Genomic DNA, 42,708 nt, shown 5'->3' with positions numbered 1-42,708 from the left:
GGCAGCCGGAGCCGCCGTGTCCGAACCCGACGTCGTCGAGTCACCGACCACCGAGACCGCGTTACCGCCCGCCGTCACCGGCACAGCAGCATCGACCGGAGCCTGAACACCCGACAGGATGCCCCCATCCGAGCCAGAACCCGACGTGGTGCTCCCGCTACCGGCAGCCGGAGCCGCCGTGTCCGAACCCGACGTCGTCGAGTCACCGACCACCGAGACCGCGTTACCGCCCGCCGTCACCGGCACAGCAGCATCGATCGGAGCCTGGATGCCGGACAGCAGTCCGCCGTCCGAACCGGAACCCGAGGTCGCCGTGCTGCCGCTACCGGCAGCCGGAGCGGTCGTCTCCGAGCCCGAGGACTGCGAGTCGCCGAGGACGGAGATCGCATTGCCGCCGACCGTCACCGGCACTGCGGCGTCGATCGGAGCCTGGATGTCGGAGAGCAGTCCGCCGTCCGAGCCGGAGCTCGACGCCGTCGCCGACGAGCCGGAACCCGCGGCGGGCGCCGTGGCCGACGAATCGGTCGACGTCGAGTCGCCGAGGACCGAGATGGCGTTGCCACCGGCGGTCACCGGAACATCCACCGCCACAGGTGCCTGGATGCCCGACGCCACGCCGTCCGAACCATCGGAGGTGGCGCTCGCTCCTGAGTCGGCGGGCGCCGGAGCGGCAGCCGAATCGGATCCGGAACTGGTGGAGTCGCCGAGGACGCTCACCGAGTTCCCCGCCACCGTCACCGGGACGCTGACCGAGGCCACCGCCTGGTCGCCGCTGAGGACGCCGCCGATCGAGTCGGGCGAGATGGACACCGAGGGAGCCGCCGGTGCCGCCGGAGCCGCGGCCGTGGAGCCGCTGCTCGTCGAGTCGCCGAGGACCGAGATGCCGTTGCCCGAGAGGGACACCGGAACCGTGACGCCGACGACCGCCTGGTCGCCGCTCGCGACGCCGTCGCTGCTGGGAGCCTCGGCCGCGTTGGCCGCGGCCGTTCCGGCGAGCCACAGGCCGCCGACGCAGAGGGTGAACCACATCCCTCTGGATACGTACTTGTTCATGATCAAGCCTTTCGAATGAGTGTCTGCGCCCGGGCATGAGGATGCCGGGCGGATGGTCGCGTGCTGCCTCAGAGGGCAGCGGCGACCCACTCAGTCGGGGCTGATGTCGTGATCGGCGACGGGAGCCGCGGGGATGCGGTCATCCGCGGCAGCGCCGATGCGCCCGCTCCACGCGGAGCCGGGCAGGAGGAAACCGTCGGCCGTTGCGGTCGCACCGGGCGCAGCTCCGCCCGGGCCACCGGAACCACCGGTCGTACCGGCGGTCCCGCCACCGGGCAGACCACCGCCCGGCAGGCCACCGCCAGGAAGACCTCCGGGCGCGTCTGAGGGCGCACCACCGGCTCCGGCTCCAGACGGGGCGACGAGCCCCGCGCTCGCGACGAAGGACGTGGCACCGGTCGCGGCGAGCAGCCCGAGAGCGGCACCGGCCGGCACCGCTGCAGTGGCCGGACCGGCCGCTGCACCAGGCGAGAGAAGGGATCCGAGGAGGTCCGTACCGTCGGACACCGTGGTGCCCGGGTCGGGCACGGGAAGCGCGGCGGCGGGAGGAGTCAGCGGCGTCACGGCCGTGTCGACCGCGCCCACGACATCCGACACCGCCTGGTCGACGCCGCCGGTGACCGGCTGCGTGACCGATGAGACCGGGGCCGGCGGGAGGATGTCGTTGACGATCGGCACCTGCGCGACGACCTGGTCCACCACATCCACCACCGGGTCGACCGTGCTCGAGACCGGCGACTGCTCGACTACCTGGTCGACGGTGTCGGTGACCGGGGTCACGACCGCGGAGACGACCTGCTGCACGGGCTCGGGGACGGCCGGCGCGACGGCCGAGGTGACCGATCCGAGGACGTGTCCCACGGCTCCGGTCGCGTTCGATACGACCGCCGAGACGGGCGAGGACGGCGGGGCCGGTTCGGCCGCAGAGGCCGGCGAGCCTCCCATCAGGAAGCCGAGGACGGTCAGGCCGGCGCCGGCGATCAGAGAGCCGATCAGCACGCGCGCAGGGCTGACCTGACGCGGGTGCAGCTGCTGAGCAGCATCCGGCATACGATCACCCCCTGACCGTTCGAGACAAGGGGGACTGTACTCCGCCGTCTACTAGAACGGAAGCGATGCGTCCGAAGTCGCGATCTCGGCGCGTTCGTCGCGGGACGAACGGCGGGATGCCGCGGCTGCGATCGCGATGACGACGAGGGCACCCACCGTCATCGCGGCACCCACCCACAGGGGCGACGTGTAGCCGAGACCCGCCGCGATGGTGAGACCGCCCAGCCAGGCGCCCAGAGCGTTGCCGAGGTTGAAGGCGGCGATGTTCCCGCCCGAGGCGAGGGTCGGCGCGTGGGAGGCGTAGGAGAGAACCCGCAGCTGGAGGGCCGGGACGGTCGCGAAGCCGAACGCTCCCATGAGCACGAGGGCGATCACCGCACCGACCGGGATCCCGGCGACCAGGGCGAAGCCCACCAGCACGACCGCGAGAGCAGCGAGCAGCCAGAGCAGCGTCCCGTCGATGGAGCGGTCGGCCAGGCGGCCGCCGACCCAGTTGCCCGCGAACAGCCCGAGCCCGAAGAGGATGAGGAGCCACGGAACCGCGGACGAGGCGAACCCGGAGACGCCGGTGAGCGTGTAGGCGATGTAGGTGAAGGAGCCGAACATCCCGCCGAATCCCAGCACGGTCGCGGCCAGCGAGAGCCAGACCTGTCCGGAGCGGAACGCCGACAGCTCGCCGCGGAGACCGCCAGTCGGCCGGTCGCCGGCGTCGCGCGGCACGAGCAGGGCGACGCCGATCATCGCGGCCACTCCGATCACCGTGATGGCCCAGAACGTCGACCGCCAGCCGAACGCCTGGCCGAGGAGGGTGCCGAACGGCACGCCGAGCACGTTCGCGGCGGTGAGTCCGGTGAACATGACGGCGATGGCACGCGCCTGCTTCTCCGGAGCGACGAGACCGGCGGCGACCACCGAGCCGATGCCGAAGAACGCGCCGTGGCAGAGTGCGGCGAGGATGCGCCCGGCGAGCATGACGCCGTAGTCCGGCGCGATCGCCGAGAGCAGGTTGCCCACGATGAAGAGCACCATCAGCCCGAGCAGTGCCGCCTTGCGCGGGATGCGCGTGGCGGCGGCGGTGAGGCCGAGCGCGCCGACGACCACCGCGAGCGCGTACCCCGAGATCAGCCACCCGGCGGTCGCCTCGTCGACGTGGAAGTCGGCGGCGACCTCGGGCAGGAGCCCGGCGATCACGAACTCGGTGAGTCCGATGCCGAACCCTCCGAGTGCGAGGGCGATCAGGCCAGCGGGCATGGATGTCTCCTTCGGGATGCGGGGGTGGTGCGCTACTCTGTTAGTTGCAGACGCGCTATAAATACTTGCACGTGCAACTACTTCGCGCAACCCGTCTGCCGAGACGACCGGGAAGGGGCGCCCATGGGCATCGCCGACGACGCCGTGGAGGTGCGCGCGCACGGCTGGCGCACGCTCGCCGCGCTGCACGGGTACATCGAGGCGGAGCTGGAGCGCGAGCTGAGCAAGGCGGTGCAGCTGTCGGTCGTCGAGTACACGGTGCTCGACGCGCTGGCCCGCCAGGACGGCTGGCACATGCGCATGCAGCAGCTCGCCCGCGCGAGCGCCCTCAGCCCGAGCGCGACCACCCGTCTCGTCAACCGTCTCGAAGACCGCGGCCTGCTCACCCGCATCCTGTGCGACGACGACCGCCGAGGGATCTACACCGAGCTCACCGCGACCGGGCACGGCCTGCTCGACACCGCCCGTCCCGTCCACGACGCCGCGCTCTCACGCGCGCTCGACGGCGCGCGCGAGGTTCCGGAGCTCGCCCCGCTGGTGGACGCCCTCCCGCAGCTCAGCGCGCAGCCCGCCTGAACCGGGTCAGCGCAGCACCTCGACCAGAGCGACCCACGAGAACAGCACGGTCGTGACGATGGCCAGGATGGTGCCGACGGCCACCAGGATCAGCCCGAGCGGCAGCGTCGGCGCGAACACGAGCACGAGCCCGCCCACCGCGTAGACCGCGGGCGGAAGGGCGAACAGCGCGACCCGCTCCGCGGTGTAGCGGCGGAATCCGGTCTGGGCCGCATCCCGCTGCACCGCCACAGCGGAACGCACCACCACGACGGCGCACAGCGCGGTGCCGATGAGCACCTGGGCGCCGTACCCGATCGTCCCCTGACCCGGGATGAGCGCGGCGCACGACAGCGCGACGCCCAGGATCAGGCCGGCGATGGATGCTCCCGCGCGGGCCGCGAGTCCCCGCGACTCGGCGATGGTCCTGATGTTGACCGACAGGGCGACGATCAGCAGACCGCCGAGGGCGGCGCCCGCCCCGGCGACCGCGACATTGAACTCCGACCACGACGCGAAGGGCTCCTCCATGGGCGCCAGCGTAGCGGTGCCCAGCGGCCAGGGCGTATAACGGGGACATGGCCGACGCGCTCACCACCTGGATCGACCGCTACCGACGCGCATGGGAGAGCAACGAGCCCGACGACATCCGCGCGCTCTTCACCGAGGATGCCAGCTACCGCACCGAGCCGTTCGCCGAACCGTGGGACGGTCACATCGAGATCGTGGAGGGGTGGCTCGACGCCCAGGACGACCCGGGCGCTGCCACCTTCGAGTGGCGGCTCCTCGGGCAGGACGGCCCGGTGTACTTCGTCGAGGGCGTGACCGACTACCGCGACGGCCCGATCTACAGCAACCTGTGGATCATCCGGCTGGCGGAGGACGGCCGCGCCGAGGAGTTCACCGAGTGGTGGATGGAGCAGGAGCCCGACCAGGACTGACCCGGCACGCCGGTCCGCCGGATCCGGCGGTCGTCACGCGAGCTGACCGAGCCACAGGCCGAGTCCCGCTGCCGCGAGCGCCAGCACCAGCATCCCGACGCCGTTGAACAGTGCCGCCCGATAGCGTCGCTGCTGCGCCAGGCGGACCGTCTCGTAGCTCGCGGTGCTGAACGTGGTGTAGCCGCCCAGGAAGCCCGTCCCCAGCACGGCGCGCCACTCCGGAGGCAGGCTGTGGGCGAGCGCGAGCCCGGTGACCAGGCCGAGCAGGAACGATCCGGTGACGTTGATCACCGTCGTGCCGAGCGGGAACGAGACCCGCACCCGTGCCTTGAGGACGCCGTCGAGCACCAGCCGGGCGACCGCGCCCAGCCCGCCGGCCACCGCGACGGCGACCACCAGCAGCGCGGTCATCGGCCGCTCCGGTCGGCCCGGCGTCGCGCGATGCCGGACGCCAGGGCGATGCCCGCGACGGACGCGATGGCGCCGACGGCCACCGTGGCGACGGCGTACAGGATGCTGAGGCCGACACTCTGAGCGGCGATCAGGCCGTCCGTGTCCACCGCGAGCGAGCTGTACGTGGTGTACCCGCCGAGGATGCCGGTGCCGACGAACAGCCGGAGATCGCGCCGCCGGCCCTCGTCCGGTCCGCGCAACGCGAGCGACTGCAGGAGCCACCCGAGCACGAAGGCGCCCGTCACATTGATCAGGAACGTGATGAGCGGCACGCCCGCGACGGGCGGCACCGACAGCGTGAGCAGGTACCGCACGGCCGCACCGAGCGCACCCCCCACGAACACGAGCAGGATCGAGCGCCAGTGCAGGTGCACGGGCGCGGGCGCGCGGGTCGTCACGAGACCGGCGGCTCTTCCCACGGGAGCTTCTGGGCACCCGGAACCGGATTCAGCGGAACCACCACGACCGGGCGGTGCTGCCGATGCGCCAGGTGCACGCCGACGGAGCCGTTGAAGAACTCGCGCAGGCTGCCGCGCAGACCGGCCTCGCGCGTCCCGACGACGATGTAGCGCGCCTCCATGTCGTCCGCCAGCCGCGACAGCGACCACGCGGGGTCACCGGCCAGCTGCTGCAGGAAATAAGGGATGCCGCGACCGTCGAGGAACTGCCGGATGTGCGCCTCCAGGTCCGGGTCGAACCGCGTCTCCTCCGTCTCGGGGAGGTCCGGGTCGTACGGCAAGGCGACCACCGTTCCGTCGACGTAGCTCGAGACGAGGTACCGGTCCGGATCGACGTTGGCGCAGACGAGCGGGACGTCCAGGTCGTCGGCGAGACGGGCGGCCTCCTCCAGCACCGCGATCGGCTGACCGGGGACGACGGCCACCAGGATGCCACCCCGGCCGGAGAGCGCATTGCCGTTCATGCCCCTAGTGTGCACCATCCGGGTTCACTCGTACCGACGGGTGGGGTACGTTCGGCCATACAGCGTCCGAAGGGAGCCCGAACCGATGGCCCATACGCCTCCGCTGCCGCGCGAGCGCCGCCGCACCACCCGCGGACTCCGTCCGCTCCCTGAGCTGACGAAGGACCTCGTCGCTCAGCTGCGCCGCCTCGTCGCGTCGGAGATCGCCCTCTTCAAGGCGGAGATGACCGCCAAGGCGAAGGCGGCGGGGATCGGCGCAGGGCTTCTCGTCGGAGCCCTGCTGTTCCTGTTCTTCGCGTTCGGAGTGCTGGTGACCGCCGCCGTCCTCGGCTTCGCGCTCATCCTCCCCGCCTGGCTGGCGGCGCTCATCGTCGCGGGCATCCTCATCCTGATCGCCGTCGTTCTCGGCCTCATCGGCTGGAGCAGTCTGAAGAAGGGCGTCCCGCCGGTGCCCGACGACCTGGGCAGCGAGCTGAGCGCCGACGCGAAGGCCCTGAAGGGAGAGCAGCCGTGACCTCGGACACCACACCATCGGTGAGCCGCCAGGGCCAGCGCCCTGCCGGACGCCCGCCGCTCCCCAAGGGCGCCGGCATCAACTCGCTGAAGCTCGACTTGGAGGTGACCAGGGAGGAGCTCGCGACCACGCTCGACGACCTCTTCGCCACCTTCAACATCCGGGTGCAGATCCGGTCGCATCCCACGTTCTTCGTCGGGCTCTTCCTCGCACTGACCGGGGCGGCGGCGGGAATCGCTGCGCTCCTCCTGCGGAGACGCGGGCGTGCCCGCTGACCAGGGCGGCGTCGGGAGCGACCGCGCCAAGGCGGTCCGGCGGATCGAGGATCGCCACAGTCTGCCCTGGTACCGGCTGCCGTGGGGGTTCATCCTCAAGCGGACGATGCGCAGCTTCAGCACCGACCAGTGCACCGACCTCGCCGCCGGACTGACCTACTTCGCCGTTCTGTCGCTGTTCCCTGCGCTGCTGGCGCTCGTCAGCATCCTGGGCATCGTCGGTCAGAGCCAGGCCGGCATCGACGCGCTGTTCGGGATGGTCAACGAGCTGGCGCCCGGGATGACCGACGTCCTGAAGGGGCCGATCGAGGGCCTTGCGTCCTCTCCCGCCACAGGCTGGGCGCTGGTCATCGGAATCGTCGGCGCCGTGTGGTCGGCGTCGGGATACGTCGGCGGCTTCGGCCGGGCGCTCAACCGCGTGTACGGCGTGCCGGAGGGGCGCACGGCCCTGGTGCTCCGCCCGGTCCAGCTCGGCGTCACGCTGCTCACGCTGGTGCTGATCTCGCTGCTCGCCCTGATGCTCGTGGTGTCCGGCCCCGTGCTGTCGTTCCTCGGCGGCCTGATCGGGCTCGACGAGGCGTTCCAGGTGGCCTGGTCGATCCTCCGCTGGCCGGTCGTCATCATCGTCCTGGTGCTGCTGCTCGCCGTGCTGTACGCGTCGACGCCGAACGTGAAGCATCCGCGGTTCCGCTGGCTGACGCCGGGCTCACTCGCCGCGATCATCGTGCTCGGCATCGCGTCGGCCCTGTTCGCCTTCTACGTCGGCAACTTCGGCAACTACGACCGCACCTACGGCGCGCTGGCCGGCATCATCGTGTTCCTGCTGTGGATCTGGATCGCCAACAACGCTCTGCTGTTCGGCGCCGAGCTCGACTCGGAGGTCGAGCGCGCGCGGGAGCTCGTCGCGGGCATCGAGGCGGACGACGTGCTGCGGCTGCCGCTCAAGTCGGACAAGGCACTGCTCAAGGCTCGTGAGGCGCACGCGGGCGACATCCTCGCCGCGCGAGAGCTTCGCCGCCGCTACCGCTGACACCGGAGCCGGCGCCGGGGCTCGTCCCCCGCGAAGCTAGTCTCGAAGCATGAGCGACCAGCGACCCGGCCACGACCTCCCCGACGCACGCGGACGGTCGGGACTCCACCGGACCGGGCTCGACCTCGACGGCAACCCGGACGTCCGGGTGCGGGAGGCCGAGGTCACCTCCGACGGCTGGCACGTGCTCCGGCGCACCACCTTCGACTACCGCGGACGCGACGGACGGTGGACGACGCAGACGCGCGAGACGTACGACCGCGGCAACGGGGCCACCGTGCTGCTCTATGACCCGGCCGGCCGCACGCTCCTGCTGACGCGCCAGTTCCGCTTCCCCGTCTACGTCAACGGGCATCCGGACGGGATGCTGATCGAATCGGCGGCCGGGCTCCTCGACGGCGATTCCCCGGAGGAGGCGATCCGGCGCGAGGCGGCGGAGGAGCTCGGGGTGAGCATCGGCGAACTGACGCACCTGTTCGACCTCTACATGAGCCCCGGTTCGGTCACCGAGCGCGTGCACTTCTACGCGGCGCCCTACGTCCCCGCCGAGGTGGTCGGCGGTGGAGGTGTCGAGGAGGAGGGCGAGGAGATCGAACCGGTCGTCGTCCCCTACGACGAGGCGCTCGAACTGGTGGCGGACGGCCGGATCGCCGACGGCAAAACGGTCATCCTGCTGCAGTGGGCGGCGCTCAACCTCTTCGGCTGAGTCTGCAGACGCCCGATCGCGCCGACTGGGCGATCAGCCGTAACGGAGCGCGGGACCGTCCGACTTGAGGAAGTCGATGTGCAGGTGGTTGCACGTGTCGTCGAACGGCTTGAAGTTGGTGAGGTCCATGGAGGAGCGGCAGCCGATCTGACCGAGACCCGTGCCGTCCGGCACGATCGGGTCGAGGATCTTGATGAGCTGCACCGACTTCGCGTCGCCACCGGTGAGGGGCGAGCCGTTGAGCAGGTAGAAGTCGAGGGCGTGACCGCCGCCGTCGGCGTAGTGGGCGGACTCGGTTCCCGCTCCCTCGATCTGGCCGGTGCAGCGACGGTTGATGTCGCTGACGCCGACCTGGTTGAAGTTGTCGAGCGCGATCGAGATGGCCTGCAGAACGCGATAGTCGATCCCGCAGCCGGGGACCGCGCGGCCCTCGGCGAGGTCGGCGATCTCGGGGATGTGGTTCGGCGTCGAGCCGACCAGGCGACCGGCCGCGACCGCGCCCATGAGCTGGACGGCGAGAGCCTGGACCGTCGGAGACACCGTCGTGTTGGTGGTGGAGTCGAGCGCCTGCGGGCTCTCCTGGATGTCGAGGCCGTCGCGGGCGACCACCTGGGTCACACCGCCGCCGGTCAACGTCTGCACCGCGAGGGCGGTCCGCGCGGCACCGACCGTGGAGCCCTCGCCCGTCGTCGCGTAGGCCGGGAGTGCTGCAGTGCCGAAGAAGGCGGCCAGCGCCAGCATGACGACGGCGTGGACGCCCCAGCGCCGGCCCTCGGTGCGAGCCGGGCGGGCCGACCGCGGTGTCCGTGTGCGGCGCGGCGGACGGTTGGCGCGCTCCGCACGGGCGGCGGCTTTAGCGTCGCGTCGGTCGCGGGTCGGGCGCACGACGACGCGCTCGCGCTTCGCCGGCCGGCTGCGCTCGGCCTCGAGGGCGGCGCGGCGGCTCGGGAAGGTCTGCGTCGCGGTCAGTTCCTCGGCCGTGGTGAACGCGCTGACCGGGTCGTCCGACAGGTCGTGCTGCTGGTCCACATCCACCACGACGGGTGCCCTGAAACTGCGGCGAGGCCGCACTGAGGGAGTGGACTGGGGCAAGCTGCTGGTACTTCCTTGGCGAGACGGTCGGAGGATCGCGCCGGGGGGATGGGCGCGAAAGCGTACCGATCCTTTCTACCCGATTCCGCCTGGATGTTCCATCAATGCAGATGAATGGATCCCGGTCGGGGGCCCATCCCGCGCGTTCGGGTCACGCAGGGGCCCCCACCCGGGACCGGGGTCGGCGCCGTCGTCCGTCCTCTGAAAACGTAGGCGTCGCAACGGATCGCGGGGTGACGGGATACGGCTGGCACGACCGGCCGTTCAGCATCCGGTCAGGGGATGGCGACGGCCAGTTCGACACGCCCGGACCGTTCGCGGAGGGCGACCGTTCCGCGCTCCGACAGCTGCTTGAGACCGATCCCGGCCTCGGATGCGGCGAGCGCTCCGCCGGAGAGGACCACGACCTCGACGCCGCCGGACGCGGCCGGCCGCAGCTCCAGCGCGACCGGCGAGCCGTCGCCGTGCCGGACCGCGTTCGCGAGCCCTTCCGAGATCGCGTCGACCACCGCGGCGGTGCGCGACGCATCCCCCAGACGCTCCCAGACGCCGTCGCCGATGCCGACCGTCAGGCCGATGGCAGAGGACCAGCTGTCGAGCAGCGTCCGCACCTGCTCGGCCGCGTCCGGCTCGTCGTTGGCGCCGCGGAGGGCATCGCGCGCACGGCCGACGATCTCGGCCGTCCGTGCGCCGGCGTCGTTCGGGCCGGCGGAGACGGTCAGCGAGAGCGCCCCGGCGATCAGCTCGGACTGCACGCCCGCGTGCAGCAGCCGGGCGAGGGAGGCGCGCTCTCGCTCGTACTCGCTGCGGATCCGGGCGGCGGTGGCGATGTTGGACTGCAGCGCCGTCTCCAGCTCCGCCTGATCGAGACGCGTGCGGACGGCTAGAGAGCCCACGAAGGCCACCGCCACGGCGATGAGCGGGTAGGTCGCCGCCTCGAACCAGACGGACTCCGGCCGCACCCCCACGAGCAGGAGGGTCGTCTCGCCACTGAGCGCGAGCAGCACGCCCACCAGGGCGTAGATGCCGAGAAGAAGGAGCAACCGCACGACGGGCCGGTGCGGGAGGCGAAGCCGCGCGACCACGGTGTTGGCCACCAGGAGCACCACGAGACCGACGACGAGCGGCAGGAGGCTGATCGCTCCGAACAGGAGCACACCGAACGGCACCACCAGGGCGGAGAAGAGTGTGGCGGTCGCGATCGGCGGGGCGGCACGCATCCCGCCCAGGACGCTCACCGACCATTCCCGCGCTCCCGCCACTGCGCCTTCCGGCACCGCGTCCGGTGCGGGAGTGGCGTAGACGCGATGGCTGGCGGGCCGCACGACGTCCTCGGCGAGCGTCCGCAGCAGCCGGGCGGCCGCGGTCGGCTCCATCGGCCGGGAGGCGGCCGATGCCGCGGCCTCCTCCAGCGCCGCCACGACGCCGTCCACGGTATCGGCGCGCAACTGCCCGAGGCGCTCGGAGGCGTTCTCGACATCGAGCTGCGACGCGCGTTGCGCCGTTCGCAGCCGCCGGAAGACCCCGCGGTGCTCGCGGACGAGATCGACGCCGACGGCGATCAGCGAGAAGGCGACGACGAGGGCGACGACGTTGATTCCGATCCGGCCGGCCAGGTCGCCAGGCGCGACCGGGATGGAGAGGAGGCCGCCCGCCTCCAGGAAGAGGATGGGCCGGAGTCCACCCGCCACGGCGAAGAACGCGAAGACCACGACGGGTCGCGCCCGTCCGTGCACGACGCGAAGCAGTGCGGCGCCTGCGAGCAGCACGCCGCCGAGGATGGCATGGGCGAGACCCGAGACGGCGAACACCTCGAGCGGCCCGCCGCCGACGTACTGCAGCCCCGACATGACGGTCACCGCGAACGGGAGCGTGATGAGCCACGACCAGACGGTGATAGCCGACGGTCCGTAGACGCGTGCGAAGGAGCGACGGAAGTTCGTGAGCAGCACGGCTCAGAGCCCCGAGGCGGGATCGCCGAACGTCGTCGTGTAGAGCGTCGCGGCGGCGACGCGCGGTGTCGTGCGCTCACCGCCGAGCCCGAGCGCGGCGAACACCCGCTCGACGCTCTTCTCCACGGCGCGCACCGACACGCCCCGCCGCCGGGCGATCTCGGCGTTCGACAGGCCGGCGGCGAGCAGCCGGGTGGTCTCCAGCTGCGCGGCGGTCAGCCGGAGCAGCCGCGTCTGGGCGTCCGAGGCGGCGAGGTCACGAGACACCGGCCGATCGGCGAGCACGGCCTCCGCCGCATCCACCAGCTCGTCGACCGATTCGACGGCGGCCTTGTTGACGAACGAAGCGCCGGCGACAGTGCTCTGCGCCTGCGCGGAGGCGGCCTCACGGGACAGGTTGCTCAGGAAGAGGATGGCGATGTGCGGGGCACGGGTGCGCAGGATGGAGGCCAGCTCGACGCCGTTGGGACGCTGGCGGAGGTCGATGTCCGTCACCAGAAGGTCCGGATCGAAGGCGTCCGCCAGGGCGAGGGCCTCCGGAGCGGACTCGGCGGACGCGACCTCGAAACCCCGCGCGCGGAAGGCATCGGAGACCAGGGAGCGCATGAGTGCGTGATCCTCCACCACGAGCGCGCGCCGGAGCCAGGTGCTCTCCCCCGCCCGACCAGACTCCGCCACCCGGCCAGACTAACCCGACACGCCGGGCGTTCCCGCTGGTCCGGCGGCCCGCGTTGTGGTCCCGTTCGCCCCGCGTACGCCACCCCCGCAGGACCGCAGCGTAGGGTTCTCGGCATGACGACCAGGCTGCTTGCCGCGGCCGCCGGCATCGCCGCGGCCGCCGTTCTCGCGCTCGCTCCCGTGTCCGCAGCATCGGCCCACGACTACGTGGTCGGCAGCGACCCGGCCGCCGGCTCCACGGTGACGACGGCACTCGACACGGTGACCGTGACCTTCAACGACCGCGTGCTCGACCTCTCGGGCACCGGATCGACGAACCTGCTCACGGTGACCGGCCCCGACGCGGGGACCCGTCATTTCGAAACGGGATGCGCCACTGTCGTCGACACCACGCTCAGCGCGCCGGTCGCCCTCGGCGGGGCAGGTCAGTACACGGTCACGTACCAGATCGTGTCGGCCGACGGCCACACGGTCTCGTCGTCCTACCCGTTCACCTACCAGCCGCCGTCCGGCGCCGCGGCGGCCGCGGGCTCAGAGACACCCGGCTGCGGTGCGGGAGGGTCGACAGCGCCGGCAACGACGGGCCCGACGGCGCCGACCCCGCAGGCGGGCTCCGGGCCCACCGCGACGGCCGCCGCATCCACTCCGCAGCCGACGACGCAGGCCTCCGGCACCGACCTGGGCCTGGTGATCGGCATCGCCGTCGCCATCGTCGTGCTGGCGGTCATCGGTGTCGTGATCGTCCTCCTCACCTCTCGGCGCCGCCGCCCTTCCGCCACGGATGCGGACGACGACGCGCACTTAGAGAGCTCTCAGGACGATCTCTGAGGCGGATGGGGCTTTCGGCTCCTGAGTTGCTGGCGTAGCGTTCGCGCATGGCCAGACAGACGACCGACCAGCAGACCGAGGACTTCCCGGACGTCGTGCCCGAGGAGCAGATGGATCCGGACATCGTCCCGGCTCCCCAGCCCGCGCCCGACTCCGTCGATGACGGCGACGAGGAGGACGGCCGCCTCTGAGCGGCTAGGGCGCCTCGCCCTCGCCCGACTCCTCAAGCTGTCCGTGCTCCGAGTCGTGCGCCGTCAGATCGGCGCTCGTGTACTGGCGCTCGCCGGCGTCGAGGTCCTCGCGCTCGTCGTCGCCGTTCGCGATCGGCTCGTCGGATCGGGATCCGGGCATGGGGTGCTCCTTCGTCTCGGGATGCGGTGGAGCTTCGAACGGTAGACCTGCGCCACCCGCGCCGACAGGGGATCGCCAGCCGCCGCAGAGCCGCGGTTGAGCGGGCGTCCAGTCTTCTGGGGCAGGGTATGCCCCGTGGAGATCGTTGTCGACGTCGTGCTCGTGGTGCTCGGCATCCTCGCGATCGCGGCCGGTTGGAGCAAGGGCGCCATCCGTTCGGCCGGCACCCTCGTGGGTCTCGGGCTCGGTCTCTGGCTGGGGCTGACCATCGCCCCCATCGTCGTCGGCTGGTTCGCCGACTCCGGTTTCGGCGGGGTCACGCAGCGGTCCGTCGTGGCGGCCGTCGTCATCATCGTGTGCGCGGGCGTCGTGTACGCGATCGCGGGCGCCCTGGCGAGCATCATCGGCAAGCTCCTGCGCCACGGCCCCATCCGCTGGCTCGACTCCCTCGTCGGTGCCGTGCTGGGCCTGGCAACCTGGGCCGTCGTGGTCTGGCTGCTCGCCGGGTTCGCTCTGGCGACCAACCTCGCGACCGTCGTCCAGGCGGCGAACTCCTCCCGGGTCGTCTCGACCCTCAACAGCATGGCCCCGCTACCGTCGTCGACCGTGCTCGGCGCGGTGGACGACGCCCTCGCCGGTGCCGGGCTCCCGAAGGTGTTCGAGGGCGGCGAGACCATCAAGGCGGTCCCGGCGCCGGACGGCTCCGTGCCCGCCGCCGTCTCGGCCTCGGAGCAGTCGGTGGTGACGGTGCTCGCCTCCAAGCCCGCCTGCGGTGTCGACTCCGAGGGCAGTGGATGGGTCGTGCAGCGCGGTCGTGTCGTGACCAACGCGCACGTGGTCGCCGGTTCCTCCTCCATCGTCGTGCGGATGTCCGGGAGCCCCGACGTCGAGCGCGCGACCCTCGTCGCCTTCGACCCGTCCCGCGACCTGGCAGTGCTCGACGTCACCGACCTGACCGCTCCGGCGCTCGACATCGGACCGGATCTGACCGCCGGCGCCGCCGCGTTCGCCGCCGGGTACCCGGGCAACGGGCCGTTCACCATCGCACCGCAGCGCGTCCGCGATCGGGTGGTCGCGCGCGGCACCGACATCTACCAGAGCGGCTCGGTCGACCGCGACATCTACTCGCTGCGCGGCGTCGTCCGTCCCGGCAACTCGGGCGGCCCACTGCTCGACTCCGATGGCCGGGTCGCCGGGGTCGTGTTCGCCCGGAGCGCGACGAACCCCGACACCGGCTACGCGCTGACCCTCGCCGAACTGCGGCCGGTGCTCTCGTCCGTCGGCTCCGCACCGATCAGCTCCGGAGCCTGCTCGGCGGGCTGACACGCGCCTGAGCCGCTCTCCCGTCGCGCCGTTCGCCGTGGTTGGCTTGTGACATGAAGGCTGTGAGCTACTCCTCCACCGGCGAATCCGACGTGCTGACCCTCGGCGAGCGCGAGGAGCCGCACCCCGGGCCGGGTGAGGTGCGCGTCCGCATCCACGTGTCCGGTGTGAACCCCACCGACTGGAAGGCGCGGCGGGGCAGCGGCCCGGCGGAGCTTCCCCGCCCGCAGGTGCCGAACCAGGACGGCGCCGGCGTCGTCGACGAAGTCGGCGAGGGCGTCACGGCCTTCCGTGCGGGCGACCGTGTGTGGGTGTGGGATGCCGCCTATCAGCGTCCCGACGGAACGGCGCAGGAACTGGTCGTGCTTCCCGAGAAGCTGGTGGTCGCCCTGCCCGATGGCGTCAGCTTCGACGAGGGTGCGTCGTTCGGCATCCCGGCGCTCACCGCCCATCGCGCGCTGACCTCGTACGAGCACGCCCCGGCGGAGCTCTCCCCCGGCTCGCTGGAGGGCCGCACCGTGCTCGTCGCCGGAGGGGCGGGCGCCGTCGGCCACGCCGCCATCCAGCTCGCCGTGTGGGCGGGCGCCACGGTCATCGCGACCGTCAGCAGCCATGAGAAGGCGGAGCTCGCGCGAGCCGCCGGCGCGCACCACGTCGTCAACTACACCGACCCGGACACCGCGGAGGCCATCGGTGCGCTGGCGCCCCGCGGCGTGGACATCGTCGTGGAGGTGAACGTGATCGCCAACGCGGCGCTCGACGTGAAGGTCACCGGCCGCAACGCCACGATCGCGAGCTACGCAGACGCCCCCGGAGCGGAGGAGGTGACCATCCCCGTCCGCCCGAGCATGTCGAAGAACCTCCGCTGGCAGTTCGTGCTCACCTACACGGTGGCTCCGGAGAACAAGGAGGCCGCGGTGCGGGCCGTCGCCGCCGCTGCCGCCGACGGCGCACTGCGTGTCGGCGAGGAGCACGGCCTCCCGATCACACGCTTCCCGCTCGATCAGACGGCCGCGGCCCACGACGCCGTCGAGGACGGCATCGTGGGCAAGGTACTCATCGACGTGGCTTGATGGCCTGGACGACGAGCGCGACCACCGAGGCGACGGCGATCGCCGCGGCGTAGCCGAGCACCGTCGGCAGCAGCCCGATCGCGGTGATCAGCTCGCCGGCGACCAGCGCGGGAACGCCGTAGGCGAGGTAGCTGACGAGGAACACCCCGGCGAAGAGCTCCGCCCGCTGGTCGTTCGGCGCGAGCGGGGCCAGGATGCGGAGGACCGCCGCGAAGCCGGCGCCGAAGCCGCCGCCCGCGATGGTCGCCCCCACGAAGAGCAGCGCGAGGATGCCCGCGCTGATCCCGATGGCGGCGAGCGCCACACCGACGAGGATCGCGGCCATCGCCCAAACGGCCGTGATCCTGGCGGGAGCGCGGGTCAGCAGCAGGGCGGCGACGGCTCCGACCGCCGGCGGCACGGCGACGATGGCACCGTTGAGGAGTCCGCTGTCGAGGTGGAAGACGCCGTGCAGGATCGACGGCGAGAGTCCGATGAAGAGGCCCGCCAGCATCCACGTCGCCAGGAAGAGCGGGATGGCGCGAACGAACTCCGCGCGGGCGGGCAGCGGCACGAACAGGCGAGGGATCAGCGACCGCACCGCCCCGGGCCGACGCTCCACCGTCTCCGGCGACACCGCGATCACGACGATGCCGGCGGCGAACAGCAGAGCCAGCGCGACGAACACGACGATCGTGGGCTGCGGCACGAACTGCACCGCGAGCCCGGTCAGGAAGGCTCCGATGGCGATGCCGCCGACGGGCGCCGTACTGCCGATGGTCGCGCCCAGCTTCTTCTGGCGCTCGGGAGCGAGCTCCACCAGGGCTGCGGTGAAGGTGCTCATCGCCGCACCCGTGGCGACGCCCTGCACGGAGCGAGCGCCGATGATCCACCCGATGTCGGGAGCGAACAGGAAGATCAGCATCGCCACCACCTGCAGCGCGAGCGCACCGATCAGGACCGGCCGCCGGCCGATGTGGTCGGAGAGCGACCCGGCGATGAGGAGTGTGATGAGGAGCGTCACGGCGTAGATCGCGAACGCGACCGTGAGCAGCCACGGCTGGAAGCCCCACTCCTGCTCGTACAGCACGAACAGCGGGCTCGGAGCGCCGACCGCCAGGGCGACAGCGACGAAGGCCAGCGCGGTGCCCGCGAACGCCGCCGCAGGACGGAGCCGGCGGGGGCCGGCACCGCCCGTCGACCGGGCGGGCCGGACGGCGAGCATCCCGCCCGTGGGGAGGGTCTCTTCGGCTGTGGTCATGTCGAGCTCCTTAAAGCAAACTTGATTGCTTTAGCGACTATACGAGGGGATGTGGGATAAAGCAACGAAATTTGCTTTAAGCTATTCCCATGGAAACTACGACCACTCCGTCGAAGCGGACGGGCGGACGCAGCGCCGCGGTCATCCACAACGTGCGCACCGCCGTCGAAGAGCTCGTCGAGGAAAAGGGCCAGGACCGCGTCACCGTTCCGATGATCGCCGAGCGCGCCGGCGTCAACCCGACCAGCATCTACCGCCGCTGGGGCGACCTCCCGACCCTCATCAACGACATCGCCACCTACCAGCTCAACCCCGAGCGACCCCTGCCCGACAACGGCGACCTGCAGCGCGACCTCACCGCCTGGGCCTCCGAGCTGGTGGAGCACTACCGCAACCCGGTCAACGCGGCGCTCCTCCGCGGCGGCGCCTCGGCGGCCGGCGAGCGACAGTCGAACTGCCTCCGCAACCGGCGCACCGAGGCGGGCCTCATCCTGCAGCGCTATCCGGACTCCCCCGTCACCGACGACGACATCCTCGACGTCGTGGTCGCGCCGATCATCTACCGCGTCATCTTCGTGCCCTGGACGCTCGAGGACTCCACCGCCGAACACCTGGTCGAGCGACTGTTCCGCTAACTCAACCGCCACCCGGTAATGTCGGGAGGCGATGCGCCAGGAACGGACCAGCGAGGAACGCGCCGCGGCCCGCTCCGGCTGGGCCGTCGGGATCGCGACCGCCGTCTACGGCATCTCCTTCGGCGCCCTGGCAACGGCTTCCGGGCTCGACGTCTGGCAGACCTGCGTGCTCAGCCTGGTCATGTTCAGCGGTGGCTCGCAGTTCGCCCTCATCGGCGTGCTCGCCTCCGGCGGAGCCGCGGCCGGCGGCACCGCGATCATCAGCGCCGCGCTGCTGGGCGTGCGCAACTCCTTCTACGCCCTGCGGCTGTCGCGCATCATCGGGCCGGGATTCTGGAAGCGAGCTGCCGCGACCCAGCTGACCATCGACGAGTCCACCGCCGTCGCGACCGCCCAGAGCGAGCCGCGCGCGCAGCGCATCGGGTTCTGGATCACCGGCCTCGTCGTGTACATCGGCTGGAACCTGATGACACTCGCCGGCGCGCTCCTGGGCGACCTGATCGGCGACGTGAAGGCCTACGGGCTGGATGCGGCTGCGGCCGCCGCATTCCTCGGCCTGCTCTGGCCCCGGCTGAAGGCACGCCAGACGCAGGCCGTCGCCGTCGCCGGCGGATTCGTCGCGACCCTGCTCACCCCATTCCTCACGCCCGGCCTGCCCGTGCTGGCGGCGGCGGTCGTCGCCATCGTCGTCGGCGTCCTCAACCTGTTCGGCCGGCGGAACGACCCACCGCATCCGGAAGCGGTGCCCATGGAACGGGAGGTGGAGCCGTGACCACCTGGCATGTCATCCTGCTCGCCTCGATCTGCGTGCTCGGGCTCAAGGCCGTCGGCTGGATGGTGCCGCCGAAGGCGCTCGACCACCCGACGGTCGCGCGGGTGAGCGACCTCCTCACGGCCGCGCTGCTCGCCGCGCTGATCTGCGTGCAGACCCTCGGGGCCGGCCAGTCGCTGCAGCTCGATGCGCGGCTGCCCGCCGTCGCGATCGCGGCCGGACTCTACGCGCTCCGGGTGCCGTTCATCGTCGTCGTGCCGGCGGCTGCGGTGGTCGCAGCGCTCATCCGGCTGTTCACCTGACCCGCCTTGGGCGCTCAGTCGTAGCCGAGGATGACGACGTCGTCGTCGGTGCGTTCCTGGTCGACTGCGGCACTGGGGGTCATGCAGGGATGCTAGGGCGGCGGAGCAGGCGCCGCCGATGTACATGACGTCCATCGCGCCGCATGTTCCCGACGCGGTGTACAAAAGCGCGGCGAAGCCGGGCGTGGCGGTGTCGGCGGCGTCGCATACCGTGACGCCGTGAGCGCATCCTGGCACCCGGTGGCGAATGCGCAGCCCAGCGAGTGGCTGCTCCGCCAGGGGACGCTCGGCACGCCGTACGGCGTGATCCGCCGGTTCACGTTCGGAGACCCCAACCGCCCGGAGGTGTGGTTCCGCGTCGTCACCTGGGCGCCGACCTCGGAGGGGCGCGAGCTGATCGGCTGGTGCCGCACGCTCGAAGCCGCGGCCGCTGCGGCCTGGGACCACCGCTGCGCGGCCGAATCGTGGCGCCACCACATGGCCGCCCGCCGGACGGATGCCGCGACCATGGCCGCGCAGCGCCCGTCAGCCGCAGAACTCGTCCGGTTCTACCGGGCCGCGCTGCGGCGGGCGGACAGCACGCCCTCCAGCTCGGTGAGGAGATCCACCCCGAGCTCGTCGGCCCGACCCGCGCCGGCCTCCGGAGGCGTCTCGGCACCGAGAGCGCGGATGAGCGCCACGACCCTGGCGGGCTGAAGCACCGCACGCGCGGCCGGCTCGAGCAGCAGATACCGGACCACACGGAGGTCCGCCGCCCGCACGGCCTCGGCGAGGACACGGTTGGGGAGGGTGTCGACCACGACCGACAGAGCGCGATGGAGCCCGTGGGCGGGATCGACGTCGCCGCGCTCGACCCGTCGCGCGAGGAGGGTCAGCTCGACCTCGCGCTCCAGAGAGGAAGCGCCCGGGAAGCTCGCGAGCACCGCCGGCCAGAGCAGCCGGAGCACCACCACCGCGTCCGCGACCTCGGCTTCGTCGAGCACGGCGACCTCGGTGTAGCGGTTGGGCGAGGTGGACATGAGCCCGACGGCTGTCAAACGGCTGACCGCCTCACGGACCGGTGTCCGCGAGACGCCCAGCCACGAGGTCAGGTCGGCGTCGCGCAGACGTTGGCCCGGCTGCAGCTCCCCCGAGAGGATGCGCTCCAGCACGAGCTCGTAGACATCGTTGCGGAGCAGCCGACGGCCGTCGTATCGCGCACGCGCATCCTGCTCCACCCACGGCTCCTCAACGTCAGAAACGGCTCATACCTGTCCTAACATACCAGCCGCTTCGGGTGGGCACGGAGGAGCATATCCGTGCTGCCACCGATGCCGGCGGCGAGAGCCGCGTCCTAGCCTGTGATCAAGCTCGGCCAGGGGGACCGATCCCGTCGGGGGACGGATCGGGAAAGGGGCCGGAGTGCATCACACTCCGGCCCCTTTCGTTTTCACACGCGGGGTGTGAGAACCGTTACTTGGTCAGCGGCTCCAGGGTCGGGTCGTTGGCGTACGCCTCGGCCGCGTTCTCCTTGGTGACGATGACCGGCTTCAGCAGGAAGGCCGGGACGACCTTCTTGCCGTTGTCGTACGACTTGTCGTCGTTGATCTCGGGCTTCTTGCCCTGCTGCAGGTCCTTCACCATGGTGATGGCCTGCTTGACCAGGTTGCGGGTGTCCTTGTTGATGGTCGAGTACTGCTCGCCCGCCATGATGGACTTGACCGACTCGGCCTCCGAGTCCTGACCGGTGACGATCGGGACCGGCTTGCCTGCACCCTTCACCGAGGTGATGATGGCGCGGGCCAGGGTGTCGTTCGGCGACAGGACGCCGTCGAGCTCAGTGGAGGCGTAGTTCTTGGCGAGCAGGTTGTCCATGCGGGTCTGCGCGTTCGCCGGCAGCCAGCCCTGGGTGGAGGTCTGCTTGATCTCGGTCTGACCCGAGACGACCTTCAGGGTGCCGTCGTCGATCTTCGGCTGGAGGACCTTCATGGCGCCGTTGAAGAAGACAGCCGAGTTGGCGTCGTCCGGCGAGCCCGAGAAGAGCTCGATGTTGAAGTTCTTCTTGTCCGGGAACTTCGCCTTCATGCCGTCGAGCAGGGCCTGACCCTGCAGCTCGCCGACCTTCTCGTTGTCGTACGCGACGTAGTAGTCCACGTCGTTGGTGTTCAGGATCAGGCGGTCGTACGCGATGACGGTCGCGCCGGCGTCGTGCGCGGCCTTGGCCTGCGCGGCGAGCTGGCCACCGTCGACGGCGCCGATGATGACGACCTTCGCACCGTTGGTGATCATCGACTGGATCTGCGACTGCTGGTCGGAGACACCGGAGCCACCGGCGTACTGGACGTCGCCCTTGAAGCCGGCCTCCTTGAGGCCGTCCTCGAACAGACCACCGGCGAGAACCCAGTTCTCCGACGTCTTAGTCGGGAGGGCGACACCGATGGTGGAGTCCTTGGCGAAGCCGGACGCGGAGCTGCTGTCCGAACCGGAGCGGCTCGACGAGCAGCCGGTCAGGGCGAGCGCGGCGGCAGCTGCGACGGCCACTGTCGCGAGTGCGATTTTGCGCATTGCGTTTCTCTTTCTCTGTGTGTTGATGGTGCAGGGGGGATGAAAAACTAGGTGATCAGGACGTCAGCGAGCGCGAGCTGTCCTCGGCGGAGTCGCCGGACGGCACGACGGCGGGCTGCTCGGCGGCAGCGGCGTTCGCCTCCTGCGTCTTGCCGCCGCCGAACATCCTGCCGATCAGCGACGGGCCGCCCCGGCGCTTCGAGTAGACGTCCACACCGACCGCGACGAGCAGGACCAGACCCTTGATGATCTGCACCTTGTCGCTGGTGACGCCGAGGAGCTGCAGGCCGTTGTTGAGGACGGCGATGACCAGACCACCGATGATGGAGCCGGCCACGGTTCCGATACCGCCGGAGACCGCAGCACCACCGATGAACACAGCCGCGATCGCGTCGAGCTCCCAGCCGAGGCCGTCCTGCGGCCCGGAGGAGACGGAGCGGGCGACGGCGATCATGCCGGCCAGCGCCGCGAGCACCGACATGTTCATCATGACGAAGAAGTTGATGCGCTTGATCTTGACGCCCGACAGCTCTGCGGCGTGCCAGTTGCCGCCGACCGCGTAGATGTGGCGACCGAAGATGGTGCTGCGCGTGATGAACGAGTACAGGATGATGAGCACGCCGAGGATCACGCCGGCGACGGGGAACGAGGTTCCGACCCGGCCGCTTCCGAACAGCACCGCAGCGTAGATCACGACGGCGTCGAGGATGACCACCTTGAACACGCTGACCCACAGGGGAGCCTTCTCGGAGCCCATCTTCGTCTGCTTGCGACGGGTCCGGACCTCCGCCAGCGCGATGACGACCGCGATGATGATGCCGAGCAGCAGGGTGGAGTTGTTGAAGCCCGTGTTCGGGCCCCACTCCGGAAGGAAGCCGCCGCCGATGAAGGTGAAGCCGTCCGGGACGGGAATCGTGTTCGCGCTGCCGATCAGCTGGTTCAGACCGCGGAAGATGAGCATGCCGGCCAGGGTGACGATGAACGCGGGGACGCCGACGTAGGCGACCCACCATCCCTGCCAGGCTCCGATGACGACACCCACGAGCAGTCCGAGGATGATCGCGAGCGGCCACGGCACGTTCCAGTTGGTCATCGCCTCGGCGACGATGATGCCGACGAGGGCGGCGACCGAGCCGACCGACAGGTCGATGTGGCCGGCGATGATGACCATCACCATGCCGATGGCCAGGATCAGGACGTACACGTTCTGATTGACCAGGTTGATGAGGTTGACCGGCTCGAGCGTGGTGCCGCCCGTGAGCACCTCGAACAGCAGGATGATGACGACGAGGGCGCCGAGGATGCCGAACTGGCGTCCGGTGGACTGGCCGCCTCCGAACATCTTGCCGAGGTCGCGGAGACCGCCGGACTTCTTCTTCTCGGGAATCTGTGTGGTCATGGCTATCGGGCAATCCTCTTCTTGGCGGATGTCATGCTTTTCAGGAGGGTTTCGGGCGTCGCCTCGGCGATGGGCAGCTCGTCGGTGATCTGGCCCTCGAAGATCGTGTAGATGCGGTCCGAGATGCCGAGCAGTTCGGGCAGCTCGGAGGAGATGACGATGACGCCCTTGCCCTGTGCGGCGAGCTGCTGGATGATCCCGTAGATCTCGAACTTGGCGCCGACATCGATGCCGCGGGTGGGCTCGTCCAGGATCAGGATGTCGGGGTCGGTGAACATCCACTTGGCCAGCACGACCTTCTGCTGGTTGCCGCCGGAGAGCGTCGACACGCCGCGGTCGACGTCGGGCGTCCGGATGCGGAGCAGCTTGCGGTACTCGTCCGCGACCGCGTACTCCTCCAGGTCGTCGACGACGCCGCGCTTGGCGATCTTCTTGAGCTTGGCAGCGACGACCGACTGCTTGATGTCGTCGAGGAGGTTCAGGCCGAGCACCTTGCGGTCCTCGCTCACGTAGGCCATTCCGTTGTCGATGGCCTCGGAGACGTTGCGGACCTGGATCTCCTTGCCGTCCTTGTAGATCTCACCCGAGACCCAGTTGCCGTAGGAGTGGCCGAAGACGCTCATCGCGAGCTCGGTGCGGCCGGCGCCCATGAGGCCGGCGAAGCCGACGATCTCGCCGCGACGGACGTAGAAGCTGGAGTTCTTGACGACCAGACGGTCCGGCACCTGCGGGTGCTGCACGACCCAGTCCTTCACCTCGAAGAACTTCTCGCCGATGTTCGGCGTGCGCTCCGGGAAGCGGCTCCCGAGCGTGCGGCCGACCATGCCGCGGATGATGCGGTCCTCATCGACGCCGTCCGCCTTGACGTCGAGCGTCTCGATCGTGCGGCCGTCGCGGATGATGGTGATCTGGTCGGCGATCTGCTCGATCTCGTTGAGCTTGTGGCTGATCATGATCGAGCTGACGCCGCGACCCTTCAGTCCGAGGATGAGGTCGAGGAGGTGCTGCGACTCGGCCTCGTTGAGCGCCGCGGTCGGCTCGTCGAGGATGAGGAGCTTGACGTTCTTGTTGAGCGCCTTGGCGATCTCGACCAGCTGCTGCTTGCCGACGCCGATGTTCTTGATCTGGGTGTCCGGGTCGTCCGTCAGACCGACACGGGCGAGCAGCTCGACGGCGCGGGTCTTCGCCTCGCCCCAGTTGATGACGCCGCCGCGGCCCGGCTCGTTGCCGAGGAAGATGTTCTCGGTGATCGAGAGCTCGGGGATGAGCGCGAGCTCCTGGTGGATGATCACGATCCCCTGCTGCTCGCTGGACTTGATGTCCTTGAACCGCATCACGTCGCCCTGGTAGACGATGTCTCCGCTGTACGTCCCATAGGGGTACACGCCGGAGAGGACCTTCATGAGGGTGGACTTCCCCGCGCCGTTCTCGCCGCAGATCGCGTGGATCTCGTCGGCGTGGACGGTGAGGGAGACATCCTCCAGCGCTTTGACCCCGGGGAACTCCTTGGTGATCGCGCGCATCTCGAGGATGACTGCGTTCGACGGCATCGTCGCTCCTTGCGGGCTCGGGAATGGATGTGCCTAAGTAGTAAACGCTATCTTCGCACTTGTCGTCAAATAGTGAAGACAACGATGCGATAACGGCCGAAAGAGGTGGCGCGGGACGTCAGCCCTCTTGCCCGGCCAGGGCGCCTTTGATGACGATCGCGGCTGCTCCGAGCGACTCGGCGCGGTCGCCCAGCGACGAGATCCGGACCGTCGTGGTGCCGGCGATGATCGGGATGGCGTTCTGCCGGATCCCGTGCCGGATCGGGTCGAGCAGCGCGTCGCCCAGACCGACCAGCGGTCCGCCGATGAGCACCAGTTCCGGGTTGATGACGTTCGCGATGTTGCCGATCGCCTGGCCGATCGCCGTGCCCGCGTCGCTGACGACGCGGAGGACGGCCGGGTCTTTGGCGAGCCCGCGGCGCAGGATGTCCGAAGCCGTGCGCGCGCCGTCGCCCCGCCCGAGCGACTCGAGCATCACGCTTGTGGACGCGATCGTCTCGAGGCAGCCGCGGTTGCCGCAACGGCAGATGACGCCGTGCTCCGCGACCGGCGTGTGACCGAGTTCGCCCGTGATGCCGAGGAACCCGTAGTACGGCTGGCCGTTGAGGATGAGGCCCGCGCCGATCCCTGTGCCGATCTTGACGAAGATCAGGTTGCGCTCTCCGCGGTTCGCTCCCCAGGTGACTTCGGCGAGCGCACCGAGGTTGGCGTCGTTGTCGACGACGACCGGGAAGCCGAACACGTCCTCCAGCTCCCGCCGGGTGATTCCGACCCATTCGGGGAGGATGGCCCCCTGCAGCACCGTGCCGGTGCGGCGGTCGATGGGTCCGGGGATGCCGACGCCGACGGCGAGCACGGACTCGCGGTCGTGGCCGCCTGCGGCGAGCATCCGGTCGAGCAGCCGCGCAGCCTCCCGCACCGCGCCGAGCACGTCATAGCCGGGTTCGAGCGCCACCTGCTCCTCGGCGATGACGTCATAGCCGAGGGTGGTGAGGACGATGCGCACGTGGCGGCGGCCGAAGTCGACGCCGACGGCGATGTCGCCGGTGTCGGTGAGCTGCACGAGCAGGGCCCGCCGCCCGCTGGAGGTCACCGGGGAGGTCGTGACCACGCCCTTGGCCGCCATGTCGCGAACGATGTTCGACACGGTGGCGGTGGACAGGCCGGTCCCGCGCGCCAGCTCAGCCTGGGTGGACGGTCCGTTGGCCAGGAGGAACTCGACGAGTCGTTCCTGGTTCAAGTGCCTCAGTGCGCCCTGCGACCCGGGATTGCGTGCGCCACGAGGGATCAGCCCCTGGGTGGCGGTCATAGCGACAAGCGTGAACGATCGGGCTGTTGGAGTCAAGCTGTGAACGCAAGAGTTCGCCCCAGATCGGGTGACGGACCTGAGAATGCTGACACCTACTGCGATGATGGAGTCATGCCCATCCTGAACAAGGACATGCAGGTCTGCATCTCGCTCGCCGGTCGGCCCAGCAACATCGGGACGCGCTTCCACAACTTCCTGTACGACGAGCTCGGCCTGAACTTCGTCTACAAGGCGTTCACGACGGACGACCTGGAGGGCGCCGTGCGCGGCATTCGCGCGCTCGGGATCCGCGGATGCTCGGTCTCCATGCCGTTCAAGGAGGCGATCATCCCGCTCGTCGACAACCTCGAGGCGTCGGCCGCGGCGATCGAGTCCGTGAACACCGTCGTGAACGAGGACGGCCTGCTGACCGCCTCCAACACCGACTACGAGGCCGTCGCGCAGCTGCTCGCCGAGCATGAGGTCGACACCGCGCAGCGCGTTCTGGTGCGCGGGTCGGGCGGCATGGCGAAGGCCGTCGTCGCGGCGTTCCGCGGCGCGGGATTCGACGAGCTGACCGTCCTCGCGCGCAATGCCGAGGCCGGCCCCGCTCTCGCCGAGCGGTACGGCTACGAGTGGGTGGCGGAGGACCCGGAGCCCGGCTTCGACGTCATCGTCAACGTGACGCCGCTCGGGATGCGCGGCGACGCGGAGGACGTGATGGCGTTCGACGAGGCGTTCATCGAGCGCGCGACGACCGTCTTCGACGTCGTCGCCTTCCCCTCCGAGACGCCGTTGATCCGCGCCGCGCGGGCGACGGAGACAGCGGTGATCACCGGGGCGGAGGTCATCGCCCTGCAGGCCGCGCGTCAGTTCGAGCGATACACCGGAGTGCGGCTCACGCCGGAGCAGGTGGCCCGGGCGTCCGAGTTCTCGCGCGCCGAGTAACTCCGGTCGCATCGACGGACCAGTGTGATGCGCTCCGGCGCGTCGGGGAGTAGCTTGAGCCCCGGACGTGAAGGAGCGTGCGCATGGGCATCGGAAGCGGCATCTTCATCTTCGTCGTCGGCCTCATCCTGGCCTTCGCCCTGCAGGTGCAGGTGAGCTGGATCGACCTGAAGATCACCGGGTACATCCTCATGGGCGCCGGCCTGGTCGTCTTCATCATCTCGCTGGCGTTCGCGCTGCGGCGCAGACCGCGCACGTCGATCCGGCAGGACGGCATCGACCCCGTCACCGGCCAGCGGGTCGAGCGGCGCACCGATGAGTATTGAGGCCAGGACCCAGCCATACAATGGCCGGATGTCCGACGACCTCCTCGCACTCGAGAACCAGGTGTGCTTCGGCCTCGCCGTGGCCGCGCGGAGTGTCATCGCGCTCTACCGCCCGGTGCTCGAACCGCTGTCGCTGACGCATCCGCAGTACCTCGTGATGCTGGCACTGTGGGAGCGCGAGCCGCGGTCGGTCAAGGACCTCAGCGACACCCTGGCCCTGGAGCCGGCCACCCTCTCCCCTCTGCTGAAGCGGCTCGAGGCGACCGGTTACGTCGAACGGCGGCGCAGCGCCGCCGACGAGCGCGCGCTCGAGGTGCGCCTGACGGAGTCCGGGCGGGCGCTCCGAGCGGAGGCGGAGAAGATCCCGCCGCGCATCGTGGAGCGGCTCGGCCTTCCGATCTCAGAGCTCGAGAATCTGCGCGAGAGCCTGCAGACGATCATCGGCGCGGCCGTCCGCACCGGATGACGCGGGTTCAGGCCGCCTGAACGGGCGCGGGGCACACCAGCCGCGTCGCGTCGCGCTGGCCGCCGGGCCGCAACACCTCGTGCTCGGTCATCGGCCGGCCGCACATCGGGCAGGGAGCCGCGGCGGAACGCCGGTCGGGCGCCTCCGGGTGGCCCGCGCCGAGCTGCGCCGGACCGGCGATGCGGATGAGCTTCTCGTTCCACCGCGAATACCAGCTGGCGAAGCGTCCGGCCATGATCCCTCGATTCATTAGTGCACTAACGAATAGTGTACGCCATCTGGACCCTGACCCGCGGGGCAAGGTCTACGCTGACAGCGGAGGACGACATGCGCATCAGCGAACTGGCCGAGCGGGCGGGTGTGACGGTCAAGGCCGTGCGGTACTACGAGCGGCTCGGACTCGTCTCGCCGGACCGGCTCGGCAACGGCTACCGCGAGTACGGCGACGAGCATCTGCGCGCTGTGCTCGAGATCCGCGAACTTGCCGACACGGGCATCCCGCCGGGAAAGGCGCGTCCCTTCATCGACTGCCTCGGCTCTGGCCACGCGCACAGCGACGAATGCCCCGCCTCCCGTGACGCCTACCGCGACGGACTGGCCGAGCTGGATGCGGCGATCGCCGCCCTCGAGCGCCGCAGGGACCTCCTCGCCCGCCGTCTGGCCGGGGCGGAGCACCGCATCCCCGAGCCGGCCGACGGCTGCGGGTGCACCATCGACCCCTCCTGACCGACACCGGGATCATCCCCAGGGATGACCTCCTCCCTACCTGGGGTCGATGCCCTTCGGGCGCGTACCCGGTTGACTCGGATATGTCCGCTCGAGCTCCCGTCTCGAGCGTCGACATGAAGGGGGAGACCGATGACGACACTGGGACACGGACTGCGAACCGCACCGACACTCGGTACGGCATCGGTGCCGGTGCGGCGGCGAGCGCGGGGGCTGCTCGCCGCCGTCACCGGGAACCCCTACCTGCAGTTGCTCGTCACTCTCGTGCTGATCGCTGCGGGGGCGACCCTGCTGATGATCGGGATCGGCCTGGTGCTGGATGTCGCGGTGCCGTGGATCTTCGACGACGAGCTGCGCGCACTGAAGACCCTTCTTCCGCAGATCGGCTGACGGTCGGGTGAGCCGGGCTCTGGCCCCGGCGATCGGCCGCCCCTAGAGTCCCTGCATGGGACGTCTTCTCTTCTCGGCCATCGCCTCGATCGACGGCTACACCGTCGACAGCTCCGGATCGTTCGACTGGGCGCAGCCCGACGAGGAGGTCCATGCGTTCGTCAACGACCGGGAACGTGACATCGGCACCTACCTGTACGGCCGGCGGATGTACGAGACCATGCGGGTCTGGCAGGACCTGGGCGACAGCGAGGAGCCGGTGGTCGCCGACTACGCGGCCGTCTGGCAGCACGCCGAAAAGGTCGTGTTCTCATCCACCCTGAGCGAGGTGACGACGCCGAAGACCCGGCTGCTGTCGCGGTTCGATCCGGAGGAGGTGCGCCGCCTGGTCGCGGGCGCCGACCACGACGTCTCCATCGGCGGTCCGACCCTCGCCGCCGCGGCATTCGCGGCGGGGCTGGTGGACGAGGTCCGGCTCTTCCTCGTCCCGGTCGCTGTCGGCGGCGGCACCCCGGCCCTCCCCCAGGGGCAGTTCCTGCGACTGCGACTATTGGAGGAACGCGCCTTCGCCGGGGGCACGCTCGGGCTGCACTACGCGGTCGAGACGTCCTGACTCGTCGACAATTCCTGAGCAAACCTCGTCTTCTACTCCCCGCGAGCCTCGTCGCGCGCTAGCGTGTGCCGCGACAGGCCCGCGACGAAACGGGCCGGGGAGCGTCCACGATGGCCAAGCATCGATTCCTCACCGTGGCGGGGCTGGCCGCCGCTGCCGTCATCCTCAGCGTCAGCGTGCCGCAGAGCGTCCAGGGCGTGGCGGCCGGAGCGGGCACCGTCCACTTCACCGCATCCGGCGACTATGGCCCGGGCACCGCGGCGCAGGCCGTCCTCACGGGCATCAAGAACCTCAGCCCCGACCTGCACCTCGCCCTCGGCGACCTCTCGTACGGCACCACGGGCCAGGAGCAGGCCTGGTGCGACCTCGTCACCAGCCGGACCGGCGCCGGCTTCCCGTTCGAACTCGTCTCGGGCAACCACGAGAGCAGCGGGCAGAACGGCAACATCAACGACTTCTCCGCCTGCCTCCCGAACCAGCTCCCCGGAGCGGTCGGGACCTACGGTCGCGAGTACTACGTCGATGTCCCGCAGGGCGCTCCCCTTGTGCGCTTCATCATGATCTCCCCCGGCCTCCCGTTCTCGGACGGCACCTGGACGTATGCATCGGGTACCTCCCACTACGCGTGGACGCAGGCCGCCATCGACGGAGCGCGCGCGGCCGGAACGCCGTGGGTCGTCGTCGGAATGCACAAACCCTGCCTCTCGCTGGGCGACTACCCCTGCGAGGCCGGAGCCGACATCCTCAACCTGCTGGTGTCGAAGCGCGTGGATCTTGTGCTCACCGGGCACGAGCACCTCTACCAGCGCACGAAGCAGCTGGCGACGGGAGCGGCCTGTCCGACGATCACGCCGGGCACCTACACCGCGGCTTGCGTGGCGGATTCGGACGGGACACTCGTGAAGGGCGCGGGAACCGTCTTCGCGACGGTCGGTACCGGCGGCAACGGCAACTACGAGGTCCACCCGGCCGACAGCGAAGCCAACTACTTCGCGGCTTCGTACGGCAGCGCCGCCACACCGCTCTACGGCTCGCTCGATGTCAGCGCGACGGCGAGCCAGCTGACGGCGTCGTTCGTCCGGGCCGCGGGGCCGTCGTTCACGGACGGCTTCTCGATCGGGCCGCCCGCCGCCGGCAACCAGCCTCCGAGCGCCGTGTTCGCCTCCTCCTGCGCCGACCTGACCTGCTCGCTGGATGGAACGGGCTCGACCGATCCGGACGGCGCGATCACCTCGTTCGCCTGGGACTTCGGCGACGGCTCGTCGGGCACCGGCGGCACGATCACGCACACCTACGCCGTCGCCGGCACCTACACCGCGCGGCTGACCGTGCTGGACGACGGCGGGGCGACAGCGTCGACCACCCGCACGCTGACCGTGACCGCGCCACCCCCACCCGCCGACACGCTCGCCGCCGATCCGTTCGAGCGCGCTGTGACCAACGGCTGGGGGACCGCCCCGACCGGCGGGAACTGGTCGGTCTCGGGCAGCTCCAGCCTGTATTCGGTCGCGGGCGGGACGGGACGCATCCAGCTCCCCGCGGGCTCGGGCGGTACCGCCCGGCTTCCCGGAGTCAGCGCGACCGGCATCGACCTGCGACTCGGACTGACGATCGACAAGCTGCCCTCCTCGGGCAACGTGTACGTGACGGTCCAGGGACGGCGGATCGCGACGACCGGCTCCTACGGGTCCAAGGTGATCATCTCGTCGGCGGGCAAGGTGACCATCCAGATCGTCCGCGTCGACCAGAACGGCGGGAACGAGGTCGTCGTGCAGACGTCGGCCACCGTTCCGAACGTCACCTACACCGCGGGCATGCGCCTGAACGTGCGGATGCGGACCACCGGGACATCGCCGACGCTCGTCGAGACGAAGGCATGGGCCGACGGCACTCCCGAGCCGTCTACCTGGCAGCGGTCGGCGACGGACAGCACGGCCGCACTGCAGGGTGCGGGCGGGCTGGCGGTTACCGGGTACCTCTCGGGCGGGGTCGTGAACGCGCCGGTTACCCTGACCGTCGACGACCTGACCGCCGTGAAGCCGTGAGCGGGGCCGGCTGGCGCCGGTAGTCCGGCGTCAGGCGGCGTCCCACCACCGCAGGACACGGAGCGCCCGAAGTGTTACCCACTTGCTCTGGAACCCCTCCATGTCGAACTCGACGATCACCGGCCCCTCGTGGATGTTCTCGAGCACCCACCTGCCGTCGGCGTCGGCCTTGCCGCGGACCAGTTCGACGGCATCCGCCAGGCGGGGGTCGCGACGGTCCTGCTGCCGGAAGTGCTCCAGCCCGCGCAGGATGTCGTGGTACCAGCGCACAGGATACGACAGCATCGTGACCCTCGGGTCCGGAGTGGAGCCGTCCGTGCGCCTCCGGTAGAGGCCGCGCTCGAGGAGGTACTCCTCGCCGGCCTCGACGACCTCGGTCGCGCGCGCGTCGTCGCCGCCGGCGCGCATCCACGCGCGCAGTCCCTCGACGGCGCAGATCGTGGAGTGGAAGGACGACACCCGGGCGCCGTACTCGGCCCAGCAGTTCCAGCCGCCGTCGTCCAGCCGGGAGCCGACGAGCGTCTCGGCGATCCGGTCGCCGCCCTCGCCGAAGTAGGCGGCGATCGTGAGGGCGACGCCGTTGATGCACGGCTCGGTCTCTCCCTCGAAGTAGCGCTCGCCGGCGTGCTCCCAGCGAACATTTTCGCGGACGCGGGCTACGGCCCGACGCGCCTCCTCGCTCGACGGATCGAGTCCGAAGTCCACGAGCTGCTGGAGGCTGAAGTGGGTGCCGCTCCACGCGTCGAACCCGTCGCGCTCGGGCGGGATCCACCCGGGACGGTACGTGCCGCCATCCCAGAGCCCGTCCTCCGCCTGCTCGGCGAGGAACGTCGCCCCCCAGCCTTCCGTTGCCACGCGGGCACGTTCGGCGGCGACCTCTTCCGGCGGGGCTCCCACAAGATCCTGAAGCACCTGCCAACGGATCCCCGGGTCGGAGTCGAGCAGCCAGTCCTGTACGTCCATTCCGGTCACCGTAGTCGCCACCCGCGACGAGGGGCAGTCCTCCGCGCACGAATACCCCCCGCCGGGGGGACGGTCAATCGCTGTACCCGCCTCAATCCGGTGTCTTGAGTGGTCCTCAACATCCCAACCGGACACATCCACCGAAAGGAAACGGCAGTCATGACCATGTCAGACGACCAGTCCGCGGACACACCGATCTTCGACAGCAGACGCGACGCGCTCGAGCCGGAGGCGGGCCTCCCCGAGACGGTGCAGCCGACCGGCGGCTCGCTGGGCGGCGACGCCTCGACCGGTGAGCAGAGCGGCGTCCGCGAAGAAGCGGGGCGCGTCGCCGGCTCGGCAGCAGAGGCCGGCAAGGACGTCGCGGCCACCGCGAAGGAGCAGGCCAAGAACGTCGCGGGCGAGGCGAAGTCGCAGGCGAAAGATCTCTACCGCCAGACGCAGGAGGAGCTCCGGACGCAGGCGGCGCAGCAGCAGGAGCGGGTCGCCAGCGGGCTCCGCTCTGTGGGCGACGAACTCGACCAGATGGCGTCCTCCTCCGAGTCGGACGGCCTGGCGACCGACCTGGTACGGCAGGCGGCGCAGCGCACCCACGCGATCGCCGGCTGGCTGAACGAGCGCGACCCCGGCTCCCTGCTGAACGAGGTGAAGTCGTACGCGCGGCGCAACCCGGGTACGTTCATCGCCGCGGCGGCCATCGCAGGCGCCCTCGCCGGCCGGCTGACCCGAGCCCTCGCCAGCGGCGGGGACGACTCCGGCAGCAGCACCGGCACGACGACCGGCACCACGGGCACCACCGGGACGACCGGCCTGGCGCCGAGCCCTGATATCACCGCCGTCGGCACCACCGGCGTCGGCGGCACGGGCACCGGATCCACCGCCGGCGGCTACGGAAGCGCCACCGGCGACCTCTACGACGACTCCGGCAACGACCTTCCCGAGCTGCCGGGCGCCGGGTACACCGGAGGCCGGGCATGACCGATCAACCCACCCCTTCGGAGCAGCAAGCCGCGAACAGTTCGCTCGGCGAGTTGCTCGGAGAGGTCAGTCGTGACCTCTCCACACTGATCCGCCAGGAGATGGAACTCGCGAAGGCCGAGATCAAGCAGACCGTCACGCGTGCCGGCAAGGGCGCAGGGCTGCTGGGCGGCGCGGGTTACGCAGGCCTCATGGCCGTCTTCTTCCTGTCGATCGCCCTGTGGTGGGCGCTCGGCTACCTGGTGGGCAACGCCTGGTCCGCGGTGATCGTCGCGGTCATCTGGGGCGTCGTCGCACTGATCCTGTACCTGCGCGGTCGCAAGCAGCTCGAGACCGTCAAAGGTGCCCCCCAGACCGTGGAGACGGTCAAAGAATTCCCCGAGACACTGAAGCGAAATGAGGAGAACCGATGAGCGACGACCCCGACGCGATCCGCGCCGACATCGAGGCGACGCGCCGCAACCTGAGCGGTGATGTCGATGCCCTGGCCGACAAGGTCACGCCAAGCAAGATCGCCCAGCGCCAGACGCGCAAGGTGAAGGGCGCCTTCCATTCCATCAGCGAGCGGATCATGGGATCCGCCGACGACGTCCGCAGCGGCGTGGGCGGCGCCGTCTCCGACGCCGGCAGTTCGGTGGCCGATGCTGGCCGGACCGTCGTCGACAAGGCGCAGGGCAATCCGCTCGCCGTCGGCCTCATCGCCTTCGGCATCGGCGCCCTGATCGCCTCCCTCATCCCGCCGAGCACCAAGGAGCAGGAGCTGGCATCCGCCGCCAAGGATGCCGCGCAGCCTCTGCTCCATGAGGCCGCGGAGGTCGGCAAGCAGGTCGCCGACGACCTCAAGGAGCCGGCGCAGCAGGCCGTTCAGTCGGTCAAGGAGACTGCGCAGGAGGGGGTGTCCACCGTCAAGGAGGAGGCCACTGATCGCGCGTCCGACGTCGCCGATGACGCCAAGCAGTCCGGACAGCGCTTGCAGTCCGACCAGTAGCACCCACGACGAAGCGCGGCGGCAGGCCTCCCCCGGGCCTCCGCCGCGCTTCTCTTTTCTCCCGTCACCCTTCCCCGTCAGCGACGCGCAACCGAGAGGACCAGCACGATGAGCGACGTCGGGGCCAGCAAACGCCTGGCCGATGCCCCCTCCCCCGAAGACTCCCGCAAGCCGGACAGCCCTCCCCACCTCGAAGGATCATCGTGGAAGCTGGTGCTCAAGCGCACCTTCCGCGAGTTCAGCACCGACAAGTGCACCGACATCGCCGCATCCTTGACCTACTACGGCATCCTCTCGCTCTTCCCCGGGCTGATCGCCCTGGTCTCGCTACTCGGCGTGCTCGGGCAGGGCAAGTCGGCGACGGATGCGATGCTCGGCATCATCACGGGCGTCGCGCCGGGCTCGACCGCCCAGCTGCTGCGCGGTCCGATCGAGAACGCCGTGAACTCGCCCGCCTCCGGTTTCGCCCTGGTCGCCGGCATCGTGCTCGCGATCTGGTCCGCCTCCGGATACGTCGGCGCGTTCTCCCGAGCGATGAACCGCATCTACGAGATCGACGAGGGCCGTCCGTTCTGGAAGCTCAAGCCGCAGCAACTGCTCGTGACGGTGATCACCGTCGTGCTCGTGACCATCGTCGCGCTCATTCTGGTGGTCTCCGGACCGGTCACGCGCGCCGTCGGAGACGCCCTCGGTCTCGGCTCCGCCCCGCGGATCGCCTGGGAGATCGCGAAGTGGCCGCTGCTCTTGATCATCGTCGTCCTGATCATCGCGATCCTGTACTACGCGGCTCCGAACGCCCGTCAGCCCAAGTTCCGTTGGATCAGCATGGGCGCGATCATCGCGATCGTCGTGCTCGCCGTCGCCACGTTCCTGTTCGCGTTCTACGTCGCGACGTTCGCCAACTACGAGAAGACCTACGGCCCGCTCGCCGGGGTGATCGTCTTCCTGCTGTGGGTCTGGATCGCGAACCTGGCGCTGCTGTTCGGCGCGGAGTTCGACGCCGAGACCGAGCGCGGGCGCGAGTTGCAGGCGGGCATGGAGGCCGAGGAGACCATCCAGTTGCCGCCGCGCGACACCCGGCTCAGCGAGAAGTCGGCGGACAAGGAGGAGGCACTCATCGACGAGGCCCGTCGGGTGCGCGAGGACGCCGACGCTTCTGACGACCGCTGACGCAGTCGGTCACGCGGCGGATCCGGTCAGGCGACAGTGGCACCCACGACGCGGTTGCCCCCGGCGTTCTTCGCCGAGTACATCGCGTGGTCGGCCTCGCGGATCAGCCGGTCCGGGTTCCACCCGGGGTCCTGGGTGCGCGCGAGCGACATGCCGATGCTCGCACTGATCGGGAAGCCCTCCGGGATGTCCTGGAACGGCTGCTCGATGGAACGGCGGATGCGGTCGGCCACGTCTTCGGCGGCCGCCACCTCCGGCACCTCGCAGACCACCACGAACTCGTCGCCGCCGTAGCGGGCCACCAGGTCCTCCTGACGGACGGCCGCCTGCAGCCGCAGCCCGACCTCCCGGAGCAGCAGGTCGCCCGTGTGGTGGCCGAGGGCGTCGTTCACGCGCTTGAACCCGTCCAGGTCGATGAACAGCGTGGCGACGAGTGAGGAGGCCGACTGCTGGTATTCGATCAGCTGCGTCTCCAGGCGTCGGCGGTTCGGCAGCCCGGTCGTCTCGTCGTGCATGGCGGCGTGCTCGAGCTGCCGCTGCAGCCGCAGGGTGGTGATCGCCTGCGCCGCCTGTCCGGCCAGCGCGTCGGCGAGCGGTGCCGCCTCGGAGTCGAACTGCCGCGGGTGGAGGAAGAAGGCGGCGAACAGCCCGAAGAGCACGTCGTCGTGCTGGATGGGCGCCACCAGGACGGCGTGCACGCCCGCGTCGCGCATGGCCTGCCCGAGCACCGGGGCGATCTCGTCCGCGGCCGCCGCGCCGCTGAGCGCGACCACCCGGCGGAGCTGCGAGGCCTGCGTCACCAGCGATCCGGTCTGCTCCAGAGAGCGCAGCGGGTTGCTGCCGGAGGCCTGCGTGAACATCTCGAGCTCGTCGATCAGGAATACCGCGGACTGCTCCGCCTGGTACGCCTTGGCGACGGTCGACGCGAGGATGTCGACCAGCGACTGCTCGTCCGTCGCGGCCGAGAAGGCGATCGACGAGTCGATGATGAGCTCGAGTCGGTTGCGCGTACGTTCCTGGAGGGTGTGCGAGCGCACCATCTCCTGCTCGTGCTCGGCGCGCTCGGTCGCATCCACCAGCGTCAGCAGCTCACCGGTCTCCGAGGGGCGGCGGCCGACCATGACGGCTCTCGACGACCCGTCCACGTGCGCCAACCGGACGAGGCCGTCGTCGCGGCCGTCGACCCCGGGGATCCGGATGCGCAGCGAGCTGAACGACCGGCCGTTCAGCTCGGACATCGAGAGGCCGGTCCAGGTGACGAAGAGCTCGTTGGCGTCCTGGATGCGGCCGTCTCCGTCCACCTCGACGAGAGCGCAGGGCAGGTCGTCCGCAGCAATGGGCCGCACCGCACTCTCCTTCGGATGGCTGGGCCGCTTCGCGGCGAGTACACAATGAATTTAGCGCACGAATGTACCCAGACGGTCACCGAGGTCATCGGGAGGACACGGACGTGCGATGTAGTAGCCCTGGGCGCGGTCGCATCCGGAGGTCCGGATCTGCTCCAGCTGTTCGCGGGTCTCGATGCCCTCGGCGACGACCCGCATCCCGCTGTCCTGGGCCATCGCCACCGCGTCGCCGACGGCGTCCCAGTCTCCCCGCGCGACGAGGCTGCGATCCAGCTTGAGCTCACGCGCGTGGACGCCGACCGCCCGTTCGATCGACGAGTGTCCCGCGCCGAAATCGTCGATCGACACGGTGACCCCCCACTGCTGCACGATGTCGAGGCGCCCGGCGACGACCGCGTAGTCCTCGATGCGCTCGGCTTCCGTGACCTCGACGATGAGGTCGGCGGGAGGAAGCCCCGACTCGGCGAGCTGACGTTCCAACTCGTCGAAGAAGCGGTCGGTCTCGAGCTGCAGGGGCGAGACGTTGACGGCGATGGCGAGCTGGTAGCCGCGCTCGCGCCAATCGCGGCCGATGCGGCAGCACTCGCGCAACGCGAACAGGCCCAGCTCGTGGATGGTTCCGCTGGCCTCGGCGAGCGCCACGAACTCTGCGGGAGGGATGGGACCGCGGGTGGGATGCGTCCAGCGGCTGAGACCTTCGACGGCGACGATCTCACCCGTCGCCAGGTCGATCTGCGGCTGGACGTGCACCTCGAGTTCATGCGCGGCGATGGCGTGGGACAGCTCTCGCGCCTCCACCTCGCACGTCACCACGCACACCTCCCTCGCCGGCCGCCGGCTCCGCTGGCCTGGACGCGATAGTGCCCGCGTGCGCAGCCGCTGTCAACGGGCTGGCCCCGGACCGGACGCCGGACGCGCTCAGCGGAACGTCGGTCGCGGGTCGGTGTGGAGCACGCTCATGAGGATGGAGTCGGTCCACTCGCCGTCCCAGAACAGGGTGTCGCGCTGGCGGCCCTCCACCACGAATCCGGCCTTCTCGTACGACCGCAGCGCCCGCGGGTTGAACGCGTACACGTCGAGTTGGACGCGGTGCAGCCCGATCTCCGCGAAGGCGTGATCGAGCACGACGGTCATCGCCTCCGTGCCGTACCCGCGGCCGGGTTGCCCGGGTGCCAACGCGATGCGCGTGTTCATGGATGCGTTGTCCTCGTCGAGCTCGTTGAGCACGATCTCGCCCAGGAAGCGATCGGTGGCCCTGTCGAGGATCGCCCAGTCCGCGCGGTCCGGGGCGGCGCCGATCCGTGCAAGGTGCGCGGCGATGACCTCCTCGGTGAACTCGGCGCGCGTCCCCGTCAGGCGGAGGTTCTCGGCGTCGTCGAGCCCGGACCAGACGTCGTCGAGGTGCTCCGGTCCGAGGGGCACCAGCCGGATGCGCGGGCCGTCGAGCGTTCGGACAGCGGTGAGCTCGGCGAGCGCCACCTCCGGCTTCACAGTTCGGGCTCCCTCGGCCGCAGGTCCGGCCGGGGGAATTCGGCGTCGAAGTCGCCGGTGGGATCCTCCTGGCGCAGCGTGTCCACGATGCTCGGGCCCGATCCGACGGGCGAGAACGCGGCCCGGTCGCCGCGGACGCTGCTCTGATACGTCTTCATCTGGCCGTCCACCGGAAGGTCGATCTCGGCCGGCGGCCGCCCCTCGTCGAGCGGGACGGCACGCTGCGTCGTGGTGCCGTCCTCCTCGACGAAGTCGGCGATGCCGAACGTCAGGTGGCCTCGGTCGAAGGAGGCGCGGACGAGCAGGTAGGTGCGCAGCGCGTCGTCGTCGAGCGCCGCCACCTCCGCGGCGAGCGCCCGCACCGCATCCGTGCGACCGAGCGCGTGCTCACCGTCATCCGGCGCCTCGGCCCAGGAACGGACGTGGCCGGCGAGGTCCGCGATGGCCTCCTCGTACGACGTCGGCGATGTCCCCCGGATGCCGAAATCGCCCCAGTCGGCCCAGTAGCGATCGCCCTCGTCGTCGTGGCCCACGGGGACGGTGACGCGCGTCGCCGCCGTGCGGGAGGCCTTCCAGGCCGCCAGCTCGTCCGCGCTGAACAGCTCGCCCAGCTGCCGGATGGCGTCGTCGTCGCCCGGGCCGGCGGCCGAGGCGAGGATCGCCCGCTCGAAGAACGCGTTGTCGTCCACTGCTCGTTCCCTTCGTCCCTGCCAGCATCGCATCCCCGGGCGCGAGTTCCGAGCCGGGCGGCGGAATCAGCTAACGTCGAGGGGCAGTCAGAACCGGTACCGAAGGAGACGCCCGTGACGACCACCCTGCCGACGACGACCGCGAAGGGCGCGTCGCTGCGGCGCAGCCTCGGGCTGTGGGCCATCGTCGGTCTCGGTCTCGGCTACATGACGCCGACGGTCGTCTTCGACACGTTCGGCATCGTCTCCGGGCAGACGAACGGCGTCGTCCCGGCCGCCTACCTCGTCGCGCTCGTCGTGATGATGTTCACGGCGATCAGTTACGGCAAGATGGCGGGCGCCATCCCGAGCGCCGGCTCCGCCTACACGTACGTGCGCGAGTCCATCCACCCGAACCTGGGATTCATGGTCGGCTGGACCTCGCTCGTCGACTACGTGCTGCTCCCGATGGTGAACTGCCTCATCATCCGGCTGTACCTGGAGCAGCTGTTCCCCGCCGTCCCCGGATGGATCTGGGTGGTCGCGTACTGCGCGGGTGTCACCACTCTCATCGCCGTGACGATGCGCGGCACCTCGAACGTCAACATGATCCTGCTCGTCTTCGCGATCGCTGTGATGACCGTTTTCGTCGTGATGGTCGTCGTCCAGCTCGCCGGCGGCGCCGGTGACGGCACGGTCGCCTCGGTCAAGCCGTTCGTGCACGATGGGGTCACACTCGGCGCGGTCCTCACCGGAGCGACGGTCGTCTGCTTCTCGTTCATCGGCTTCGACGCGGTGACGATGTACGCGGAGGAGGCCAAGACGCCGAAGATCATGCCGCGCGCCATCCTCTTCACCGTCATCATCGGCGGCGCGATCTTCCTGGTCGCCGCCTACTTCACCCAGCTCCGCTTCCCGACCAATGCGCCGTTCGGCGAATTCACGGACGACCCGCTGCCGCAGATCGGCCGGATCGTCGGCGGCCCGGTGTTCCAGGCCATCTTCGTCTCCGCCGGCTTCTGCGCCACCATGGCGTCCGGACTCGCGTCGCACGCGTCCGTCAGCCGGATGCTGCTGGTCATGGGACGGAACAACGTCCTCCCCCGCCGCTTCTTCGGGTACATCAGCCCGAAGACGCAGACGCCCATCTTCAACATCGTGCTGGTCGGCGTGATCTCGCTGCTGGCGATGGCGTTCTCGCTCGAGCTGATCTCCGCTTTCATCAACTTCGGCGCCCTGATCGCCTTCACCTTCGTCAACATCTCGGTGATCGCCTGGTTCGCGATCCGCAAGGGACGCCGTCGCACGGCGAAGGACATCGTGCGGTTCATCGTGCTCCCGGCGATCGGGACGGTGCTCACGGGAATCCTGTGGGTGAACCTCCACGCCGACGCGCTGATCGGCGGCATCGCCTGGGCAGTGATCGGCTTCGCCTACCTCCTGTTCCTGACGCGCGGTTTCCGTCGCCCGGTCGCCGCGTTCGACGAGAGCCAGCCGGTGACCGGGTTCAACAAGGCCGTATAGAAGAGGTACGCCATGAAGCGGATCGGGTTGCTCGGAGGCATGAGCTGGGAGAGCTCCGCTCTCTACTACCAGGCGATCAACGAGGGGGTGCGCGAACGGCTCGGCGGACTGCACTCGGCCGATCTGGTGATGATCTCGGTCGACTTCGCCGACATCGAGAGGCTGCAGTCGTCCGGCGACTGGGAGCGCGCCGGTGACATCCTGGCCGAGGAGGCGATCCGGCTCGAACGCGCGGGCGCTTCCTGCGTCGTGATCTGCACGAACACCATGCACAAGGTCGCCGACCGGGTGCAGGCGGCCGTCGGCATCCCGCTGCTGCATCTGGCCGACGTCACGGCTGCGGCCGTCATCAAGGCCGGCGTCCACCGCGTCGCGCTCCTGGGCACGCGGTTCACCATGCGCGAGCCGTTCTACCGCGAGCGCTTGGAGTCGCACGGCCTCGAGGTGATCGTGCCGCCCGAGGAGACGCAGGCCATCCTGGACGGGATCATCTACGACGAGCTCGTCCTCGGTGTGGTCACCGACGCCTCCCGAGCCGTCTACCGGGAGGCGATCGCCGGGCTGATCGCGAGCGGCGCGGAGGGCGTCATCCTGGGCTGTACCGAGATCGAGCTGCTGGTGCGGCCGGAGGACTCGGCCGTGCCGACGTTCCCGACCACGGCATTGCACGCCGCTGCGGCCGTCGACTTCGCGCTCGGCTGACGCTCAGCGGAGCGCTGCGTGCCGACCCCTCAGCCCTCGCCGGCGAGGGCTTGCTGGATGAGTGCGGTCATGTCGATGGGCTCCGTGGGCGGCAGTTCCAGCGCGGCCGGGTCGATGATCTTCATGGCGTCTCCTTCTTCGTCTGACTTCGGTTCGTCGTTCTCCGGATATGAGATCGGGAGGTGCCCGCCGCCGCCTTCCCCCAGGCGTCTGATGCGGCGGGCACCGTCCCTTCTCCCGCGCGTGGTGGAGTACCCCTTCTCATCACTCGCGCGGGATCGTGAGGCCCAGCCGCGAGCACAGCTCGCTGAGGGCCTGGTCGGAGGGGAACACGGCCAGTCGCCCGTCGGGCAGCTGGCAGGTCTCCAGGTGGGGCACCGGATACTCCGCCGTGCTGGACGACCCTTCCGGTGAGAACACGCCGGTGCGCCAGGTGGCCGCGCACATGTCCTCGGCGAGGCGGATGCGCGCATCGAGCGGGTTGGGCGTCTTCTCGTCCAGGTCGGCGGTCACCATCACCGACGTGCCGTGACGGGAGTTCAGGTCGGCGGCCGCGTAGCAGTCGGTGACGTTGTTGATCTGGCCCTGGGAGGCGAGGGCGACAGCGATCGCGCCGGCCGTGGTCCCGGCGACGATGGCGCCGGCCACTCCGATGGCGATGATGCGGTGCTTCCGGGTCCGGCGGCGGTCGTCGACGGCGATGGTCTCGAACAGGTTCGCCTTGATCTGTTCGAAGCGCTCGTCGGTGGGCAGGAGGTCGTGATTGGTCATGGCATCCCCCTGAGGGTGCGGAGTTCGTTCCGGAGGCGCCCGCGGAGCCGGGAGAGGCGGTTGCGGATGGCGCCCTCGCTCAGGCCCACCTGGCGGGCAGCCTCCTCATAGCTGTGATCGCCTCGGATGCACAGCTCGAACACGGTGCGGTCGGGCTCGGTGAGCGCGGCGACCACGGATTCGACGTAGGCGAGCAGCTGGCCGCGTTCGGCGAGCTCCTCCGGCCCCGGGCGGGCGTCGGCGAGTGATCCGTCGACGGGGCTGTCGCTTCGGCGCTTCTCCGCCACCTGGAGAGAGCGGCGGCGGTTGGCGATCAGGTTGCGGCTGGTGACGAGCAGCCAGGGAAGGACCGACTCGCCGACGATGGTGATGGTCGCCCGTTTGCGCCAGAGGGTGACGAACACGTCCTGGCTGATCTCCTCCACATCCTCGCGGGGTTCGAGGCGCGCGGCGGTGTAGGCGTAGACGACGCGGCTGTACCGGTCGTAGAGGGCGGCGAGCGCAGCCTTGCTGCCGTCGGCGAGTCGCCGCAGCAGGTCGAGGTCCGTCGGAACGGACTCCTCCCCCGCATCCGCCGCACGGTGCGGCTCGGCCAACTCGCTCATATCCAGGAAATGTGTCCCCCCGCCGAATCCTCTCAACGAATCTCGAAATCGGTCGGCCGCGACCTCGGTGGGGCAGAATTGGCGTGCTCGGCAGGGGGCCGGGCAGTATCCGCTTCGGGGGAAAGTCGATGAAGAGATCGTCTGTTTTCGCGCGCCATGCGGCGTCGGTCCTGGCAGCGGCGGCGGCCATCGCGGCGACGTTCGTGACGGC

Annotated in this window: 52 protein-coding genes (1 of these 52 running past the window's edge); 27 read left to right on the top strand and 25 right to left on the bottom strand. The window is 70.1% G+C overall.

The features are described 5' to 3' along the window. The 3 genes from ABIC47_RS07070 to ABIC47_RS07060 form a co-directional block, all read right to left on the bottom strand. A partial coding sequence (locus ABIC47_RS07070) for a chaplin family protein (RefSeq protein WP_354478667.1) occupies positions 1–1,053 on the bottom strand: 1,053 nt, incomplete at its 3' end. A gap of 90 nt (positions 1,054–1,143) precedes the next feature. Continuing rightward, the gene (locus ABIC47_RS07065) at positions 1,144–2,103 is read right to left on the bottom strand and encodes a hypothetical protein (RefSeq protein WP_354478664.1); all 960 of its coding nucleotides are present in this window, start codon (positions 2,101–2,103) and stop codon (positions 1,144–1,146) included. 51 nt (positions 2,104–2,154) lie between these two features. Further along, entirely contained in the window at positions 2,155–3,354 is a 1,200-nt protein-coding gene (locus ABIC47_RS07060) for an MFS transporter (RefSeq protein WP_354478661.1), read from the bottom strand. A gap of 123 nt (positions 3,355–3,477) precedes the next feature. Between ABIC47_RS07060 and ABIC47_RS07055 the strand changes: the two genes are divergently transcribed. Next, positions 3,478–3,930 carry a MarR family winged helix-turn-helix transcriptional regulator gene (locus ABIC47_RS07055; RefSeq protein WP_354478658.1) on the top strand — a complete coding sequence of 151 codons (453 nt, stop codon included), beginning with the start codon at positions 3,478–3,480 and terminating at the stop codon, positions 3,928–3,930. Between the two features lie 6 nt (positions 3,931–3,936). Here the strand turns inward: ABIC47_RS07055 and ABIC47_RS07050 are convergent, their stop codons facing one another. Continuing rightward, entirely contained in the window at positions 3,937–4,440 is a 504-nt protein-coding gene (locus ABIC47_RS07050) for a hypothetical protein (RefSeq protein WP_354478655.1), read from the bottom strand. A gap of 47 nt (positions 4,441–4,487) precedes the next feature. Between ABIC47_RS07050 and ABIC47_RS07045 the strand changes: the two genes are divergently transcribed. Further along, a complete protein-coding gene (locus ABIC47_RS07045; RefSeq protein ID WP_089879578.1) occupies positions 4,488–4,850 on the top strand; it encodes a nuclear transport factor 2 family protein in 363 nt (120 codons plus the stop codon). A 33-nt stretch (positions 4,851–4,883) separates the two neighbouring features. On the opposite strand, the gene crcB is transcribed toward ABIC47_RS07045, so the two are convergent. From crcB to ABIC47_RS07030, 3 genes are read right to left on the bottom strand one after another with little or no spacing between them, the layout of a single operon-like run. After that, complete coding sequence (gene crcB / locus ABIC47_RS07040; RefSeq protein WP_354478652.1) at positions 4,884–5,261, bottom strand: fluoride efflux transporter CrcB; 378 nt, start codon at positions 5,259–5,261, stop codon at positions 4,884–4,886. Further along, positions 5,258–5,701, bottom strand: coding sequence for a fluoride efflux transporter FluC (locus tag ABIC47_RS07035; protein WP_018189116.1), 444 nt, complete (start codon positions 5,699–5,701; stop codon positions 5,258–5,260). Before ABIC47_RS07035 ends, crcB begins: the two co-directional genes overlap by 4 nt. Beyond that, positions 5,698–6,225, bottom strand: a complete 528-nt coding sequence (locus ABIC47_RS07030) for a universal stress protein (protein ID WP_354478648.1) — start codon at positions 6,223–6,225, stop codon at positions 5,698–5,700. The genes ABIC47_RS07035 and ABIC47_RS07030 overlap by 4 nt, the downstream gene beginning before the upstream one ends. 85 nt (positions 6,226–6,310) lie before the next feature. On the opposite strand from ABIC47_RS07030, the gene ABIC47_RS07025 reads away from it, so the two are divergent. The 4 genes from ABIC47_RS07025 to ABIC47_RS07010 are packed head-to-tail and all read left to right on the top strand — an operon-like array spanning position 6,311 to position 8,750. Further along, complete coding sequence (locus ABIC47_RS07025) at positions 6,311–6,739, top strand: phage holin family protein (protein ID WP_018189114.1); 429 nt, start codon at positions 6,311–6,313, stop codon at positions 6,737–6,739. Further along, positions 6,736–7,014 carry a hypothetical protein gene (locus ABIC47_RS07020; protein ID WP_018189113.1) on the top strand — a complete coding sequence of 93 codons (279 nt, stop codon included), beginning with the start codon at positions 6,736–6,738 and terminating at the stop codon, positions 7,012–7,014. Before ABIC47_RS07025 ends, ABIC47_RS07020 begins: the two co-directional genes overlap by 4 nt. Next, positions 7,004–8,044 carry a YihY/virulence factor BrkB family protein gene (locus tag ABIC47_RS07015; RefSeq protein ID WP_018189112.1) on the top strand — a complete coding sequence of 347 codons (1,041 nt, stop codon included), beginning with the start codon at positions 7,004–7,006 and terminating at the stop codon, positions 8,042–8,044. The genes ABIC47_RS07020 and ABIC47_RS07015 overlap by 11 nt, the downstream gene beginning before the upstream one ends. 49 nt (positions 8,045–8,093) lie before the next feature. Beyond that, positions 8,094–8,750 (top strand): NUDIX domain-containing protein, encoded by a 657-nt coding sequence (locus tag ABIC47_RS07010; RefSeq protein ID WP_354478643.1) that lies wholly within the window; start codon positions 8,094–8,096, stop codon positions 8,748–8,750. A 33-nt stretch (positions 8,751–8,783) separates the two neighbouring features. Here the strand turns inward: ABIC47_RS07010 and ABIC47_RS07005 are convergent, their stop codons facing one another. The 3 genes from ABIC47_RS07005 to ABIC47_RS06995 all read right to left on the bottom strand — a co-directional run bounded on the left by ABIC47_RS07005 (position 8,784) and on the right by ABIC47_RS06995 (position 12,472). Continuing rightward, positions 8,784–9,788 (bottom strand): hypothetical protein, encoded by a 1,005-nt coding sequence (locus ABIC47_RS07005; protein ID WP_231371149.1) that lies wholly within the window; start codon positions 9,786–9,788, stop codon positions 8,784–8,786. A 329-nt stretch (positions 9,789–10,117) separates the two neighbouring features. Continuing rightward, positions 10,118–11,794, bottom strand: a complete 1,677-nt coding sequence (locus ABIC47_RS07000) for a hypothetical protein (protein ID WP_354478640.1) — start codon at positions 11,792–11,794, stop codon at positions 10,118–10,120. Positions 11,795–11,797: 3 nt separating this feature from the next. Further along, on the bottom strand, positions 11,798–12,472 hold the full coding sequence (locus ABIC47_RS06995) for a response regulator (RefSeq protein WP_354478637.1): 675 nt from the start codon (positions 12,470–12,472) through the stop codon (positions 11,798–11,800). A 114-nt stretch (positions 12,473–12,586) separates the two neighbouring features. Between ABIC47_RS06995 and ABIC47_RS06990 the strand changes: the two genes are divergently transcribed. Both ABIC47_RS06990 and ABIC47_RS06985 read left to right on the top strand, forming a co-directional pair. Continuing rightward, positions 12,587–13,300, top strand: a complete 714-nt coding sequence (locus ABIC47_RS06990) for a copper resistance CopC family protein (RefSeq protein WP_354478634.1) — start codon at positions 12,587–12,589, stop codon at positions 13,298–13,300. Positions 13,301–13,347: 47 nt separating this feature from the next. Further along, a complete protein-coding gene (locus ABIC47_RS06985; protein WP_018189106.1) occupies positions 13,348–13,491 on the top strand; it encodes a hypothetical protein in 144 nt (47 codons plus the stop codon). A 4-nt stretch (positions 13,492–13,495) separates the two neighbouring features. Here ABIC47_RS06985 and ABIC47_RS06980 read toward each other — a convergent pair whose 3' ends face one another. After that, a complete protein-coding gene (locus tag ABIC47_RS06980) occupies positions 13,496–13,651 on the bottom strand; it encodes a hypothetical protein (protein ID WP_018189105.1) in 156 nt (51 codons plus the stop codon). A 135-nt stretch (positions 13,652–13,786) separates the two neighbouring features. Here ABIC47_RS06980 and ABIC47_RS06975 point away from each other — a divergent pair, with 135 nt between their 5' ends. Both ABIC47_RS06975 and ABIC47_RS06970 read left to right on the top strand, forming a co-directional pair. Next, entirely contained in the window at positions 13,787–14,974 is a 1,188-nt protein-coding gene (locus tag ABIC47_RS06975; RefSeq protein WP_018189104.1) for a MarP family serine protease, read from the top strand. A 53-nt stretch (positions 14,975–15,027) separates the two neighbouring features. After that, on the top strand, positions 15,028–16,047 hold the full coding sequence (locus ABIC47_RS06970; protein WP_354478629.1) for an NADPH:quinone reductase: 1,020 nt from the start codon (positions 15,028–15,030) through the stop codon (positions 16,045–16,047). Here ABIC47_RS06970 and ABIC47_RS06965 read toward each other — a convergent pair. Beyond that, a complete protein-coding gene (locus tag ABIC47_RS06965; protein WP_354478626.1) occupies positions 16,031–17,287 on the bottom strand; it encodes an MFS transporter in 1,257 nt (418 codons plus the stop codon). The two genes, ABIC47_RS06970 and ABIC47_RS06965, sit on opposite strands and share 17 nt — an antisense overlap. 89 nt (positions 17,288–17,376) lie before the next feature. Between ABIC47_RS06965 and ABIC47_RS06960 the strand changes: the two genes are divergently transcribed. The 3 genes from ABIC47_RS06960 to ABIC47_RS06950 are packed head-to-tail and all read left to right on the top strand — an operon-like array spanning position 17,377 to position 18,996. Next, the gene (locus tag ABIC47_RS06960; protein ID WP_018189101.1) at positions 17,377–17,922 is read left to right on the top strand and encodes a TetR/AcrR family transcriptional regulator; all 546 of its coding nucleotides are present in this window, start codon (positions 17,377–17,379) and stop codon (positions 17,920–17,922) included. Positions 17,923–17,953: 31 nt separating this feature from the next. Then, entirely contained in the window at positions 17,954–18,694 is a 741-nt protein-coding gene (locus ABIC47_RS06955) for an AzlC family ABC transporter permease (protein WP_018189100.1), read from the top strand. Then, positions 18,691–18,996: an AzlD domain-containing protein gene (locus ABIC47_RS06950; RefSeq protein ID WP_020076131.1), complete on the top strand. Its 306-nt coding sequence runs from the start codon at positions 18,691–18,693 to the stop codon at positions 18,994–18,996. The genes ABIC47_RS06955 and ABIC47_RS06950 overlap by 4 nt, the downstream gene beginning before the upstream one ends. Positions 18,997–19,544: 548 nt before the next feature. Here ABIC47_RS06950 and ABIC47_RS06945 read toward each other — a convergent pair. The 5 genes from ABIC47_RS06945 to ABIC47_RS06925 form a co-directional block, all read right to left on the bottom strand. Then, on the bottom strand, positions 19,545–20,213 hold the full coding sequence (locus ABIC47_RS06945) for a GntR family transcriptional regulator (RefSeq protein WP_354478621.1): 669 nt from the start codon (positions 20,211–20,213) through the stop codon (positions 19,545–19,547). 235 nt (positions 20,214–20,448) lie between these two features. Continuing rightward, positions 20,449–21,540 carry a substrate-binding domain-containing protein gene (locus tag ABIC47_RS06940; RefSeq protein ID WP_020076134.1) on the bottom strand — a complete coding sequence of 364 codons (1,092 nt, stop codon included), beginning with the start codon at positions 21,538–21,540 and terminating at the stop codon, positions 20,449–20,451. Positions 21,541–21,595: 55 nt separating this feature from the next. Beyond that, positions 21,596–22,939, bottom strand: coding sequence for a multiple monosaccharide ABC transporter permease (gene mmsB / locus ABIC47_RS06935; RefSeq protein ID WP_020076135.1), 1,344 nt, complete (start codon positions 22,937–22,939; stop codon positions 21,596–21,598). 2 nt (positions 22,940–22,941) lie between these two features. Beyond that, entirely contained in the window at positions 22,942–24,489 is a 1,548-nt protein-coding gene (gene mmsA, locus ABIC47_RS06930) for a multiple monosaccharide ABC transporter ATP-binding protein (RefSeq protein ID WP_020076136.1), read from the bottom strand. Positions 24,490–24,607: 118 nt separating this feature from the next. Next, positions 24,608–25,798 carry an ROK family transcriptional regulator gene (locus ABIC47_RS06925; protein WP_354478616.1) on the bottom strand — a complete coding sequence of 397 codons (1,191 nt, stop codon included), beginning with the start codon at positions 25,796–25,798 and terminating at the stop codon, positions 24,608–24,610. Positions 25,799–25,909: 111 nt separating this feature from the next. On the opposite strand from ABIC47_RS06925, the gene ABIC47_RS06920 reads away from it, so the two are divergent. The 3 genes from ABIC47_RS06920 (at position 25,910) to ABIC47_RS06910 (ending at position 27,517) form a co-directional block, all read left to right on the top strand. Then, a complete protein-coding gene (locus ABIC47_RS06920; RefSeq protein ID WP_354478613.1) occupies positions 25,910–26,725 on the top strand; it encodes a shikimate 5-dehydrogenase in 816 nt (271 codons plus the stop codon). A gap of 83 nt (positions 26,726–26,808) precedes the next feature. Continuing rightward, positions 26,809–27,051: a DUF6458 family protein gene (locus tag ABIC47_RS06915; protein WP_018189090.1), complete on the top strand. Its 243-nt coding sequence runs from the start codon at positions 26,809–26,811 to the stop codon at positions 27,049–27,051. 28 nt (positions 27,052–27,079) lie between these two features. Then, entirely contained in the window at positions 27,080–27,517 is a 438-nt protein-coding gene (locus ABIC47_RS06910) for a MarR family winged helix-turn-helix transcriptional regulator (protein ID WP_354478610.1), read from the top strand. 7 nt (positions 27,518–27,524) lie between these two features. On the opposite strand, the gene ABIC47_RS06905 is transcribed toward ABIC47_RS06910, so the two are convergent. After that, positions 27,525–27,752, bottom strand: a complete 228-nt coding sequence (locus ABIC47_RS06905; RefSeq protein ID WP_018189088.1) for a hypothetical protein — start codon at positions 27,750–27,752, stop codon at positions 27,525–27,527. A 92-nt stretch (positions 27,753–27,844) separates the two neighbouring features. On the opposite strand from ABIC47_RS06905, the gene ABIC47_RS06900 reads away from it, so the two are divergent. From ABIC47_RS06900 to ABIC47_RS06885, 4 genes are all read left to right on the top strand, one after another. Beyond that, on the top strand, positions 27,845–28,243 hold the full coding sequence (locus tag ABIC47_RS06900) for a MerR family transcriptional regulator (protein WP_020076140.1): 399 nt from the start codon (positions 27,845–27,847) through the stop codon (positions 28,241–28,243). A 132-nt stretch (positions 28,244–28,375) separates the two neighbouring features. Continuing rightward, a complete protein-coding gene (locus ABIC47_RS06895; RefSeq protein WP_018189086.1) occupies positions 28,376–28,633 on the top strand; it encodes a hypothetical protein in 258 nt (85 codons plus the stop codon). Positions 28,634–28,688: 55 nt separating this feature from the next. Next, positions 28,689–29,246 (top strand): dihydrofolate reductase family protein, encoded by a 558-nt coding sequence (locus ABIC47_RS06890; protein ID WP_354478606.1) that lies wholly within the window; start codon positions 28,689–28,691, stop codon positions 29,244–29,246. A 110-nt stretch (positions 29,247–29,356) separates the two neighbouring features. Beyond that, positions 29,357–31,291, top strand: coding sequence for a PKD domain-containing protein (locus ABIC47_RS06885; protein WP_354478603.1), 1,935 nt, complete (start codon positions 29,357–29,359; stop codon positions 31,289–31,291). A 30-nt stretch (positions 31,292–31,321) separates the two neighbouring features. Here the strand turns inward: ABIC47_RS06885 and ABIC47_RS06880 are convergent, their stop codons facing one another. After that, entirely contained in the window at positions 31,322–32,254 is a 933-nt protein-coding gene (locus ABIC47_RS06880; protein WP_354478600.1) for a hypothetical protein, read from the bottom strand. A 159-nt stretch (positions 32,255–32,413) separates the two neighbouring features. Here ABIC47_RS06880 and ABIC47_RS06875 point away from each other — a divergent pair, with 159 nt between their 5' ends. The 4 genes from ABIC47_RS06875 to ABIC47_RS06860 all read left to right on the top strand — a co-directional run bounded on the left by ABIC47_RS06875 (position 32,414) and on the right by ABIC47_RS06860 (position 35,390). Beyond that, the gene (locus ABIC47_RS06875) at positions 32,414–33,232 is read left to right on the top strand and encodes a hypothetical protein (protein WP_354478597.1); all 819 of its coding nucleotides are present in this window, start codon (positions 32,414–32,416) and stop codon (positions 33,230–33,232) included. After that, positions 33,229–33,645, top strand: a complete 417-nt coding sequence (locus ABIC47_RS06870) for a phage holin family protein (protein ID WP_018189081.1) — start codon at positions 33,229–33,231, stop codon at positions 33,643–33,645. Before ABIC47_RS06875 ends, ABIC47_RS06870 begins: the two co-directional genes overlap by 4 nt. Continuing rightward, entirely contained in the window at positions 33,642–34,220 is a 579-nt protein-coding gene (locus tag ABIC47_RS06865) for a DUF3618 domain-containing protein (protein ID WP_354478594.1), read from the top strand. The genes ABIC47_RS06870 and ABIC47_RS06865 overlap by 4 nt, the downstream gene beginning before the upstream one ends. 108 nt (positions 34,221–34,328) lie before the next feature. After that, on the top strand, positions 34,329–35,390 hold the full coding sequence (locus ABIC47_RS06860) for a YihY/virulence factor BrkB family protein (protein WP_354478591.1): 1,062 nt from the start codon (positions 34,329–34,331) through the stop codon (positions 35,388–35,390). A 26-nt stretch (positions 35,391–35,416) separates the two neighbouring features. On the opposite strand, the gene ABIC47_RS06855 is transcribed toward ABIC47_RS06860, so the two are convergent. The 4 genes from ABIC47_RS06855 to ABIC47_RS06840 all read right to left on the bottom strand — a co-directional run bounded on the left by ABIC47_RS06855 (position 35,417) and on the right by ABIC47_RS06840 (position 38,916). Then, positions 35,417–36,736 (bottom strand): GGDEF domain-containing protein, encoded by a 1,320-nt coding sequence (locus ABIC47_RS06855; protein ID WP_354478588.1) that lies wholly within the window; start codon positions 36,734–36,736, stop codon positions 35,417–35,419. 51 nt (positions 36,737–36,787) lie between these two features. Next, entirely contained in the window at positions 36,788–37,549 is a 762-nt protein-coding gene (locus ABIC47_RS06850; protein ID WP_018189078.1) for an EAL domain-containing protein, read from the bottom strand. A 105-nt stretch (positions 37,550–37,654) separates the two neighbouring features. Then, on the bottom strand, positions 37,655–38,227 hold the full coding sequence (locus tag ABIC47_RS06845) for a GNAT family N-acetyltransferase (protein WP_018189077.1): 573 nt from the start codon (positions 38,225–38,227) through the stop codon (positions 37,655–37,657). Then, positions 38,224–38,916 (bottom strand): hypothetical protein, encoded by a 693-nt coding sequence (locus ABIC47_RS06840; protein WP_354478583.1) that lies wholly within the window; start codon positions 38,914–38,916, stop codon positions 38,224–38,226. The genes ABIC47_RS06845 and ABIC47_RS06840 overlap by 4 nt, the downstream gene beginning before the upstream one ends. A 114-nt stretch (positions 38,917–39,030) precedes the next feature. On the opposite strand from ABIC47_RS06840, the gene ABIC47_RS06835 reads away from it, so the two are divergent. Both ABIC47_RS06835 and ABIC47_RS06830 read left to right on the top strand, forming a co-directional pair. Continuing rightward, on the top strand, positions 39,031–40,419 hold the full coding sequence (locus tag ABIC47_RS06835) for an APC family permease (protein WP_354478581.1): 1,389 nt from the start codon (positions 39,031–39,033) through the stop codon (positions 40,417–40,419). A 12-nt stretch (positions 40,420–40,431) separates the two neighbouring features. Continuing rightward, on the top strand, positions 40,432–41,121 hold the full coding sequence (locus tag ABIC47_RS06830) for an aspartate/glutamate racemase family protein (RefSeq protein ID WP_354478578.1): 690 nt from the start codon (positions 40,432–40,434) through the stop codon (positions 41,119–41,121). A gap of 264 nt (positions 41,122–41,385) precedes the next feature. On the opposite strand, the gene ABIC47_RS06825 is transcribed toward ABIC47_RS06830, so the two are convergent. Next, positions 41,386–41,892 carry a hypothetical protein gene (locus ABIC47_RS06825; RefSeq protein ID WP_018189064.1) on the bottom strand — a complete coding sequence of 169 codons (507 nt, stop codon included), beginning with the start codon at positions 41,890–41,892 and terminating at the stop codon, positions 41,386–41,388. Continuing rightward, positions 41,889–42,497, bottom strand: coding sequence for an RNA polymerase sigma factor (locus tag ABIC47_RS06820; RefSeq protein WP_354478575.1), 609 nt, complete (start codon positions 42,495–42,497; stop codon positions 41,889–41,891). The genes ABIC47_RS06825 and ABIC47_RS06820 overlap by 4 nt, the downstream gene beginning before the upstream one ends. Positions 42,498–42,625: 128 nt before the next feature. Here ABIC47_RS06820 and ABIC47_RS06815 point away from each other — a divergent pair, with 128 nt between their 5' ends. Continuing rightward, positions 42,626–42,708: the start of a hypothetical protein gene (locus ABIC47_RS06815; protein ID WP_354478572.1), read on the top strand. It continues 487 nt past the right edge of the window; the window shows 83 of its 570 coding nt (coding positions 1–83); it begins with the start codon at positions 42,626–42,628; the stop codon falls past the right edge of the window.

Source organism: Leifsonia sp. 563 (genome assembly GCF_040545055.1).
Taxonomy (GTDB): Bacteria; Actinomycetota; Actinomycetes; order Actinomycetales; family Microbacteriaceae; genus Leifsonia.
The sequence above is the reverse complement of the archived record's forward strand: the minus strand, read 5'-3'. Positions and strand labels throughout refer to the sequence as shown.

What these genes read in the sequence shown, in the direction of transcription:
- ABIC47_RS07065 (WP_354478664.1), bottom strand. Translation starts at nt 2,103, where the DNA reads ATGCCGGATGCTGCTCAGCAGCTGCACCCGCGTCAGGTCAGCCCTGCG.
- ABIC47_RS07060 (WP_354478661.1), bottom strand. Translation starts at nt 3,354, where the DNA reads ATGCCCGCTGGCCTGATCGCCCTCGCACTCGGAGGGTTCGGCATCGGA.
- ABIC47_RS07055 (WP_354478658.1), top strand. Translation starts at nt 3,478, where the DNA reads ATGGGCATCGCCGACGACGCCGTGGAGGTGCGCGCGCACGGCTGGCGC.
- ABIC47_RS07050 (WP_354478655.1), bottom strand. Translation starts at nt 4,440, where the DNA reads ATGGAGGAGCCCTTCGCGTCGTGGTCGGAGTTCAATGTCGCGGTCGCC.
- ABIC47_RS07045 (WP_089879578.1), top strand. Translation starts at nt 4,488, where the DNA reads ATGGCCGACGCGCTCACCACCTGGATCGACCGCTACCGACGCGCATGG.
- crcB (WP_354478652.1), bottom strand. Translation starts at nt 5,261, where the DNA reads ATGACCGCGCTGCTGGTGGTCGCCGTCGCGGTGGCCGGCGGGCTGGGC.
- ABIC47_RS07030 (WP_354478648.1), bottom strand. Translation starts at nt 6,225, where the DNA reads ATGAACGGCAATGCGCTCTCCGGCCGGGGTGGCATCCTGGTGGCCGTC.
- ABIC47_RS07025 (WP_018189114.1), top strand. Translation starts at nt 6,311, where the DNA reads ATGGCCCATACGCCTCCGCTGCCGCGCGAGCGCCGCCGCACCACCCGC.
- ABIC47_RS07010 (WP_354478643.1), top strand. Translation starts at nt 8,094, where the DNA reads ATGAGCGACCAGCGACCCGGCCACGACCTCCCCGACGCACGCGGACGG.
- ABIC47_RS06990 (WP_354478634.1), top strand. Translation starts at nt 12,587, where the DNA reads ATGACGACCAGGCTGCTTGCCGCGGCCGCCGGCATCGCCGCGGCCGCC.
- ABIC47_RS06985 (WP_018189106.1), top strand. Translation starts at nt 13,348, where the DNA reads ATGGCCAGACAGACGACCGACCAGCAGACCGAGGACTTCCCGGACGTC.
- ABIC47_RS06980 (WP_018189105.1), bottom strand. Translation starts at nt 13,651, where the DNA reads ATGCCCGGATCCCGATCCGACGAGCCGATCGCGAACGGCGACGACGAG.
- ABIC47_RS06970 (WP_354478629.1), top strand. Translation starts at nt 15,028, where the DNA reads ATGAAGGCTGTGAGCTACTCCTCCACCGGCGAATCCGACGTGCTGACC.
- ABIC47_RS06965 (WP_354478626.1), bottom strand. Translation starts at nt 17,287, where the DNA reads ATGACCACAGCCGAAGAGACCCTCCCCACGGGCGGGATGCTCGCCGTC.
- ABIC47_RS06960 (WP_018189101.1), top strand. Translation starts at nt 17,377, where the DNA reads ATGGAAACTACGACCACTCCGTCGAAGCGGACGGGCGGACGCAGCGCC.
- ABIC47_RS06955 (WP_018189100.1), top strand. Translation starts at nt 17,954, where the DNA reads ATGCGCCAGGAACGGACCAGCGAGGAACGCGCCGCGGCCCGCTCCGGC.
- ABIC47_RS06940 (WP_020076134.1), bottom strand. Translation starts at nt 21,540, where the DNA reads ATGCGCAAAATCGCACTCGCGACAGTGGCCGTCGCAGCTGCCGCCGCG.
- mmsB (WP_020076135.1), bottom strand. Translation starts at nt 22,939, where the DNA reads ATGACCACACAGATTCCCGAGAAGAAGAAGTCCGGCGGTCTCCGCGAC.
- mmsA (WP_020076136.1), bottom strand. Translation starts at nt 24,489, where the DNA reads ATGCCGTCGAACGCAGTCATCCTCGAGATGCGCGCGATCACCAAGGAG.
- ABIC47_RS06925 (WP_354478616.1), bottom strand. Translation starts at nt 25,798, where the DNA reads ATGACCGCCACCCAGGGGCTGATCCCTCGTGGCGCACGCAATCCCGGG.
- ABIC47_RS06920 (WP_354478613.1), top strand. Translation starts at nt 25,910, where the DNA reads ATGCCCATCCTGAACAAGGACATGCAGGTCTGCATCTCGCTCGCCGGT.
- ABIC47_RS06915 (WP_018189090.1), top strand. Translation starts at nt 26,809, where the DNA reads ATGGGCATCGGAAGCGGCATCTTCATCTTCGTCGTCGGCCTCATCCTG.
- ABIC47_RS06910 (WP_354478610.1), top strand. Translation starts at nt 27,080, where the DNA reads ATGTCCGACGACCTCCTCGCACTCGAGAACCAGGTGTGCTTCGGCCTC.
- ABIC47_RS06905 (WP_018189088.1), bottom strand. Translation starts at nt 27,752, where the DNA reads ATGGCCGGACGCTTCGCCAGCTGGTATTCGCGGTGGAACGAGAAGCTC.
- ABIC47_RS06900 (WP_020076140.1), top strand. Translation starts at nt 27,845, where the DNA reads ATGCGCATCAGCGAACTGGCCGAGCGGGCGGGTGTGACGGTCAAGGCC.
- ABIC47_RS06895 (WP_018189086.1), top strand. Translation starts at nt 28,376, where the DNA reads ATGACGACACTGGGACACGGACTGCGAACCGCACCGACACTCGGTACG.
- ABIC47_RS06890 (WP_354478606.1), top strand. Translation starts at nt 28,689, where the DNA reads ATGGGACGTCTTCTCTTCTCGGCCATCGCCTCGATCGACGGCTACACC.
- ABIC47_RS06885 (WP_354478603.1), top strand. Translation starts at nt 29,357, where the DNA reads ATGGCCAAGCATCGATTCCTCACCGTGGCGGGGCTGGCCGCCGCTGCC.
- ABIC47_RS06880 (WP_354478600.1), bottom strand. Translation starts at nt 32,254, where the DNA reads ATGGACGTACAGGACTGGCTGCTCGACTCCGACCCGGGGATCCGTTGG.
- ABIC47_RS06875 (WP_354478597.1), top strand. Translation starts at nt 32,414, where the DNA reads ATGACCATGTCAGACGACCAGTCCGCGGACACACCGATCTTCGACAGC.
- ABIC47_RS06870 (WP_018189081.1), top strand. Translation starts at nt 33,229, where the DNA reads ATGACCGATCAACCCACCCCTTCGGAGCAGCAAGCCGCGAACAGTTCG.
- ABIC47_RS06865 (WP_354478594.1), top strand. Translation starts at nt 33,642, where the DNA reads ATGAGCGACGACCCCGACGCGATCCGCGCCGACATCGAGGCGACGCGC.
- ABIC47_RS06860 (WP_354478591.1), top strand. Translation starts at nt 34,329, where the DNA reads ATGAGCGACGTCGGGGCCAGCAAACGCCTGGCCGATGCCCCCTCCCCC.
- ABIC47_RS06830 (WP_354478578.1), top strand. Translation starts at nt 40,432, where the DNA reads ATGAAGCGGATCGGGTTGCTCGGAGGCATGAGCTGGGAGAGCTCCGCT.
- ABIC47_RS06825 (WP_018189064.1), bottom strand. Translation starts at nt 41,892, where the DNA reads ATGACCAATCACGACCTCCTGCCCACCGACGAGCGCTTCGAACAGATC.
- ABIC47_RS06820 (WP_354478575.1), bottom strand. Translation starts at nt 42,497, where the DNA reads ATGAGCGAGTTGGCCGAGCCGCACCGTGCGGCGGATGCGGGGGAGGAG.